The sequence below is a fragment of the Lysinibacillus sp. G1-3 genome, from assembly GCF_056322905.1.
Window position 1 is genome coordinate 173015 of the sequence record NZ_JBWHYQ010000007.1, and the last position, 57671, is coordinate 230685.

A 57671-nucleotide genomic window follows, 5' to 3' on the forward strand; every position below is an offset into this window, starting at 1 on the left:
AATGAACATCGTATTATTGCAGGAACCGTCGTTATTGCAGATATTTTAGATAAGCTTGAATTGGACGCTATAGCAGTGCCTGAAACAGAAAAAACATTAGCAAAACGCTTCAATGAACTGCCTACTATCGGTAATGCAATGGAGCCAGATATGGAGATTGTTAAATCATTAAATCCAACAGATGTGTTATCAGTTTCAACGTTGGAGTATGATTTACAAGATAAATTCGAGCAGTTAAAAATACCGGTACATTTTTTAAACTTTCAAAGTGTTGATGCTATGCTATCCGAGATTAAAACCCTTGGCGAACGCTATAATCGTATAGAACAAGCCGAGACGTTAGTGAATGGATTACAAAAAAATATTGATGCTGTCCAAACAGTTGCTGAGAACAAAGAGGGACCTCGTGTATTAATTTTACTTGGCATTCCGGGTAGTTATTTAGTTGCAACTGAAAACTCCTATGCAGGAGACCTTGTGAAACGTGCAGGTGGTATTAATGTGATGGAGGGGCAGGACGCTGAATACTTGTCTTCGAATACTGAGTACTTGCATAGCAGTAACCCTGATATTATTTTACGACTATCACACGGTATGCCAGATGAAGTAGTAAAAATGTTTGATGAGGAATTTAAAACGAATGATATATGGAAGCATTTTGACGCAGTAAAAAACGGCAAAGTCTATGATTTAGAGGAAGAATTGTTCGGTACTACAGCTTCATTACAAGTGCCACAGGCTTTAGGACAGCTAATGGAAATCTTCTATCGTAAATAGAAATTAGAAATGTCGCTCGTATCGCAAGCATAGCCTTGTTATAGAGCGCTTTTCTTATATATGTTTTAAGCAAAGTTGTAGATGTACATATAACATGATGGAATTTGAAAAGAAAAGGGAAGTCCGGTATGACAAAAAAAATTGTAAGCTTTTCAATTGTAATTGTATTATTACTTGTCTCAGCAGTTTATGCAGCAACAACAGGTAGCATTAAAATGGGCTTTTTTGAATTTATAGGTGCATTATTTGATGAAGGAAATAGTCAAATGGAGGCTATCCGGGATTTGCGATTTCCACGAATCATTGTTGCGTTATTTGCTGGTGCAGCACTTTCGGTTTCAGGGGTACTATTACAATCAGTGATGCGTAACCCGTTAGCGGATGCTGGGGTTATTGGTATATCTTCTGGAGCGGCATTTGTCCAGCTCTTTATTATTTCCTTCTTTCCAGCACTATTTTTTATGACACCTGTATTAGCATTTATGGGTGGGGCATTTGCCTGCACACTCGTCTTTGCGTTGTCATGGAAGTCAGGCTTAAGTCCGTTGAAGCTTATTTTAGTCGGGATTGCTATTAATGCAATGTTCACGGGGTTAACAGAAACTTTCATTAGTTTAGGTGGCTCATTGAATACTTCAGCTTCCAGCGTTATAGGTTCAAACTTAACGATGCGTACGTGGAAAGACGTATCAACAATTGTTACTTATGGTACTGTCGGATTACTAGCTGCCTTTGCGTTATATAGTTGGTGTAATCTCCTAGTATTACAAGACAAAACAGCAAAAAGTCTAGGCTTTCATGTAGCTCGTGCTCGTCTATTAATAGCTGCTGTCGCGGTACTATTATCAGCTGTTTCCGTTGTCGTTGCAGGAGTTATCTCGTTCGTCGGTCTGTTAGTGCCACATATTTCTCGTCGATTAGTTGGACATGATCATAAGGTGCTTATACCTTTTACAGCATTAGCTGGAGCTTTATTAATATTAGTGGCGGATACGATTGGTCGCACAATGGCTGCACCACTTGAAATACCAGCTTCAACCATTATGGCGATTATCGGTGGACCATTCTTAATATTCCTATTACGAAAAGAGTGAGGAAACATGGAAATACAAGATATTATCGTATCGCATGATAATACTCGAAATCATTTAGATGGTGTATCGACGACAATTCAAAAGGGCAAAATCACAACGATTATCGGTCCAAACGGCTGTGGAAAATCAACATTATTAAGTGTTATGTCTCGCAACAATATACCGATATCAGGGAATGCATCTTTAGAAAACAAGGATTTGGTACTGTACAAGCAAAAAGAGTTTGCAAAAAAACTCGCGATTGTCTATCAGCAAAATGATGTGCCAAAAGATTTAACAATAGAAAAATTAGTGAGTTTTGGACGTTTACCATATCGTACAATGTTAAAAAGAAATGAAGAGGAAGATGCCAAAGCTATTGAATGGGCACTTACTTGCACAAACTTACTAGAAAAAAGAGATACCGATTTAGAGGCTTTATCAGGTGGAGAACGTCAGCGAGTGTGGATTGCTATGGCTTTAGCGCAACAATCTGAAATTTTATGTTTGGATGAGCCGACAACATATTTGGATATTTATTATCAAATTGAGTTACTGGAGCTTGTAAAGGCGTTAAATGAGGAACATGGCTTAACAATCGTTATGGTACTTCACGATATAAATCAGGCGATTCGCTATAGCGATCAAATCATTCTGATGAAAGCTGGAAAAATAATAGCTGAGGGAGCACCACGTAACGTTATTACAAGGGAAGTTATTAAAGAAGTCTATGGTGTTGAAGCTATTTTCAATGAGGATGAGCAGCATGGATTTTACATGGTCCCTCTTGGAATATAACTGGTGATACGATGAAAAAATGGAAATCTAAGTTTTTAACATTTATATATTTAGCAATATTCTTATACTCAGGCTTTGCATTAACCAAGTACTTATACACGTACTATGAGACTTCAAAATCACTGGAAGAAGCACAAACGATTTATCAATCAACATTGGCTTCTTTAGAAGATGAAGTGGAGGAAAGCTCATCAACGCCATTTACAATCCGTCCACAATTCAATGATTTACTATCGGTAAATAAAAATATTGTTGGTTGGATTTCTGCAGACGGGACAAAGCTCAATAATCCTATCCTACAAGCTGGAAATAATGATTTTTATTTAGATCGTAATTTTAAAGATCAAGAAAGTCGTGCGGGCAGTGTATTTATGGACTATCGTAATAATGTGCAGGATATAAACAAAAATACTATTTTGTATGGCCATGCCATGAAGAATAGTACGATGTTTGGGAGTCTTAAGAATTACTTAAATCAGCAATATGCAAACGAACATCCTGTCATTTATTTAGACACTCTGTATGAAGGCTATGATATCGAAGTGTTTGCTGCTTATGAAACGACAATTGATTTTTATTACATTGAAACAGAATTTACGAGCGATGATACATTCCTAAAATTTATAGATGAAATTCAAACACGCTCTGCAATCGAAATGAATGTAGAGATTGGACCAGAAGATAAAATTCTTACGCTATCCACTTGTAAAGATTCTGTCATGAGTGACGACCATCGTTTTGTCGTCCAAGGTAAATTAGTGAAACGCTGAGATAAGGAGCTTCCCATTCATGGGGAGGCTTCTTTTTTATTTATCTATTTCCGGGCTGGAGAAATCGCTCATGTAATACGAAGAACCGCTAAGGAAGAATAATCTCGAAAAATAAATTACTTAACTCAAAAAAAGTGATACCTCGAATTTTAAAAAAAATTTCAAATAATAACTTGACGTAATTAAATTATTAATGTACAGTAAGTTACATAAAGTAATTGATTACTTTTCGTAACTAATATGTACGGAAGAAGTAACTACAAATGTTTATCCGTTAAATTTTGGGGAACATAATTAATGTAGTTGCTTCATATTTTAACATATATCTCGAAATCGAGATAAAAATTATTTTATTGGAGGAATTTAAAATGGCAAAATGGAATATTGATTTAGGACACTCAGCAATTAACTTTCAAGTAAAGCACATGATGGTATCAAAAGTAAAAGGTGTATTCGATACTTATTCAGCAAATATTGAAGCGGCAGATCTTGCTGATTTAACAACAGCAAACATTAGTTTTACAATTGATGCAGCTAGCATTAACACACGTAGTGAAGATCGTGATAATCACTTAAAAGCAGCGGATTTCTTCGATGCTGAAAAATATCCAACAATCACATTCAAATCAACAAACATTACAAAAAAATCGGATGATGAATATGCGATTACAGGTGATTTAACAATTAAAGACGTAACGAAATCAGTAACATTTAATACTGAATTTAATGGTAAAGGTACAAATCCATGGGGCCAAGAAGTTTATGGCTTCGAATCTGCAACAACAATCAACCGTGAAGAATTTGGCCTAACTTGGAATGCTGCTTTAGAAACTGGCGGAGTTCTAGTTGGTAAAGACATCAAAATTACAGTTGAACTGGAAGTAAACCCAGCTTAACTTCTTTCAGCTTAAATAGAGGAACTCAGTCTAAGAACGCCAAGTCCTGTAGCAATTTATCTGTGCGAAAGCGAAGCGACAGCAACAAGGTTTTATCTGTGCGAAAGCGACAGCAACAACAACAACAACACAAGACTGAGTGATCAACATCACGTTGGCCCAAAGCCGTTTCCGGATGCAATTATGCCGAGGTATAATTGAGTTTTGTAAAAAATGCTCGATACGTATCGGAGCACTGAAAAACTTACATTTTCATAAAAGCGAACCTTTTTCAGATTAAAATAAGGCACTTCTTGTTCAATTTTGAACAGGAAGTGCCTTATTTCTGTCTCTATTCCTTATTCATTTTCGTTTAGTAGCTTTAATATCCGTTTCAAATTAACAGCGAATATCGTTGTAGCACCTAGAATTTCCACGCTAAATAGACCCGCAGCCGATGCCGTACCGTACCCGTGTCCGTTTTTTAATTCACTATTCTTCGCTTCTACTTTGTAGCGATTTGCGGTTAATTGCTTAAATGCTTCCGTATTTTGAAATGCCTCTTGTTCGGCATGTGTATCCGACTTAATTGTGACAGAATATGTTTTACTTTTTGCGCCTTCTTTATAACAGCCCTCTCTCATTGGACATACTTTGCATTTTTTAATGTCAAAATAATATGTCTGACTTTGACTTTGACTTTGACTTTTACTTTTACTCGTTCCTTCTTTACCCGTAAATGCTTTTTTTGTCGCGAGATGACCGGCATTACAAACAAACATTCCAGCGTCTTTATTAAACTCAAACTTGTCTTCTTCTTTTCGTGGTCCTTGTGTAAGAATAGGATTCAACTTTGCCACGAGCGCGATTTTCTCTTCTTTTGTATATTCGATATTTGCCTTTTCAGAGTAAGCTGTGTCTCCAATAACTGTATTAATTTTCATACCTGCTTGTGTGCTTTTTTCAATTAACTCCTGAAGATATTTTCCATCGCTTTTTCACCTGTTGTAATGATAGCCGCTGTAATAATACGGTCATCACTCAACGCGATATGTTTCTTATACCAGAAGAAAGAAGATTCCGATGTCTTATACCCTTTTCGCGCATCCGCATCAGAAGACTAAAATGAATGGAAAATCAACAAGTTCATTGATTTGGCGAAGTATATTATCTTTTGGCACAGGGTTTCTTGATTTGAAATCATCAGGGGCACCACCTGCACATTAATTCTTTTATTATAAAGGAAAGCGTGACTAAAATAATAGTGTGATACATTGCGTTGTTTGGAGAAGCATCGCTCGACTCCTGCGGAAAAGCGAGACAGACGAGACCCCGCACGAAGCGAAGCGTAGGAGGAGCTCGGCGCTCGCCCGCGGAAAGCGAGGGGAATGCTTCGGAAAACAACAGTAGAGTCACAATGCCAAATGAAAAAAGCGAGGTATTCAACGACTTAATCGTTGAATACCTCGCAATGTGAGAAGATATAGACTTTTTCAGTGCCCTCATACGTATTGGGCACTTTTTTACATCTACATGAAAACCCCTTCCAAAAAATAACACGACAAATAAGTTACTTGCATAATTTTAGTAATTACTGCATATAAAACATCATATAGTTTTTGGGGGCGATGGGATGAATGTATTAGTGACAGGTGGATATGGTTTTATTGGTAGTGCAGTCGCAAGACGTTTTTCTAAAGAAGGTGCAAATGTTTATATTATTGATAATTTAAGTACAGGCCATTTACGTAATGTCGACTTTGAACATAAATCTTATCTTTTGAATGTAGAAGATGAAGTTTGTGAGCATCTTTTTAGAGAAACATCATTTGATGTGGTCATCCATTGTGCAGCGCAAACGAGTGTCCAAAAATCGATACAAGAGCCAGTAAAGGATGTTTTATCGAATATCGTAGGGCTTAGTCAGATGCTCTTCTTATCGTCAAAATATAAGGTAAAGCATTTCGTTTTCGCCTCGTCAGCAGCTGTTTATGGAGATAGTCACTATCCTCCAATAGAAGAAACAGATGTTAGTGAACCGATATCGATGTATGGATTAAACAAAAGTATTGGTGAGTCATACTGCGAAAAATGGCAAAAAGATTACCGTTTACCAACATTAATTTATAGATTTGCTAATGTTTTCGGTCCAGGACAACGTATGCAGGGCGAAGCAGCGGTTATTCCTTGTATGCTAAAAAGCAGTATAGAAGGAAAGCCCTTTACAATTTATGGAGATGGAGAGCAAACAAGAGATTTCATATATGTAGAGGACATTGCGGATGCTATTTATGCCGGTGTACAGGCTAGATTACAAGGCATTTATAATGTATCAACGAATGAGGCATGGTCGATTCATCAAGTCATTTTATTATTGCAGCATTTAAATCATCCTTTAGAAATTCAATATGCTCCTGCAAGAGAGGGAGATATTGAGCATTCGTTTTTAAATAATGAAAAGTTAGCAAAAGCAATAGGGTGGAGGCCAAAAATTTCATTTGCAGAAGGTATAGAGCGTACATTGCAAGCGTTACAAGATGAAAAGATAGTGGAAATATAAAAAGTAAAGGCGATTTACTCTTTCATAAAGGGAAAATCGTCTTTTTATATTTTTAATTACTGATGAAAACTTATCCTTCATCCTAAAGTGTGCATTTTATTATTGGAATTACGCAGGGGCATTACCGAAATGTGTGGCTGATTTCCGTTCCGGCTGAGCGCTTTGTTGTTGCTGTCGCTACGCTTTCGCACAGTTAAAATAATTGCTGACGCTACGCTTTCGCACAGTTAAAACATTTGTTGTTGCTGTCGCTTCGCTTTCGCACAGTTAAAATAATTGCTTTCGCTACGCTTTCGCACAGAGCAGAGCTTCCTGGGGGGCGTCGGAGCAACAGGATGTTGGTCACGAAGGCGTTATCACAGGACGTGATGCCTTTAGCCTCAGTTCCTCTATTGCTAATTCCCGAGGAGTCGCCCAGCCCACTCTAATCAACTATTTCCGTATCAGTCGTTTTAACAAAAGTCATCCACAACTTTTGGTGATGAACCACTACACGGAGTCATAGGTGTTTTTTTACGGCTATAGTATAATTAATTTTTAAAAGGAATGTTGTGGAATTGAACGGAGGCTCGCAAATATGCTAGTAGATTTTAGAGTGAAAAATTGCCTGAGTTATAAAGATGAAACACTATTTTCAATGGTGGCGGGAAGCCGTATTCGTAAATTAAAGGACACGCATACGATGAAATTTGACTCGTTACGCCTTGTAAAAAGTGCCTTTATTTTCGGACCAAATGGAAGTGGAAAATCGAACTTATTCACGGCCATAAAAATTTTACGTTCTTTATTGTTTAACTTTGAAAATCTGAATAATGTTAAACAACTACGTTTGCCCTATCAGCCGTTTAAGTTAGGAGGTCAGCAAGGGAAACCGACAGAATTTATGATTTCATTATTCCTAGATGGGGTACTGTACGATTATGAGGTTCAATATAATGCTTCACAAGTACTTTATGAAGGGCTAACTAAAACGACAAAATCTTTGAAAGAGCAGCTCTTTACTAGACAATGGGATGGGACAGAATATTTGTATGAAACTGCCGAAAGCACAGCGCAAGAGCTGACAAAATATACGCGTAATAATACAGCGTTCTTATCAGTATTAAATGTCTTTAATGACCCAGATGCTACGAAAATATTTGATTGGTTTTTACATAAAATATTGTTTTTAGATGAAGCGAATCGGTTATCAAGTCATCCACTTATTCGTAAACTTGAAGAAGAGCCCTTTAAAAAAGAAGTGATGAAGTTGCTAAAGGTTGCAGACTTTTCTATTCAAGATGTGACGGCAAGACGCGTTGAGCGTAGAGAGAAAAATACGATTGGCTATGATTTTGACACGCCAGAGGTTATTCAAGAAGTGGACATCGATTTGCACTATTTATCGTTCGATGAAGCAGGTGCGCCAATCGGGACAGAGACGATCAATTGGACGATGGATTCGAAGGGGACAGTCCGTATGCTGCATTTGGCATGTGTCATGGTAGATGCATACAATAAGGGGAAGACTATTTTTATAGATGAATTTGATACAGCATTTCATGTGTCCATCTGCGAATTTTTAATGGCCATTATGAACAGCAAGCGTAATATTACGAATCAATTTGTTGTCACAAGTCATGAAATTGATTTATTAGACCAGCCACTTCGTTCCGATCAAATATGGTTTGTGAATAAAAGCTTTAAAAATGAATCCGAGTTATACTCCTTATTCGATTTTGCAGATTTGCAGAAGAAACGTGGAGATATTTCCTATGCCAAGCGTTACTTAAAAGGAGAATTTGGGGCTACACCGGTTATTAATGAATATTTATCAGATCAATATTTAACTTCTTTCAACGGGTATCCAAACACCCCGCTAAAATAGAGGAATTCAGCCGAAGAACGCCAAGTCCGGTGGCAATTTATCTGTGCGACAGCCGAGGCATAATTGATAGGAAGTGGGAGGTGTCTGAGCAGTGAGAGTACGTCAGCAAGGGAATCGAACACTGCGTAAAACCATTTTAATTTATTGTGAAGGTGAAACCGAACGCATTTATTTTGAGCAACTGCGTATTTTAAAGCGCTCCAAACTGGTAAGCGTCAAAATAAAAAACGTTAAACGTTCGGCTATTAAGCTTGCTCAGCATGCCTATCGAGATTCAAGCTATCAATATTTTGATGAGGTTTGGATTGTTTTTGATAAGGATGATTTAACGGAAAAACAATTAGAGGAAGTGAATGACTTTTGTGAGGAGAATAATATTCATATTGCCTATTCAAATGAAGCGTTCGAATTATGGCTACTATTGCATTTTGAAGAGGTCGATATGTCTGAAAAGTATCCTCGTGCAGTATTAAATGACAAGATGGAGCAGCATCTTGGTATAACACGTTATATTCGCCATAAAGCGGATGAATCTGTCATTGCACCTATCGCACTTCGACATGAGGTTGCTATTAAAAATTGCACAGATATGATGGCACTTCGCAAGACGGAAAGCCGTGATAATCCTTATTGCAACATACATGAAATGATACAATACATATTTTAACTTCTCCAGCGGGTGTCCATAAACCTGCTGTTTTTATTTTTCAACACAAGAGGTGGGAATAACAATTATTAAAAGTATGACATATATTAAGTTGATCTTCGTTACGACTGGGCGACTTCTTCAATGCGACAACGTCAATTAAGATTTATTTATCCATGATTCAAAATGTAGATAAATAAATTTGTTGTATTGGGGAATAAATAACACCAGAAGCCATGACAATTGAACAGTACATATGAACGTTCTAAACCTATAAATGATTGAAAAGGGTATTTTGTATTTGTATGATTTAGTCTATCGAACTTGCCTTTTCTTTCTAAACACATTACAATGAAGTTAAGTTAATATAAGGTTTGAGCGATTGAGAGACCATTAAAAACATATGTACATTGCGTACATGTGCTTTTAATGGTCTCTTTTTTTCGTTCTTAAAATTAAGGAGGAATTTTATTATGAGTACGGCTTCAGCAATACAACGTCAACAAACGATTGAAGAATTACAAAGTAAAGAATACGATTTATTGGTGATTGGTGGAGGTATTACAGGTTGTGGTATCGCACTTGATGCAATTGCTCGTGGACTATCTGTAGCGTTAGTTGAGATGCAAGACTACGCTGCTGGGACTTCTAGTCGTTCGACAAAATTAGTGCACGGTGGACTTCGTTATTTAAAACAATTTGAAATAAAAGAGGTTGCAGAATTAGGGAAAGAGCGTGCAATCGTTTATGAAAATGGACCACATGTAACAACGCCAGTTTGGATGCTACTTCCATTCCATACAGGTGGCACATTTGGTAAATTCTCAACGAATGTTGGTTTACGTGTTTATGATTTTTTAGCAGGGGTTAAACGTTCTGAGCGTCGATATATGTTAAACGCTGCGAAAACAATGGAAAAAGAACCTTTAGTCAAAGCTGAGGAATTACGTGGCGGTGGTGTTTATGTAGAATATCGTACTGATGATGCACGTCTGACAGTTGAAGTTGCCAAAGCTGCCATCGAAAAAGGCGCTACACTCATTAACTATACAAAAGCAGAAAACTTTTTATACAATGACGAAAAGAAAATTAATGGTATCGTAGCACAAGATTTGATTGCCCAAAACGCATTTAATATTCGTGCAAAAAAAGTTGTAAATGCTGCTGGTCCGTGGGTAGATGACGTTCGTACTATTGAAGGGAAACAAAATGGTAAGCATTTAATTTTATCCAAAGGTGTGCATATCGTTTTTGATGAATCTAAATTCCCACTACGTCAAGCTGTCTATTTTGATACACCTGATGGTCGTATGGTATTTGCAATTCCTCGAAATGGGAAGACATATGTTGGAACGACAGATACATTTTACGAAGGCGATGCGCGCGAAATGAATATTCATCAAGAAGATCGTGATTATATTATGAAGGCTATTCATTACATGTTCCCGAAAGTAAAAGTCACAGATGAAGATATCGAATCAAGCTGGGCAGGTGTTCGCCCATTAATTCATGAAGAAGGTAAAAATCCATCTGAAATTTCTCGTAAGGACGAAGTATGGGAATCTCCTTCAGGTCTTGTGACAATCGCAGGCGGTAAATTAACTGGTTATCGTAAAATGGCTGAAACAGTTTTAAATAAGATTGCACAAGATCTAGAGCAACGCTTTAGTATTTCATCAAAACCATGTCATACAAAGAATATTCGTATATCTGGTGGAGATGTTGGCGGCTCTGAAAACTTAGATGCCTTCGTATCAAAACGCACAAAAATGGGTGTCGATATCGGATTATCGGAAGAGGAAGCAAAACATTTAGCGCATCATTACGGTTCTAATGTGGACACTGTTTTTGAATATGCTAAAGAACAGCATCCTGTTTTACCTCAAGGGTTATACGCTCAACTACTGTATGGTATCCATCATGAAATGGTTGTTCATCCAAACGACTTTATGATTCGTCGTACAGCCTATATGTTCTTTAATATCGCCCTTGTTATACAATATAAAGGTGCAGTATTAGATGAAATGGCAAAACAATTAAATTGGTCTCCTGAACAACGTACTCAATTTGAAAAAGATTTAAATTTAGAAATAACAAGAGCTACAACTGCATTATAATAAAAAGGAAGGTCGTCTTAATGGCGACCTGACTTTTTAACTTCTTTAAGCCTCTGGCGGATGTCTTAGAATCGAAAAGGAATTGTTAGCCTAAGATTATCGCATCCTTGCGATATCGGCTAACTGACCTGCATCGGTAAAAACACCACGTCCTGTGGCATTACCGAAATGACCGACATCGTGTCGGCCCTCGTACAGGCCTAAGTAAAAAGCCGATTCCGAAGCGATTATGCCGAGGCATTATTGATTTATATAAAGGGGAAATCAAATGAATTTCAATAATCAACAAATTATTCCCGCTGCACGAACAGTAAAGCAATTTGATGAAATATTAAATAGTCGATTCGAATACATTGTTCTATTAGAAGTGCATATTAGTTTGCTCATGTCAATAAAACGAGAGGCGGATCGGAACGGTAAAAAATTAATTATTCATGCAGATTTAATTCATGGCTTAAAAACGGACAACTTTGCAGCAGATTTTTTATGCAATGATATCCGTCCGGCAGGAATAATTTCCACGCGTTCTAATATGTTAATAAAGGCAAAAGCTCGTGGGATTATTGCTATTCAGCGTGTCTTTTTAATTGATACGATCGCGCTTGAAAAAAGCTTTTCAATGATTGAATCAGCAAAGCCAGATTATATTGAATTATTACCAGGTATTATTCCGTCTATGATTTCAGAAGTGCACCAGCGTACAAAAATCCCTGTTATTACAGGTGGGCTAGTTCGCACGGCTGAAAGTATAGAGGAAGCGTTATCAGCTGGAGCAGTAGCGATTACGACATCAAATAAGAAGTTGTGGGAAAATTTCCAAAAATATTGTTGACTATGTATATTATTTTCTCTACAATGTACATAAGTTAAAAAGCGCGTGGTTAGGAAAAGGAACCCACATTTATTCATCTGCATTGAAACGTGCAGCTTGTTTAAGTGTGGGTTTATTTTTTTGCTAGGTGTACTATTTACAAAGGGGGCTTTTTGTATGTCAACATTTACAGCTGAACTTGTCGGCACGATGATTCTTATTTTGTTCGGTGGTGGCGTTGTTGCAGGTGTATCACTGCACAAATCGAAAGGTTTTGGCGGTGGATGGGTAGTGATTACATTCGCTTGGGGTCTAGGTGTAGCTATGGCTGCATATGCTGTTGGTGGTATTAGTGGGGCTCATTTAAATCCTGCTTTAACAATCGCGCTTGCTACAATCGGTAATTTCCCATGGGAAGACGTGCCTATGTACATTGCCGCACAATTGATTGGTGCATTTTTAGGTGGGGTACTCGTTTATTTTATGTATTTACCACATTGGAAGGGTACGAAAGATCCGGAAGCGAAACTAGCTGTATTTTCTACAATGCCAGCTATTAAACATCCGTTATCAAACTTAATTTCAGAAATGATTGGTACATTTATACTTGTTTTAGGTATTCTAGCATTAGGAACAAATACAATTACGGATGGCTTAAATCCATTTCTAGTTGGTATGTTAATTGTAGTCATCGGTATGGCATTAGGAGGTCCTACTGGTTATGCAATAAACCCTGCGCGTGACTTAGGTCCACGTATTGCGCACTTTTTCTTACCAATCCCAGGTAAACGTGACTCAGGGTGGTCATACGCATGGATTCCAGTTGTAGGTCCAATTATCGGTGGTACATTCGGTGCCCTATTTTTCCAGCAAATTTTTGAGGGAGAAAATAATATCGCATTTTGGGTATTAGCTATTATCGTAGGTATTATTTTTATCAGTGCTCAAATGACAGTGAATAATATTAAAAGTGAAGAGTAGTAAGAAATTAAAAAAATTGGAGGTATGACCGATGTCAGAAAAAAAATATATTTTAGCTTTGGACCAAGGTACAACAAGCTCACGCGCTATTTTGTTTGATGAAAAAGGGAGCATTCTCCACGTTGCACAACAAGAATTCCCGCAATATTTCCCACAATCCGGATGGGTTGAACATCATGCAGAAGAAATTTGGTCATCTATTCTTTCTTGTATCGCTACAGTGCTTTCTGCAAAAAATATTGAATCAAACCAAATTGCTGGGATCGGTATTACGAACCAACGTGAAACAACTGTTGTTTGGGATAAACATTCTGGGGAACCAATTTATAATGCGATAGTCTGGCAATCACGCCAAACAAACGCTATTTGTGAGGAACTGAAAGAAAACGGTTACAATGACTTATTCCGTGATAAAACAGGTTTATTAATCGATGCCTACTTCTCAGGTACTAAAGTAAAATGGATTTTAGACAATGTTGAAGGTGCCCGTGAAAAAGCTGAAGCAGGCGATTTATTATTCGGTACAATTGATACTTGGTTAATATGGAAATTAACAGGTGGTAAAGTCCATGTTACAGATTATTCAAATGCTTCTCGTACACTAATGTACAACATTTATGATTTAAAGTGGGATGAAGAACTTTTAGACATTCTAGGCGTTCCTGCTTCTATGCTTCCTGATGTTCGTCCTTCTTCAGAAGTGTATGGCTATACGGAGGAAGCTCTGTTCTTCGGCTCTGCTGTTCCAATTGCAGGGGCTGCAGGTGATCAACAAGCTGCACTATTCGGTCAGGCTTGTTTCGAAGAAGGTATGGTGAAAAACACTTACGGTACGGGCTGCTTTATGTTGATGAATACTGGTGAAAAAGCAGTGAAATCAGAAAATGGCTTATTAACTACGCTGGCATGGGGCTTAAATGGCAAAGTAACGTACGCCTTAGAAGGAAGCATTTTCGTAGCTGGTTCCGCGATTCAATGGCTACGTGATGGCTTACGAATGTTCCGTTCTGCTTCAGAATCTGAGCAATATGCTGCGCGTGTAGAGTCAACTGAAGGTGTTTATGTAGTTCCTGCATTCGTTGGCCTAGGAACACCTTATTGGGATTCAGATGTACGAGGTGCTGTCTTCGGTTTAACTCGTGGTACTTCTAAAGAACATTTTGTACGTGCAACATTAGAAGCGTTGGCGTATCAAACAAAAGACGTACTTGGTGCGATGGAAGCTGATGCCAATATACCGTTGTCGAAATTACGTGTAGATGGTGGGGCTGTTGCAAATAATTTCTTAATGCAATTCCAATCAGATTTATTAAATGTACCTGTTGATCGTCCAGTCGTTAATGAAACAACAGCTTTAGGTGCTGCGTACTTAGCAGGTTTAGCAGTTGGCTTCTGGAACTCGACAGATGAAATTAGTGAGTATTGGAATTTAGATCGTCAGTTCACACCTGATATGGATGACTCACATCGTGAAGAAATCTATGCAGGGTGGAAAAAAGCTGTGGCTGCTGCTCAAGCGTTTAAATAAAGATAACTGAGTAGAGACGAAAAAACCTTGATAGGCTGATTTGAAGAGGATCCTGGTTGTTAGATAAAAATCTAACTGGGGCCACTTCACTAGCCGATCAAAGTTTTGTTATAGAGAAATGTTTAAAATATGTATAATAAATTCTTGATATGCACGATGATTATACAAGAAAAAAATAATAAGCATGAATTATGATTTTTCACTAACATTTGCGTTATGTGTAATAACACGCCATTCAAATGTGTTGTCCAAACTAAACAAAAAAAGCCTCGATGTATGTATCATCGAGGCTTTTTTCTCTTTCAAGGATGTTTTAAATTACGATTCCTTCATGTTTTCAAATAAACGATATAAAAACAGAGAAAAATGTTCACGGCTTACTGGTTCGTTTGGCATGAAATTACCGTAACTACCCTTCGTAATGCCATTTGATGCTAAAATTTGAATATAATTATAAGCATAATGCTTTGACGATACATCGTTAAATTCTGTTGAAGTCTCCTTCATTTTTAAATCAAACGTATTCACTAAAATTTTCGCAAGCTGAGCACGTGTTAAGTTACTGCTTAAATCCATTTTTCCATTTGAGCCATCAACGATCCCTGCGCTATAAAACGGTAGAATAAGCGTATAATCCGCACTAAAACGTATTATATCTTTGAACTGAATCATTTCACGTATTGGTGTTAAATGTAAATCATTATAACGAGATAGCATTGTAAACACTTGTCGACGAGTAATCGAATTTGTTGGTTTAAACTGTCCATCAGTATACCCTTGAATAATCCCCATAGTTGATAGACTCATAATTTCGCTATAATAACGATAAGTTGTAGGCACATCGCTATACGTTACTTCATCAAATTGAATGGTATAATTCACTTCATTTTGTTGTTGCCAACGCGTAGACGGCTCAATTTTATAATTCCCTGCCTGTAACAGTGCCGTAATAGTATATAGCCCTTGCTGTTGCACATACTGATAATCTATAATTTGTCGATATTCCCCGCTTTCATTAGCTTTTTCAAGGATTGCGCTCATTATTTCCTTTGAATCGGTCGTAATTGTAAACTTCACCTTTTGATCATGATCTAAAGTAAAATAGTAATCATCGTTACGCCCTAAAAAGCCACGAATCTTTTTGCCAGCTTTAAGTGTCGTACCAAAAATACTATTTTTATAGGTCTCAGGGTGATCAATAGCTTCAGTCTTTACTATAAATTGATAAGTCGGATTATACCCAGAAGTGCTCGCACTCACTTTTAACGTATACGTTCCTGGTGGTAAAACTTCCGTATCCGATTTGGAGAAATCAGGAGTTGTCGTCGTTGCTAAATAACGATGACCTTTATTGTCATCAATATCTACATACAATAATTTAACTGACTGATCGAATGATTGCAGATTAAATTTTTCTGTTCGTAACGTTACTTTACTTGTTTTATCCAATGTAAACCTATAATAATCATCGAAAGCATCGATAGTCCCTACACTTTTAATTGGTGTATTAAGTGCAATTGGGTTTGCTTCCTGTACCTTATTGTTCGGTTCTACATCAATAGGCGACTTTAGTGGTGCAACCGTGTATGTCGCATTGTACGGTTTTTCCTCAGGTCCATCAATTCGTACATAATACAAACCGGCACGTAATTGCAGCTGTTGAACTGTTTTATTTTTGTCCCCGTCATCTTCCGTAGTACGGATAAAGGCAAAGCTTCGTCCGTTTTCAGAGCCATCATCTTGCAATAACGCTACTAAAATGGAACCTTTACTTGGATCATCAAATGTAAAGGTCACAAGTGAATCCTCATCTAGCTGCATGCGGTAATAATCATAAGAATAGTCTGGTACTTTTTCAATTCGTGCATTTAAGGGCCAAAACGGCGCATCTTTCATAAACTTATCAAAATAAGATATCCTGGACGCCTCCGCTTTAAAATCGACCGATAACACCATTCCTAAAAATACGCTTAATAATAACCATTTTTTCAATAGCGGTTCCTCCATATTGAATATTCATTAATTATTGTACAGTAATATTATTTATTGGCTAGATTAATTGGAGAACAATTACTAAATACCTATATTTGATTGTGAGTAGATAGAGCAAATTGTATATGAAAGATACTCTGTTAATGAAGTTTATAGTAGCTATTGTGAAGAGTGAAAATTTATCTAGTACTTTTCATTGAGCGATGATTGCGATTGGCGTACATGGCAATAGTCGGAGTAAGAGTGTTAAAGGGTATTGCGATAAATCCCAGTCAAATCAGGGGCTGAAAATTTCAAATTTTATCGTAAAATAAGAAAAAATTGATATTATTCTTTCATAGAAATACCTTAAAGCATGTTTATTCTATAAAAACATATAGTATATATTGAGAATTATGAGTATTGGAATGAAAGGGGATTGCGTGGATAAATCTAAGTCGAATCAGGGCAAAAATTTAGATGAGAATTCGAAAGATCAGCAGCTAGAGCAGTTTCGTGTCGATAATGAAGGAAAAAAGATGACGACGAATCAGGGGCTAAAAGTTTCGAATGATGAGGATTCGTTGAAGGCTGGCGTTCGTGGGCCAACCATTATGGAGGATTTTCACTTTCGAGAAAAAATGACGCATTTTGATCATGAGCGTATTCCAGAGCGTGTAGTGCATGCGAGAGGTTTTGCGGCACATGGAGAATTTGAGCTGTACGAATCGATGAAAGAATATACTAAAGCAGGCTTTCTACAGGACCCTAATAAGAAAACACCTGTATTTGTCAGATTTTCAACTGTAGTTGGAAGCTTAGGATCGATGGATACTGCACGTGATGTACGTGGTTTTGCGACGAAGTTTTACACCGATGAAGGCAATTATGATTTAGTTGGAAATAATATACCTGTCTTTTTTATTCAGGATGCAATTAAGTTTCCTGACTTAATTCACGCGGTAAAGCCTGAGCCACACAATGAAATGCCACAAGCTGCCTCAGCTCACGATACATTTTGGGATTTTGTGGCGAACAATCAGGAAATTGCGCATATGATTATGTGGCATATGTCTGATCGTGCAATACCTAGAAGTTTTCGAATGATGGAAGGGTTCGGTGTTCATGCTTTCCGTTTCGTCAATGACAAAGGAAAGTCGAGATTTGTGAAATTTCATTGGAAGCCTGTGTTAGGTGTACATTCCCTCGTTTGGGATGAAGCGCAAATTATTGCTGGAAAAGATCCGGATTTCCAACGACGTGATTTATGGGAATCAATTGAGATCGGTGATTATCCAGAATATGAGCTTGGTGTACAAATGCTTGAGCCGGAGGACGAGTTTAAATTTGATTTTGATATTTTGGACGCAACTAAGCTTTGGCCCGAGGAGATAGTGCCAGTTAAAAAGATTGGAAAAATGACCTTGAATCGTAATGTAGATAATGTTTTCGCGGAAACAGAGCAAGTCGCCTTCCATCCAGGAAATGTTGTGCCGGGCATAGACTTTACAAACGATCCACTTTTACAGGGCCGGCTATTTTCTTATTTAGATACACAGCTAATTCGTCTGGGAGGACCAAACTTTGCAGAAATACCGATTAACCGACCTGTTTGCCCAATTCATAACAATCAGCGCAATGGCTTTAGTCGACAAACGATTAATGTAGGAAAAGTGAGCTATCATAAAAATTCTTTGGCCAACAATTCACCTTCAACATCAACGGCAAGGGAAGGCGGCTTTGTTCATTATGAAGAAAAGGTTGAAGGACGTATTACACGAGCACGTAGTAAATCGTTTGATGATCATTTCTCCCAGGCAAGACTATTTTGGAATAGTATGTCGCCCCCTGAAAGACAACATATCATTGACGCCTTTAGTTTTGAGGTAGGGAAGGTGAAAAGTAAATCAGTTCGACAGCAGGTTGTCGATATGTTTGTTCGTGTTGATAAAGCAATGGCGACGACTGTGGCCGATAATATTGGTGTTAATCGTCCAAAAGGAGAGCAAGTAAATGTCACGCTATCATCACCTGCACTTAGCCAGGCGAATACAATAAAAATGCCACAAACACTTAAAGTAGGCGTGCTTATAGGTGATGGATTTGATGCAAATGAAGTTGGAGAAATGCTGAAATCTTTAACAAGACAGGGTGTTCGATACAGTATTATTTCCGATAAATTAGGGGTTGTCACTAGTAGTGATGGCGTACAATTAACAGCAACTGACACATTTATAACTACTGATGCGGTACTATTTGACTCGTTATATGTTGTTGGCGTAAAAGCAAAAAATCAGGCAAAGTTCAATTCTTATATTGTTAATTATATCAATGAAGCGTATAGACATTACAAACCAATTGGTATTGCTACAACCGGAACGACATTTTTTAATATGTCCAATGCCAATGTCGGGCCAGGCATTGTGTTGGCTACTGGTGACAAAGACTTCGCTAAAAAATTTGTCAACGCCATAGCTCAACAACGCTTTTGGGAACGCAATATTTATTAACTAATATTATTTTGATCGTGTGTCTAGGGGATATCCGCGGGAGTGGAGTGAATACCCGCGGAAGGATGGCGAATACCCGCGGAAGCAAGGTGAATACCCGCGAGCGGAGTGAATACCCGCGGAAGGATGGCGAATACCCGCGGAAGGCGAGCGAATACCCGCGGAAGCAAGGTGAATACCCGTGGGCGGAGTGAATACCCGCGGAAGGAGAATGAATACCCGCGGAAGGAGGGTGAATACCCGCGGAAGGCGAGTGAATACCCGCGGAAGGAGGGTGAATACCCGCGAGCGGAGTGAATACCCGCGGAAGGAGGACGAATACCCGCGGAAGCAAGGTGAATACCCGCGAGCGGAGTGAATACCCGCGGAAGGATGGCGAATACCCGCGAGCGGAGTGAATACCCGCGGAAGGAGGGTGAATACCCGCGGAAGGAGGGTGAATACCCGCGGAAGGATGGTGATTACCCGCGGAAGGAGAATGAATACCCGCGGAAGGAGGACGAATACCCGCGGAAGGATGGCGAATACCCGCGGAAGCAAGGTGAATACCCGCGAGCGGAGTGAATACCCGCGGAAGGCGAGCAAATACCCGCGGAAGCAAGGTGAATACCCGCGGAAGCAAGGTGAATACCCGCGGAAGCAAAGCGAATACCATGCACACAACGTATAATGAAAAACTCTCCTTTTTCTATTAAGAATAAGGAGAGTTTTTTTTGCTTACTGCACGTAAAATTCAATTGTAGCGGATGGTTTGTACTCCGTTTTTTGTTCATTAGGGTTTTCTGTGTAAAAGTCAGTACTTCCTTTTACGATATAATGTCCTTTTGGAAAATGACCTTTCATTGTTTGTTTCTTAAATTCAACGAGTTTAGGTTCTGAAAATTCGTTGTAACTTCCACCGTTCGTGTAGAACTCTTCGTAGGGCACATTTCGTTCAAGAATGCGTGTAATTAGTGGAGTATCCATTGCACTAGGTATTTCAAAATTTCGTGTCGTTTCCTGTAAATTAAATCGAAATGGGGAGCCTCCATGGTAAATAGTTACGTTTTGTGCCTGCCCTACATATGTGAGTTTAGCCGTTATCTTTATAGGTTCTCCCTCTGTGAAGGTAGGTTTTGCAATAGAAAGTTCATAAAGAAAGTCTACCTGTTGTGAAGTAGCCGTTTGTGAATAGTTCTTACTTGGTGGGGGTTTTAATGCTTCTTTGTCCTGACAGGCGGCAATTAGTATTAGCATAGAAAACAGCAGTAATAATGTTTTAGGCATACAATCCTCCTTTTACAGTAGCTGACGCTGGGGCAGACGAAATGTTACTAAAATTCTTGTAACATTTATGGCATTGCATTCAAATTTTGTAAATGCTATGGTGGTAAATGAGGTGATTTTTCGTGGAAAAATTTGATATTGCAATTATTGGTGCGGGGCCTGGGGGCTATGTAGCAGCTATACATGCAGCAAAAAGTGGCAAGAGGGTCGCTTTAGTAGAGCGCGATAAAGTTGGAGGGGCTTGCTATAATGTCGGCTGTATTCCTTCGAAAATTATGTTAGAGCACAGTAAGCTTATTCAAGAAATAAACCGTGGTAATGACTGGGGCATTGAAACTCCTACAGTAAACGTGAATTTTCCACGATTGATGCAACGTAAGGACGCTATTATAGACGAGCTCTTAACAAATATTGAAGGCTTTATTTTGAGCAATCAAATTACTTTTTATCGAGGAGAAGCGGCAGTATCTAGTGACTTGACTGTAACCGTTGATAATGATGTATTTACAGCTACGGATGTTATTTTAGCAACTGGAAGTAAACCATTTGTACCACCATTTGAAGGATTAGAAACGTCTTCTTACTATACAACGGATACATTTTTTAGTCTTGAAGAACTGCCGAAGCAATTAACAATTATCGGTGGTGGTGTTATTGCAGTCGAGATGGCATTTAGTTTAGCGCCACTTGGAACAAAGGTGACGATGCTAAATCATAGTGAAGATATTTTACAGACGGAAGAGCCAGATGCGCGACCACTTATTCGTGAACAGATGAAAAAGCTTGGTATTGAGCTTGTAACGGATTTCCACTTTAAACATTTTAATGGCAATGAGATTCATACTTCTAAAGGAATTTATACATATGAAAATCTTTTGTTTGCAACAGGTCGACGTCCAAATAGCGAGATAGCTCAGCAGCTTGGTCTAGCATTTGATGGTCGATTGATTGCTGTCGATGAGCATCTTGAAACGAGTCAGCCACATATTTATGCGATAGGTGACTTAGTGGGTGGTTACCAGCTAGCTCATTCAGCGAGTGCGGAGGGAATGCATGTTGTGGATCATATTTTAGGGAATAAGCCAGCACTGATTGATCAAACTTCGATTCCTCGCTGTGTTTATACACATCCTGAGATTGCGACATTTGGTTTGCTGGAAGAGCAGGTGAAAGAACCTTATACGGTTACTCAAATGCCTTTACATACAAACCCTAAGGCATTAATGGAAGGTAATACAGCGGGTTTTATAAAGCTTATTGCGACGAAAGAGGAAGGACGTATTTTAGGGGCTTGTGTTGTTGCTGATGGGGCAACAGAAATGTTAAATGCTATTTTAGCTACTAAAAATGCTGGTGGCACTGCCCAAACTCTCGCAAATATGATTTTCCCACATCCTACAGTATCAGAGCATATAGGGGATGCTGCTAAAGCTATTTTTGGTAAAGCCATTCATCAATAAAGATTTCGGAAACTACATTCATCAGCGGAAGGCTATCCTTTTCGTTGAGGGAATGTAGTTTTTTCTTTTCATTAAAGTATCCATAACAATACTGTAAAGCCTAATATCATTAGTCCAAAAAAAACGGAGAGCGTTTTAAAAATAATAATATGATACTTTTTAGGCGCGAATTTTTCGGAAATTAATAATACAACAGCTAATACCAAATCAATTAAAAAAATGTTTCCGCCCCCGAAAAATCATCATCTTCTTCGTACTTTTTAAAAGCAATATAAAAAGCGTTCCCAGCAAAAAATAATAAAACTAATGAGCATGCAAATAGCATTAATTTACTCATACAATTACATCTCTCCTAATGATTTAGCTGCACAATAAAGGCCTCAACGCCTTCTTTGAAGCGAGTTTTTCTCATGTCATTGCTCCAAAAAAAGGTCGCCTGCCCAAATGTTTGTTCCTATGCAGATTATAATAAGCATTCGTACAGGCTTCAAGTAGCAAAATCTACCCTTAACAGAACAATCTAAAAATTCTGTTGACTTTATATTTTGTTATGTTATGTTAATTCTATAAGAATACTTGGTTTTAAATTCGAGTTGACTAGAAGGCTTCTTTTTACGTAACGGATATTCTAAGAACTAAACATAGGAGTTTTTTTATCTTTATGCTGTGAAGATTCATAAGGACTTAAGGAGGATGGAAAATGAGATTAGGATTTTGGTTACCGATTTTCGGAGGATGGTTACGTAATGTAGAAAATGAGAATATGCCTGCGACATTTGATTATGAAAAACAGGTTATTCAAACAGGAGAAAAACTTGGCTTTGATGCGACGCTTATTGCAGAACTATATTTAAATGATATTAAGGGCGTAAATGCTGACGTACTTGAGGCGTGGTCAACCGCTGCAGCTTTAGCAGCAGTTACTGAAAAAATTGAAATATTAGCTGCAGTTCGGCCTGGCTATCACAATCCTGCGGTAATGGCAAAAGTAGCCGCAAATATTGATCAAATTGCTAATGGTCGTTTTACTTTAAATGTAGTTTCAGCTTGGTGGGAAGAAGAAGCAAAGCAATATGGTGGTTATTTTACAGAGCATGGAGAACGTTATGACCGCACAGAGGAATTTATTGAGGTTTTAAAAGGTTTATGGACAGAAGAAACGTTCAGTTATGACGGTAAATATTACAAAATAGAAAATGCACATTTATCTCCTAAGCCAGTTAGAAAACCATACCCAAGACTTTACGCAGGTGGGGAAAGTGATCGCGGTAAAGAGGCAATTACAAAGTCATGTGACGCCTATGTGATGCATGGCGGAACAGTAGAGGAAGTTGGGGCTAAAATTAAGGAAATGCTTGACCGTCGAAAAGCAATTGGAAAAGGACCCTTCGAAACTTTCGGGATGGCTGCATATGTCATTGTGCGTGATTCAGAAGAAGAAGCACTTGCTGAACTAGCCCGAATTACCAATGTAGAGGATGCGGCAGGGTATGTAGGTTTTAATGACTTCACTAGTAAATCAAAGTTAGAGCAACAAATTACACTACAAGACTATTCAGTTTCAAACCGAGGGCTAAGACCAAATTTAGTAGGCACACCTCAGCAAGTGGCTGAGCGCATTTTAGCTTATGAAGAAGTTGGTGTAAATCTCTTGCTCCTTCAATTCTCTCCACATCTAGAAGAAATGGAACGTTTTGCAAGAGATGTTATGCCTTTAGTGAAAATAAAATCAGCCATCATACAGTAAGGAGCGATACTATGACTGCAAAAATTTATATTATTCATGAAAATGATGAGTGGACAATTCATTTAACAAACCGTTTAGATGAACTAAACCTACCCTATGAGGTTTGGCATTTGGCGAAAGGATTGATTGACCTATCAAAAGAGCCACCACAAGGAATTTTTTATAGTCGTATGAGTGCTTCATCACATACGAGGGGGCATGAATTTGCACCTGAACTAACGGAGGCAGTGCTTGCCTGGCTAGAGTATCATGGCCGTCCAGTTATTAATGGAAGTCGTGCCTTAAGATTAGAAGTAAGTAAGGTCAATCAATATTGTGCACTTGAAGCTGTTGGCATTCAAACACCTAAAACGATAGCGACAGTTGGTAAATCGCAGCTAATAGAAGCGGCAAAAACAATTGGTACAACACCATTTATTACGAAGCATAATCGAGCAGGAAAAGGACTTGGGGTACAACTATTTCATGCAGTTGAAGCGCTAGAAGCATATGTAAATAGTGATACTTTTGAGTCACCTATAGATGGTATTACGCTTATTCAACAATATATAAAATCTCCAGATTCTTATATTACGCGATGTGAATTTGTTGGTGGTAAATTTTTATATGCAGTTCGTGTAGATACATCAGAAGGATTTGAACTTTGTCCTGCTGATAACTGTCAAATAGTGGACCAGTTTTGCCCAGTAGGTGAAACAGCAACTAAGAAATCAAAATTTCAAATTATAGACAGTTTTTCAGATGAGCTTATAGGGCGATATGAAGAATTTTTAGGGGAAAATAAAGTAAGTGTCGCAGGGATTGAGTCGATTATCGATGAAGAAGGTAATATTTTTACATATGACGTAAATACCAATACAAACTATAATGCAGAAGCCGAAAAAGCTGTGGGGAAATATGGCATGTTAGCTGTGGCCAAATACTTAGGGGATACATTACGTCAATATGAAAAAACATTGCAATTTTCGTAAGGACTATGTAAAGGGGAGTGGTTAATTTGATAAAAGCAGTTATTATTAATGGCAGTAATTCGAGAAATTCACGCGTGACAGCTATTCATGATAAGGTGGAAAACTCTTTAAAGGTACAAGGAATAGCAGTACACACAAATTACGTACATGAACTGCCAGCTGAGGACTTAATTACGGCTAATTTTGCAAGTGAGGCCATCATTTCTGAAAATAAACAAGTTGAAGAAGCAGATATTATCGTGCTTTTGACGCCTATTTATAAAGCCTCATATTCAGGAATACTTAAAACTTATTTGGACTTACTGCCGCAAAAAGCATTGCAAGGAAAAATTATCTTACCAATTGCTGTAGGTGGCTCTATTGGACATTTACTCGCATTAGAATATGCATTAAAGCCAATATTAGCTGTATTAGGGGCTACAAATATTGCACATTCTGTCTATATTGTTGATAAACAAATTATTCGGCTTGAAGATGGAAGCTTTGCCATCGAGGAAGAAGCAATTAACCGACTTGATGTAGAATTAAAACAATTACAGCAAATGGTATTGGTAAACTGAGGCGTCGCCCTTTTATTCCGATAAAATGAGATTTTGTTGCGATAAATCTTCATTGAATTCATAATGACATCTACAACTTTTGGTGATGAGACATGAAGTACAAAATAGCGCATTATAGGAAATAACCACCTCCTATAACGCGCTATTTTTAATTAGCTTCAGGTTCTTCTTTTTTCTCAATCGGTGCTGTAGAGAGATATAAGAAAGCCTCATCTTGCAATAGCAATATTTTTTCTTCACTAATACCGTGCGCCAATGGTCCAGAAAAAATGGACTCCCACCAAGTTCCTGTTGTTATTGTCATTCATCTACGCCCCCGTTTCAAATTTTCAATATGTAGTTGTAAGTTTCTCGAAGTCACAAAATCGTCTACAGTTCTAACATATTCTTTACACATCCCCCGTTTAGAAAGAGGAATTTTGGTTGTCAATGTTGTATCGTATAGACAAAGATAGTTTGTTTCGAAATGAAAAAACTATGTATGCCATTTTAAAAAAAGGGGTGCTTTTATTATGAATTTTACGACACAAGATGTAGAAAATATGATTACAGAGCAACGTCAATTTTATTTTTCTCGAACGACGAAGAGTACAAAATTTCGAAAAGAGCAATTACTAAAACTGAAGAAAACGATTTTAAAATATGAAAAAGAAATTTTGAATGCTCTATATTTAGATTTACGTAAGAGTGAGTTTGAGGCATATGCAACAGAAATTGGCATTGTTTTAGATAGTATTTCTTATATGGTAAAGCATGTTGAAGAGTGGATGAAACCTGAAGCTGTAAAGACACCGATTCAATATCAGGTGGGAAAAAGCTTTATTGTAAGAGAACCATTTGGCGTAACATTAATCATTGGTCCTTTCAATTATCCATTTCAACTTGTTATGGAGCCATTAATCGGTGCAATTGTTGGTGGTAATACGGCTATTGTAAAACCATCAGAAACATCTGTGCATACAGCAGCAATCGTTAAAAAAATAATAGAAGAAACGTTTAATCCTTCATACGTGCGTGTTGTAGAAGGAGAGAAAGATGAAGTGACGGCGCTTATTCATGCATCCTTTGACTATATATTTTTTACAGGGAGTGTGGCAGTCGGCAAAGTTGTTGCAAAGGCAGCGGCAGAACGATTAACACCAATTGCCCTCGAACTTGGCGGGAAAAGTCCTGCAATTGTCGATCAAACAGCCAATTTAGAAGTAGCCGCGAAAAGAATTGCATGGGGAAAATTCACAAATACCGGACAAACTTGTGTAGCACCAGATTATATCCTTGTCCATAAAGAAGTCTATGACCGATTTATGAAAATATTGAAAGCAACTATTCGATCTTTCTATGGTAAAAATGCAATAAAAAGCCCTGACTACGGCCGTATTGTCAATCTAAGACAATTTGATCGGCTACAGCAAATTATTGTAGAAGAACGTGATGCCATAACATTTGGTGGTAGAACAGATCGTGATGATTTGTATATGGAGCCTACTATTATTGAATATGTGAAATGGTCAAGTCCTTCGATGCAGGATGAACTATTTGGTCCAATTTTACCTGTGATGATGTATGATGATTTACCGCTAGCCATTCACCAAATTCGTCAGTTACCAAAGCCTTTAGCGGCGTATTTTTTCTCCGAGCATGAGAAAGCTATTCAGTACTTTTTAGAGGAACTACCATTTGGTGGCGGGTGTATAAATGATACGATTACACATGTTGGAAATTTACATTTACCATTTGGCGGTGTCGGGTCATCGGGGGTAAAAGCATACCATGGGAAAGCAAGTTTTGAAAACTTTACTCATCCCAAATCAATATTAAAAAAATCTTCTAAGTTAGAGACTAATGTTCTCTTTCCCCCTTATAAACAAAAGGTTAAGCTTGTGAGAACTATAATGAAATAGTAAAAGGAGGTGTCGAATCATTAAAGATTCTTGACACCTCACTTTTTTTAGGGGAAATGTAGTTGTCGATAAATGTCGTTTTTTTTAAAGTAAGTACATTTCGAGCATTTAAACCATATATAAGCTGTTTGGAGGGAAAGCACGGGTTGAAAATTTTTAGAGAGCGCAGAAATGGAACGAAGGCTAAGAGCAACTGATAATGCTCTTTTGACTAGCTCGATGGTACAACTGCGCTTTGCTTCAAAGAGTTCATCGATGTTCCGAGTAGACACTCAGCCGGATGGAAATCAACACACGCGATGGTGATGAGCGAAATTTTATTGAAATATTAAAGATATATTAAAATGATAGCGTTTTCATCAGAAAAACGTCCTAACAAGCATTTTCTTTATGGGCGAATAAGTAGTAAAATAAATTCAATAGATTGTGGGGGACTCATCTTGTCATTTATTGTCGAATAAACAACAAATGATGAAATGAATGTAGAGATTGAATGGAGGACTATGAAATGTATGCAGAGGAATTGTTGAATGCATTACCTTTGAAAAAAATAATTGGAGTGCTACCTGATCAAGTAACTGATATTGTAATTGATTCACGTAGTGTGCAACCAAATAGTATGTTTGTTTGTATTAAAGGTTATACGGTAGATGGTCATAACTATGCACAGAAAGCTGTTGAAGGTGGCGCAACAATTGTTGTGACAGAACGACAGTTACCATTAGAAGAAACGATTGCGCAAGTCATTGTGAAAGATACGGATCGAGCAGTTGGCTTGTTAGCTGCAAAGTTTTTTGACTATCCATCAAAAGATATGGCGATGATTGGTGTAACCGGAACAAATGGAAAAACATCAGTAACAGGAATTATTCAAAACATCATGCATGGTATGGGAGAAAAATCCGCGTTATCAGGGACAATCGGCTTTAATTTAAATGGTATTTTATATGAATCAGCCAATACTACAAGCGATGCATTATCGACACAACAAATGATATTCCGTGCAAAAATGGAAGGCTGCCGATTAATGACTATGGAGGTATCTTCACACGGTTTAGCACTTGGACGTCTAGCTGGCGTAGAATATGATGTAGCTATTTTTACAAATCTTACACATGATCATCTTGATTTCCATGGAACGATGGAGGAATATGGGCATGCGAAAGGCTTATTATTCTCCCAACTCGGACAAGACTTAGAAAAGAATAAATTTGTCGTATTAAATGCCGATGATGCTTGGTCAGAACGCTATGCAGCTATGACACCATTTCCAGTATGGACATATGGTTTGAAAAATGAAACAGCAGATTTCCGAGCTATTAACTGTGAGTATCATGATTTCATGACTTCTTTTGACGTTGAAACGCCAGAAGGAATATACCGTGTGAAAATGCATTTACTTGGGGAATTTAATATATACAATGTACTTGCTGCTATGGTTGCTTTTTATGGACGTGGTTATTCAATTGAAACAATTATTGAGCAAGTTGAGCAAATACCACCAGTAAAGGGACGTATGGAGAAAGTTTGCTCAGATTTACCGGTGCAGATGTTTATTGATTATGCACATACGCCTGATGCAATTGAAAAGGCGATTTCTTCAGCTCAACCATATAAAAAAGGTAAGCTTATTTTCTTAGTTGGCACAGGTGGCAATCGTGATAAATCGAAACGTCCAACAATGGCAGAAAAGGCATCAGCTGCTGATTACGTTATATTAACGACAGATGACCCGCGCTATGAAGAATACGATAGTATTACAGGTGATCTTGCCAAAGGGATGTTACATGAAAATTATGCATGTATAGGCGACCGTGCTGAAGCCGTGCGCCATGCGATTGAGGTTGCTGAACCAGGAGATATCATTATTTTTGCTGGTAAAGGACATGAAGATTATCAAATTATTGAGAATACTAAATATCCACATAGTGATGCGGATATTGCAATAGAAGCTGGCCAACTAAAATTTGTATAATATATGATCTCCAATTAGGATGTTAGAGTGTACGATAGTGTGAATAAAAGCATGTAGTCATGCGATAAGTTCACCATACTTTGAAACCCCTTTTAGTCTAAGGGGTTTTCTTTTTGGGTTAACATGAAGGTGAATGTATGGAAAGAAAATGATCTTCATCGGAGTGTTTGATGAACTATCTACATTGGACCTAGCTAAGTATTCTTTGGGGAATTCATGTAAAAAGGTTGTAAGAAAGGCAAGTCTTCTTTTATTATTAGTAAGTATGAAAAAAGGAGAATGACGAGATGAATTCAAATTTAGAAAAAGATATATTATCACGTCGAACTTTTGCCATTATCAGTCACCCTGATGCTGGGAAAACGACGATTACAGAAAAGCTTTTACTATTTGGTGGTGCGATTCGTGATGCCGGTACGGTAAAAGGGAAGAAAACAGGTAAGTTTGCAACATCTGACTGGATGGAGATTGAAAAACAACGTGGGATTTCTGTAACTTCTTCAGTTATGCAATTCGATTATAATGGATCACGTGTCAATATTTTGGATACTCCAGGTCACCAAGATTTCTCGGAGGATACGTATCGTACATTAATGGCGGTGGATAGTGCTGTCATGGTTGTAGATGCTGCCAAAGGTATTGAAGCACAAACTTTAAAGCTGTTCAAAGTTTGTAAAATGCGTGGTATTCCAATTTTTACGTTTATTAATAAACTTGACCGTCAAGGGAAGGAGCCACTTGAGCTGATAGAAGAGCTTGAGGAGGTATTGGGCATTAACGCTTACCCAATGAACTGGCCGATCGGTATGGGTAAAGAATTTTTAGGTATTTATGATCGTTATAATAAACGTATCGAGCAATTCCGTTCTGATGAAGAAGAACGTTTCTTGCCAATTGATGAAAATGGGGAACTTGCAGTTGAGCATCCGATGAAGGTGACTTCTTATTATTCACAAGCAATGGACGACATTATGTTGCTGGACGAAGCGGGTAATGAGTACTCAGAAGAAAAAATTCGTCGTGGTGAATTAACACCTGTTTTCTTTGGTTCTGCTTTAACAAATTTTGGTGTACAAACATTCCTTGAAACATATTTACAATTTGCACCGACACCACAGCCTCGCATTACTGAGAATGAATTATTTATCGATCCAGTTGAGCATGAGGAGTTTTCAGGCTTCATTTTCAAAATTCAAGCGAATATGAACCCTGCACACCGTGACCGTATTGCCTTTGTGCGTATCGTATCGGGTAAATTTGAGCGTGGCATGAACATGACTTTATCTCGTACAGGTAAATCATTCAAAGTGACACAATCTACACAATTCCTAGCGGATGACCGTGAAACAGTAGATGAAGCAGTAGCTGGTGATATTATCGGTTTATATGACACAGGTACTTATCAAATTGGCGACACAGTCGTAGGTGGTAAAAAGACATTCCAATTTGAAAAACTACCACAGTTCACTCCGGAGCTATTTGTGCGTGTAACTGCGAAAAATGTTATGAAATCTAAGCAATTCCATAAAGGGATTTTACAATTAGTGCAAGAAGGCGCTATTCAATATTATAAAACATTGCATACAGAAGAAGTTATTCTTGGAGCAGTTGGTCAATTACAATTTGAAGTTTTTGAGCATCGTATGAAAAATGAATATAATGTTGAAGTGAAGATGGAGCCAATTGGTTCGAAAATTGCAAGATGGATTGAAAACGAAGAGGATGTTAAAGAATCAATGTCTTCAGGTCGTTCAATGCTTGTAAAAGACCGTTTTGATAATCTTGTTTTCTTATTTGAAAATGAATTTGCTATGCGTTGGTTTGCAGATAAAAACGAAAACATTAAACTGTACAGCCTTTTATAATAAAAAGCAAAATTGTCAGGGTGATTTCCGTTCCAGTCTACCCGCTTTCCCACGGGAGGCGAGTAGCCTTCCACTCCAATCAACAATAGCGTAGAGCTTTTATCATTTTTAGGCATTTCAAAAGTGAACAAAAAAACACGAATCGACATGTTGCGATTCGTGTTTTTTTACAAGGAAAATTAGAGCTATATGTAGAATATATACAATATTAGGAAATGCAAGGTTAGGCATCATAACGTGTGGTTGATTTCCGTTCCAACTGGGCGCTTTGTTGTTGCTGCGGCTACGCTTTCGCGCAGATAAAACATTTGCCGTTGCCGCTACGCTTTCGCGCAGAAAACATCCGCTGCGCTCCAGGGTCTCGGGCCAACAGATGTCTTTTGCGCGAAAGCGTGAGTGCAACGTAGCGGCAGCAGCGGGTTTTGTTTTTGTTTGTGCGAAAGCGCAGCGACAGCAACAGCAACAGCAACAGCAACAGCAACAGCACGATGTTGGTCACGAAGGCGTTATCACAGGACGTGATGCTCTTAGCCTTCGTTCCTATATATTGCCAATCCCCAAGGAGTCGCCCAGTCGGAACGGAAATCAGCTTAAATAGGGTATTCGTTATAACCTCTTTCAGCTGGTATCCAAACACCGCTGAAAGAAGTTAAAGCCTCCGGGCGCAATTATGCCGAGGCATAATTGATCAAATTGCATTTCCTAATTTTGACGTTGTGCTATATATTAAACCTATAATACATGGAGGAGTTTTCAAATTTATAAAATATTCGCCTTTTCGGGTATTATAGAAGGGAAGAGATGGAAAAGGAGCTTGTAAAGTGAATATTAGTAATTTTTCTATTAAAAGACCTGTTTTTACAATAGTTACAATGATATTAGTCATTATTTTAGGTGGCGTTTCATTATTAAAAATACCAATTACGCTTATTCCTGAGTTACGTCCACCAATTGGCATCGTTGTTACCTCTTATCCTGGTGCAAGTCCGACCGAGGTTAATGAGAAAATAACGAAGCCCTTAGAGACAACGCTTGCCACCTTACCAGGGATTAAAAAACTACAGTCTACCTCTCAAGAAGGATCCAATTTAATTGTTCTCGAATTTGATTGGTCAACCAATATTGAAGATGCTCAGCTCGATATTTTACAACGCATCGACATGACCCCTTTACCGAATGATGCTGAGAAACCTAGCTTTTTAAAATTTGATCCATCTCAGTTTCCTATCATACAACTTTCACTACGGGCGGAAAATGACCATGTAGATGTGCGTTTACTAGCAGAAGCTTTGGAAAAGGAACTTCGTCGAACTGCTGGGGTCGCGAGTGTAAATATTTCCGGTAAGCTAGTCGAAGAAGTTCAAATAACTTTAGATGAATCGAAGTTAGTTGAAAAAGGATTAACTCAAGCAGATGTTATTCAAATTATTCAATCGAACAATGTTTCTCTTCCTGGAGAACCCGTATTAACAGCAGATGGAAAGATGTTAACAACTCGTATTTTAAGCACATTAAATTCACCTGAAAGCATTGCAGATTTAATCATTTCGGTAAATCCACTAGATGGTAAAGCATTAACCGTTGGAGAAGTAGCAACTGTTGAACGCGCGGAGCAAAAATCTATAACTACGACACGTGCAAATGAGCATCCTGCAGTATTAATGTCTGTATTACAGGAATCGGGCGCTAATACGGCAGAAGTATCTAAAGCTTTCAAAAAGGCTTTAGATGAATTATTGACGAAGAAGCAATATGAAGGAATCGTTGCAGACGTGCTAGTGGACCAAGGTAATTACGTAGATTTAGCGATTAGCAATATCGGAACTTCTTTACTTTTAGGTGGATTATTCGCAATGTTCGTGTTATTTGTCTTTCTGCGAAGTGTGAAAAGCCCTATTATTATTGGAATTGCGATTCCATACTCGGTTATTGTTACATTTGTTTTAATGTTTTTCGCCAATTTCTCACTCAATATTATGACATTAGGTGCGTTAGCACTTGGCATCGGTATGCTTGTTGATAATGCTATCGTTGTTATTGAAAACATTGAACGACATTTAGGACTTGGCAAGGACCCTATCGAAGCAGCTAAGGAAGGGACAAAGGAAGTGGCACTTGCAATTACGGCGTCCACGCTCACAACAATTGCTGTATTCATTCCTGTAATGTTTATTAAAGGATTAATAGGGCAAATTTTCACAGAATTTGCTTTAACTATTTCCTTTAGCTTAATCGCTTCTTTAGTCGTTGCGTTAACGGTTGTCCCAATGCTTGCAAGTCGTCTTTTAAAAATGAAATCAATCAATGTTTATGAAAAACGAAATGAATCATCCTTTTACAAGAGCTACAAAACATCAATTATTTGGGTATTGCGTCACCGTATGCTTGTACTAATCTCAACAGTTGTCTGTTTTGCACTTGCCTTATTTGGACTTATGAAAATTGGCACAGAGTTTTTACCGCCAACCGATGAAGGATTTGCATCCATAAGTGTAAATCTTGAAAAAGGGGTAGCCGTATCAGAAACAGAAAAAGTGGTTGCGAAAATTGAGGAACGTTTGAAACAGGAGAAAGATGTTGACGTATATGTTAGTTTAATCGGTGGTACCCAACAAGCACAAGCTCGCGGACAAACAAGTGCCAACCAAGCTGAGCTATATGTAAAGCTTGCCCCTTTAGCAGATAGGGATCGTTCGATTTTTGAATTTGTAGAAGAGGTTGAAAGAGATTTGCATGCAAAGCTAGGGGAGCAAGTTGAAATCAACTTCAATGTCTCAACGACAACAGGTTCGTCACCAAATACATTAACGTTTAGGTTAACAGATTCAGATGAGAGAAGACTTCATAGCTCTGTTGATAAAGTGCAGCAGGAGCTATCAAAGGTGAATGCTATCACAAAGGTATCTACGGATTTAGATATCACTGTAAAAGAACTTCAAGTCGAAGTAGACCGTGAAAAGGCGAAGGACTACGGATTTGTGCCTGCACAAATTGCTCAGACGGTCAATCAAATGACAAAGGGTCAGCTAACTACGCAATTAATGGCAGAGGATGGTGCTGTATTGCCTGTTTATACAGGCTTTGGACAAGTGTTTAATGATAGTATCGAGTCATTAAAATCGATGCAGCTACGTTCACCTGCAGGTTTATTTGTAAAACTAGAGGACATTGCAACTGTTTCTGTACAAGAAGGGCCAGTATCGATAAGACGTTCTGATCAGGCTGCTGCTGTTGCATTTTTTGTAGAATATAAAACGAAAGAATCGCTAGGAGGCATCTCAGCTAAAGTGGACAAAGCATTGGAAAAAGCGGATTTGCCGACTGAAACTCAAGTTGTCTTTAGTGGAGATCGTGAGCTATATGATAGTGCAATTAATGATATGCTTTTAGCAGTTGCGTTAGCGGTCGTACTTGTATATATCGTGATGGCCGCACAGTTTGAATCTTTTAAATATCCATTTGTTATCATGTTCACAGTACCTTTAATGATTATTGGTGTTGCTATTGCTATGTTTGCTACGAACACGCTAATTGGTGTGACATCAGTTATAGGCATCTTAATATTAGTTGGAATTGTCGTGAATAACGGAATTGTCCTTGTAGATTACATTAATCAACAAAAAGCTAGAGGACTGGCGACGTATGATGCGATCATACTTGCTACACAAGATCGACTTCGACCAATTTTAATGACTGCACTAACAACGATTTTAGGATTGCTACCACTTGCTCTTGGCATCGGTGAAGGAACAGAGATGAATAAACCGATGGGAATTGTCGTAATCGGAGGGCTTGTGACATCAACTTTATTGACACTATATATTGTACCGATCGTGTACAGCTTAACTTCTTCTAAAAGAAGTTAAAGCCTCCGGCGGATGTCACGGAATCGGAAAGGAGTCCTTTATGCTACAAAGGCGATTCTGGACGCAATTATGCCAATAATTGATTGGATAAAAAAACTAGGAAGATGCGGTAAGTTCAGGGGGGATGAGAGATGGGGGTTCATTTTTTTACAGGCTTTCCGGGTTTTATTTCAAGTCAATTAATACGAGAGTTATTTCGAAAAAATCAATCACAGGAAGTCATCACTATTGTTTTAGCTGGTGAGTTAATAAAAGCAAATTTAGAAAGAGAACATATTTTAGCGGAGTTTCCTAACTGTTCTATTCGTATTGTAGAGGGAGATATTACATTACCGAATCTCGGTCTAGAAGACCAAGCTGTACAGAAAATTGTACCTCAAATAGAGGTGCTCTGGCATCTGGCTGCCATTTATGATTTAGCCGTACCACGCGATATCGCATGGAAGGTAAATGTGCATGGTACGACTATGGTCAATGATTTTGTTCGTACACTTCCAAACGTAAGACGCTATATGTATTTCAGTACAGCGTATGTCGCAGGAATACGCGAAGGTATTTTGAGAGAAAATGAATTAATTCGCCCGCCTGCATTTAAAAACTATTATGAGGAAACAAAATATGAAGCGGAGCATCTGGTAGAGGATTTGAAATTAGAAATACCACTGACAATTATTCGGCCTGGTATCGTACGTGGACATTCCGAAACAGGAGAAACGATTAAATTCGATGGACCGTATTTCTTTTTAAATATGGTAGATAAATTAAAATGCCTACCTTTTATTCCGTACATTGGTCAATCGAAATCAACAATAAATGTAGTGCCAGTGGATTACATTATAAAGGCTTCGACTTATTTAGTTGATGAAAAATGTGCTGAAGGGAAAACATTACATCTAACGGACCCAAATCCGCATCCGGTGCAGGAAGTGTATCGGACGATGGTTAAATTATTAACGAACCATTACCCTAAGGGGCGATTACCGCTAACACTAGCAAGACTATCTTTACAAGTCCCACTTCTTCGGAAAAATCTAGGTGTTGAGCAAGAAACTTTAGATTATTTAACTTGGGATGCTAATTTCGATACGTTGGAAGCAGAGACTATTTTGAAAAAAGGTAATATTACATGCCCCGACTTTATACAAACTATGCCAAGAATGATTGAATTTTATTTAGCGCATAAAGAGGATAAAAGCTATCAAATTCAAATAAAGTGACTTCAAGTAGTAGTACACTAATTGAGGTTGATGCAATCGGCTACAGATGTGTTTATTGGGAAATATAGGTTTGTTGTTAATTGATTAAAGCATTTTTGGTTTATATTTTGCTAATGTATGCCCATTTTAACTAATAGTAGCCCGTAGCGGAAATCAGAGCCTTCTATTAGATAGTAGGGTAGAATAATTTTGCCACTCCTATATGATAGTGCTATAATGAGTTTACAGAAGAAGAACCTTCGACGTTTTGTCAAAGGGGAGTAGCTAACAGATACGAGCGATGTATCTGGATTACATCCGTCAGGACATGGTTTTTACCATCGGGTGTGATAAGCGATTAACTCTATACTTGCGGAATTCATTTCACTAGTAATAGAGAGGTACTGATGAATTGTCAGATATTATTTGCTTAGCGAGACCTTTGCCTTTTAATAGGGGCAGAGGTCTTTTCTTTTGTACTCGTATAGTGAAAACTAATTTGGTTATACAGAGCTTTAGAGGAGGCACATGAATGGAATCAATTGTATTACAATACGGTTGGGTACTTATTGTACTTGTAGTATTAGAAGGGTTATTAGCAGCAGATAATGCAGTAGTAATGGCTGTGATGGTGAAGCATTTACCACATGAGCAACAAAAAAAGGCACTATTTTATGGATTATTCGGTGCATTAATTTTCCGATTCGCAGCACTATTTGTCATTACAGTATTAGTGAATTATTGGCAAATTCAAGCATTGGGAGCAGCTTACTTATTATTCATGTCCGCCAAAAATATATATGATTTGCGCCATAAAAAGGATTCAGAAGATGAATCTAGTGAAGAAACGAGGAAAAAGGGCTCTGGTTTTTGGATGACAGTGCTTAAGGTAGAGGCAGCAGATATTGCATTTGCTATTGATTCTATGCTTGCTGCAGTTGCCATCGCGGTCACTTTACCGAAGGTAGGAAGCTTTGATATTGGTGGCATCAATGGTGGACAATTTATTGTCATGTTACTTGGTGGGTTTATCGGAGTGATCATGATGCGATTTGCGGCACAATGGTTTGTGAAAATATTAAATGACTACCCTTCACTTGAAACAGCTGCGTTTTTAATTGTAGGTTGGGTAGGCGTGAAGCTTGTTGTGTTGACTTTGTCACATGAGAAGGTGGGTATTTTACCTGCAGAATTTCCACATTCAACTGTGTGGGAGTTAACTTTCTGGATCGTACTAGTGGGCATCGCATTAGTAGGTTATTTAGTAGGAGTTCGTTTTAAAAATAAAGCTTAATATCATTTAGAGGGATAGTCGTAGCTATTCCTCTTTCTTTTTTTAAGTATTTTTCCTATACTAATATCTATCGAGTTTGGCATCATATTAGGAAGGGGTTGTCAACGTGCCCTGGAAAAGATCAAAAAATAGACTTGTTACACCTTTTCAGGTGCTTGTCTCTTATTATTTTATTGCTATAGCGATTTCCTTCCTGTTACTACGGCTACCAGGCGTTCATCAAGAAGGTGTACACGTTTCATTATTAGATAGCTTGTTTACGGCTGTAAGTGCAGTTAGTGTAACGGGTTTAACAACATTCGATATATCTGAAAGCTACACAACATTTGGCCTCGTGATGGTACTTGTCATTTTACAACTTGGCGCAATTGGCATTATGTCACTTGGTACCTTTGTGTGGTTACTAGTTGGGAAAAAAATAGGAATGCGTGAGCGTCAGTTAATTATGATTGACCATAATCAATACAATTTGTCAGGGGTTGTCCAATTAATTCGCGAAATATTGAAAATCTTAATCGGTATTGAAGTGATGGGTGCGTTTATTTTAACGTTGCACTTTACAAACTATTTCGATACTTTCGAAGAAGCGCTGATTCATGGTGTTTTTGCCTCCGTTTCTGCTACTACAAATGGTGGTTTTGATATTACGGGCATGAGTTTATTACCGTTTCATAACGATTACTTTGTACAAATAATAACGATGTTATTAATCGTGCTAGGCGCGATAGGCTTCCCAGTATTAATTGAAGTGAAATCGTTTTTACTTCATCGCCATGCAAATTTCCGCTTTAGTCTATTTACAAAAATAACGACTTCTACATATGCAATTTTATTTGTGGTAGGGGCTCTCGTTATTTTATTGCTTGAATCATTCCATTCCTTTAAGGGAATGTCTTGGCATGAAGCGCTATTTTCTGCAATGTTCCATTCTGTTTCAACACGATCAGCTGGATTGACGACGTACGATGTCACAACCTTTAGTGAAGCGACAGATATTTTTATGAGCTTTTTAATGTTTATTGGTTCTTCACCAAGTTCAGTTGGTGGAGGGATACGTACAACAACGTTTGCCATGGCTATTCTATTCCTAATTACCTTTTCACGAGGAAGAGAGGATATTCAAGTATTCGGACGTGAAATACATTTAATCGATGTATTCCGCTCGTTTGTTGTTATTTTATTGGCATTCTTTATGGTATTAGTCGCGACAATTATGTTACTCATTACTGAGCCACACGCATCACTGATTCAAATAATTTTTGAAATTACATCAGCGTTCGGAACGTGTGGGATGTCTTTAGGGATTACCTCGGATTTATCTGCATTTGGTAAAATTATTATTATGATTTTAATGTTCGTTGGTCGTGTTGGTTTAATCTCCTTCCTTTACACTCTTGGTGGTGGTGGTAGAGGCAAAAAATCAAGTTATCACTATCCTAAGGAACGAGTAATTATCGGGTAAGTACTAGACCATTCAATACTTGAATAGCCCCATATCTAAGATTGAAATAAAAAAAGAGCTAATGTAGCTCTTTTTTTTATTTCCGTACTATTTTCCGGTTGCCAATAAGTTTATTGAACGAGAATTTTAAAGGTTAACTTAGTAGAAAATCTATTCATAAAGAGGTATTTAGATTGCGTAATTGACAAGGAATTGTCTTTGACACACAATTGTCGAAAAATTTTAAATTGTTTTTTCCTGGTTATTATGACTATTTAATAGGTAATATTTCCAATGAATAGCTATCAATGCATTAATATTTTCGAACTAAACTTTTTTAGGATAATAGTAATACTTGAAAGAACATCTGTTAAGTGTAATAAAGCAATTATTTTCAATTTCCGAATATTTAATAAAAATGTAATTATATGGGTTGTTTTTAAAGGTTGCTGAAAAATTTAAGAGTTTTTAATGTATGAAAAAAACGCTAGTCCTAAATTTTCTTCATGAACTAGCGTTTCTTATTATAAAGAGTCGATTGTTGCAAAATATGGAGCTTGACCGTGACGGAAATAAGTTAAAAGATAGCCACTTTTTTGTACAATTTTGCCTTTTGAAAAATTTTGGTAATCAATGTAATGTGGAATAATGAGCGTATGTTTAAACAACTCTTTTTCAGATAGATTGAAGTTGGCAAATGTCTCACCTGCGATGGCAGGGTTTTCACGTAATGCCGAATAAAGTGCTTTTTGTTGCTCCTCTGTAGGACGCTCCTTCCACCATAATTTACGCGGCTGGAACTGTTGAGCCATTAAATAATCTAGTTGCATTAGGCTTTGAATGGTAGTTAAATCAGCACCTTCAACAGTTTCTAAAAACATTAATAAGCGAAGGAATAAATCCTCAAGCTGATGTCCGATACGCGACCAACCTTTAGTTTCCCAATAAGTACCGAAGTTTTGGAAGAAATCAAATGGTGTTTCAAACACTTCAGTTACTAAATATTCAATCGTATGATCCATACGGTGAGCGTTCCAGTATTTCTCAAGCACGTCCTCTGCATGTTTAATGCGCACAATATCATCAAATGTTAAGACATTATTAGAGAAAATCTCGTAAGGTGATTGGTCCACATACGTATAGCCAAATTTTTCAGCCTCTAGACGAAGGCCTGTACCACGCAGAAGCTTAAGGAATCCAAGCTGTAATTCTTCTGGGCGCATTGCGAAAACGTCATTAAAGGTTTGACGGAAGCTTGCATAATCCTCCTCTGGTAAACCAGCGATTAAGTCTAAATGCTGATCGATCTTTCCACCTTCTTTGACCATTGTCACTGTACGTGTTAGTTTTTCAAAGTTTTGACGGCGTTTCACGAGAGTGTTTGTTAAATCGTTCGTTGATTGAACACCGATTTCAAAACGGAAAAGACCTTTTGGTGCGTTATCATTTAAAAACTGGATAACCTCAGGACGCATAATATCAGCGGTAATTTCAAATTGGAATACAACCCCTGGCTTATGTTCATCGATTAAAAGCTGGAACATTTCCATCGCATAGCTGCGGCTTATATTGAATGTACGGTCAACAAATTTAATAGTACGTGCACCGTTGTTCATCAAGAATCGAATATCTTCTTTTATTTTTTCTCGGTTAAAATAACGAACCCCTACTTCAATAGAAGATAAACAAAATTGACAGCTAAATGGACAGCCGCGACTTGTTTCAATATATTGGATTCGTTTGCTTAGATGAGGGAGGTCCTCCTCGAAACGAAATGGACTTGGCAATTCACGTAAATCAATTTTTGGTGCTTGTGCGTGAATGCGTACTTTACCATCCTCTAAGTAGCAAATCCCTGGAACATCCTCCAATGCAATTTCTCCATGCAAATGGCGTAGTAATTGTTTAAAGGAAGTTTCTCCTTCACCCATAACAATGAAATCAACCTCTTCAATTCTACGTAACCAATGGTGCGAATCGTAAGAAACTTCAGGTCCGCCGAGCAAAATTTTAACATTTGGACAGACAGTTTTTAACATTTTGATAACGTGAATAGTTTCTTCAATATTCCAAATATAGCAACTAAATCCTACAATATCAGGTTTTTTTTGGAATAAATCTGATACAATATTAAAAGCAGGATCTTTAATTGTATATTCTGCAATGATCGGATTAAATTCTGGTAAAGCAGCACCTTTTAAATAACGCAGTGCTAAATTTGTGTGAATATACTTTGCATTTAAAGTAGTTAAAATAGTATTCATGAAATAATCTTCCTTTCAATTTCTAATTGTAACAGTCAAGTAGCTGTCAAACAATATAATCCTTTTTGCCTATTTATTTTGTGAACAGTTCGTGAAATAATTTTAAATACTTAAATTTACTAAATTTTGTAATAATAGAATCGTGCAGTCATAAAGTATAGTAAAGGCTCAAAATTCGATTAAGGGGTTTTTTACTCTATTGAAAGGTTCGGTGAGAAAGTTGAAGCAAAATGATATTAATCAATGTTTTGGAAATCTTATGACAAGTACTTCGTCACCAACACTTATTCTTAATAAAGTAGGTAAAATTTTAAACATGAATGAGGCTGCTATTAAACTGTTTAACCTCAATTCATCGTATATAGGTTATTTAACAATGGACGAGTCCTCTAATTTAAATTGGGCAAAATTCGTTAAACAATTACAAAGTGATTTGAGATCAGAAGAAATCTTCAATATTCAAACAGCTAGTAATGAGTTTGAAATGATGTCTTTCAAATGTTTTTTTGATCCGAACACAGAAGAAATCGTTGCGCAAATTTCAACATTAAATAATGACATAGCTCATGAATTATATGTTAGCCAAGAGCAAGAGAGATCACAATCTTTCCATGCTTATGATCACTTACCGTACGCTGTTATTATAAGTGACGCTAGCGGGATTATTCTTGGGCTAAATAAGTATGCTGAGATGTATTTAAAAATAGAAAAATCGCAGCTTCTTCATAAGGCACACCAGCACATCTTTGATACTTTTACACTTAAGAAAGGCCAAATTACTTCATACCTTTCTAAACTGATGGGTGAAAAGCATGCAAATATTCATGTAGTCGATGAAACGCAAGTTATTACCCCTTGCTATTATGAAATTTCAAGTATCTATGATGAATACAACAATATTATTGTCACAGTCATTAATGATGAAACAGAAAAGAAACAACTTCAACATAAAGTTGAACATCAGCAAGCTTTAAATGTTGTCGGTCAAATGGCCGCAAGTATCGCCCATGAAATCCGTAATCCATTAACTTCTTTAAAGGGCTTTACCGAATTATTAAAGTTAAATGCTGATGAAGAGTCCAGTATGTATTTATCTGTCATCGATAGTGAACTCCAACGGATGGAACAAATTTTATCCGAGCTTTTAGTATTGTCCAAGCCAACAAGTATGAAAGTAGAATTATTAGAGCTAAATAACATTGTGAAGCAAGTGATTGAGTTTATGCTTCCAGATGCGCTTATGAAAAATATTATGATTCAATACATTTCTCCTTCTACACAAGTATACATTGGTGGCAATGAGAATCGCTTAAAGCAAGTATTCATGAATCTTATTAAAAATGCGATGGAATCCATGAATAATGGTGGAACGATCACAGTAGAAATGACTGCTGACTGTGCAATTGCTGAATTACAGATTAAAGACGAAGGTGTCGGTATGGACAGTGCTACCCTTCAAAACTTATTCCAGCCTTTTTACACGACGAAATCAGCAGGGACAGGACTAGGCCTTGCTTTTGTGAAAAAGGTGATTGAAGAGCATGAAGGTGTAATAGGTGTGAGTAGTGAATTACAAAAGGGGACATGCTTCCACTTACAATTCCCCATTTACTCATTTAATCAGGTGGATACAATGGATGTGTCCACGAAAGATTCTGCTTATTTAGTAACATAAAAAGAGTCAATTTGTAGCGTAAACGACATATGAGGCTTAAAATCAAATAATGCTTTTGACAATGCTTTTCTAATATCGCTATAATGGCATGTATAAAAGCGAATTGAAAGGAAAAGGATATGACGTCAGAAGATATAAAGCAATCATTAAAATTATATATCGTATTATCACGTGCACATAAAGCAATTAATGAGACAACCCAACAATTTTTTCAAGAGAATGGACTAAATCCTACTGAATTTGCTGTCTTAGAGCTTCTTTATCATAAAGGAAGACAGCCATTACAGCAAATTGGCAATAAAATTTTGCTTGCTAGTGGGTCTATTACGTATGTCATTGACAAACTTGAAAAAAGAGGATATTTATTACGTGTTTCATGTCCGTCAGATCGCCGTGTTACGTATGCAGAAATTACGGACAAAGGTGAAGCATTTATGGCGGAACTATTTCCAAAGCATGAACAGCATTTACATGAATTGATGAGCGTGCTATCTATTGAGGAAAAAGATCAAGCTATCACTTTATTAAAAAAATTAGGACTGTCTATTAAGGATTTGTCTTATTAAGAAGGGTTGTCTCAATGAATTTGAGGCAACTTTTTGTGTTGAACAAAAGGCTTAAAACTATTAGGGAGAGAACTTGGTGATTAACGTCATGGAAAAGGGGAAAGCGAGCGACAAAAAAGTATCCTGTCCTTGCGTAACCGCCCTTGTAACGGCTCCTAGCTACCCATGGTACCAATCCGACCAATCGGAAGGGAAATAAGCCTCACGCTACGGTGTAAACCGTATTAAAAACAATAAAAAGACTGTAGAGCAAACAAGTTTGTCTACAGTCTTTTTTGAATCATTATTTTTTAGAAATAGTTGCTGCCATTTTAAACATAGCATCAGTTAAATCAAGTTCTTCGTTATCGTGAATAGTTAATTTAATAATTAAACCATCTTTTTCAAAAACAACGCCGATTACTTTTTCTTTGTCATCAACAAAATTTACAACATAACCTTCAATGTTTTTAATACCCTTAAATGCAGCTAGATCCTCAGAAGATAAAGTTGATGGTTCACCAACAGCATTCATATAATCTTGCATAGATGTTTTTACTTCATCATAGCTTGATTGTGAAACATCTTCGATACGCATGAATACTTCAGCATTTTCGTTAGAAATTAACATGTCTTTACCAGGTTCTTCTTGAGAAAGTTTAAATCCAGGTAGTTGTTGCATTTTATAGCCTTGATCAGCACTTTTCGATTCGCTTGCTGTTTCAGTTTTTTCTTTGCCTTTTTGTACATAGTTAACTTCTTGTTTCGGAGTATTTGCACTATCTGTAGTGTCTGGTTTGTCTGTAGTATCTTTATCTGTTTCATTTGTAGGCGTTTCTTCTGAGTCATTTACAGTTTTATCCTCAGCTGATGGTTTTTGCTGTTGTTCAGTATTTGATGGCTCATTTTTTTGAACATCAGAATCCTCTGTTTTATCAGAAGTGTTACATCCTACGACTAAAATGGCTGTTAGTAATAATGCAGGTAGAGAAATTAATTTTTTTTGCATGAAAAGCCCTCCTTTTATTATTAAACGTTGGTAAAGAGAAAATGTTTCCAAATTTTAATGCTATTATGTTAAAGGTAACACTAAAAATAAGAGTAGTACAAAGACTACATGGGATACAATAACAAGTGGCATACTCTTACGCCATTCATATAACAAGCCCCAAATAATGCCGGTTACAAGTGCAGCAATCATACCTAGCATAAAGCCGCTTATTGCAATAGAGATAGCACTTAAAATCGCTGTTACAATGACTGCTAAAGTAGGTCTCATAAAGCGTTTCAGCTGTTGTTGAACATAGCCACGCCAAAAGAGCTCTTCACCAATAGCAACAATGAATACAAGTAATATATAGTGCCAAATAGTCTGTGGTCCATAATTTGCTAAAAACTTTTGTACTGATTGTACCAATGAACCATTAATATATGGTGCAAGCCAATAGCCAAAGCGTATAATACCGTATGTTATTGTACCGTATCCAATACCGAAAAGTAAAAATTTCCATGTCGGTAACTGATCTTCAATTTTACCAGCTAAAATCGCAATGGCAATACATACAAGTAAAGTAAATGCATATAGGTACCAAAATACAGCTTGGTTTGCAAAGGTAAAAGCAAGCATGCCATAAACGAATAATAAAGAAAGGAGCCATATTATTGTTTGTTTCGAATTTGTAAGCATTATTCGACCTCCATGCTTTTAATTTTATCAAAAAAAAAGTCCCTTATCATCTATAAAGACAAATAGGGACTATTCAGACTATTAAGCTTCATTTGTATATAAAATTTTGTAACGTTTATGGTTGACGACCGTCTTTTCTTCAATTTCAAGGGAATCGAAATTCTCCATGTATGTTAAATCAACGATCACCGAATTTTCATTTACTTTTTCGACTATACCTTGTAAGCCGTCTTTAAACTCGATAATATTTCCAACTTCAGCTATTTTCACAGACAGTCAGCTCCTTCATCGACTAATAATATACAGTTTGCATGAAAAAATGGAAAACGTAAAGCCTTTTTTGAATAATTCATAATTAATTACACAGAATGCTAAAAAAGAGAGGAATCAAAAAAATGGAAAAATACGAAAATATGCTTAAACAATTACAAAACGGGGAATTAAAAAGTATAGAGATAGAAAAGGAACAATTTTATGAGTTCCGAGAAGTACTAGTAAAACATCCTTTATTTAAACATTATAGAGGTGAGGCCAAACAAAATGGACGCGTAATTTATACTTATCAAGAAATTCCAAGAAGCTGATTTGTCGAACATTGTCGTAAGTTAATGCTGTAAGAAATGAAATATAAATGTATAATAATGGTATGATTATTTGTGTGTGGAGGGTTATATGAATGGTCAATCTACTCTTGAAACAAATGGAACAAACTCGTGAGATGATGATTCGCTCAGGTGTAGAGAACGGGTTACAAAATGCGAAAACCATTCAACTGAGTCGCAGATTAGATCAGTTAATGAATACTTATTATAGACAGACAACATTTGAAGAAGAAGAGCGTCAAGAAGATTGAAAGAATGTTCCAGTATTCAGAGTATAAACTTTTTAAATAATATGTTTAAAAAGCATTTGGTGGGGAATACTTATTTTGAACACAGCAACATTCTCATTTCCCCTTTAGAGCAGTGATACCCCATCTACTGCTCTCTTTTTTTTGTCTTCATTAAGCCAAGATGAAATTGATTTACTCGTATATATGCAGCGCATAAAGTTTTTAGTACAAGTTAATAAGAGAAGTTTGAATTATCGCACTTATTCAACTACACTTATAGATAAGAATAAGTGCTAACGGTTGATCAATTAAAAAGATCAATCATTGCCTTGATCACAAAGGAGTATGTACATATGGGAAAAGAAGGTATTGCATTTGTCGGCACAGGCGTAATGGGCGCAAGTATTATAAAACATTTATTAAAAAATGGTCATGAGGTAACAGTTTTTACACGCACAAAGGAGAAAGCGGAGCCACTCTTGGCGTTAGGTGCAACTTGGGCAAGTACACCAGCAGAAGCATTTAAACATAAGGATATTGCCTTTACGATGGTTGGATACCCTGCGGACGTAGAGGAAGTTTATTTTGGAGATAACGGTTTATTTCAAACAGCGGAATCCGGCAATATCGTTATTGATATGACCACTTCAGAGCCAACATTGGCAAAGAAAATTTTCGAACATGCTCAAAAACAAGGAGTAGAAGCGCTGGATGCACCTGTTTCAGGAGGAGATATTGGCGCTCAAAATGGGACATTATCAATTATGGTTGGAGGTTGCCAAGCTACATTCAATAAAGTATTACCAATTATGAATCATTTCGGTGAAAATATTGTTTATCAAGGAGAAGCTGGTGCAGGGCAGCATGCTAAAATGTGTAATCAGGTCGTTATTGCATCTGGAATGATTGGTGTGTGTGAGTCACTGGCTTACGGTTTAAAGGCTGGACTTGATTTATCGACAGTATTGCAATCCATTTCGTCTGGTGCAGCAGGCTCTTGGTCGTTAAGTAATTTAGCTCCTCGTATGATCAAAGGAGATTACGCACCAGGCTTTTATATCAAGCATTTTGTAAAGGATATGAAAATAGCATTAGATGAATCTAAAAAAATGGGAATTACATTACCAGGTCTAACACTTGCTTATGATATGTATGAAAGGCTAATAGAAGAGGGTTATGGTGAAAACGGTACTCAGGCACTTTTAAAGGCCTATCAATAGAGGTTAACCGACCACTAGAAAACTGAAGAATATAAAATTTTATGAAACCCGAAGTATCGATCTTAGATACTTCGGGTTTAGTAGCTCACTCAGAAAATAGTTAACTACGGCAGCATTACTCTTTATCAAAAAGTTTTGCGTCTAAAGAAAAACTAGATGCTCCTGCAAGTGCAAAGTATAAAGCCATCGCAGCTAAAGCTAAATCCAATTCGTACCCGGCTAAGCCGTTTTCCCCGATAAAGCCAACGCTAAGCTTCGCTGTAAAAATGGCAACGATCATTGTTACTGTCAATAAAGCGCCGATAAGTCTTGTACCTAAGCCTAAAATAATGGCTACACCACCGACTAATTCTATAATGGCAACAATATAAGCCATGAAGCCTGGAATACCAATGGCATCAAAATAATCAGCTGTGAAGCCGATACCTCCCTGAAACTTTTGGAAACCGTGAGTTGCAAAAATAATGCCAAGCACCACACGTAAAATAGTTGAACCGATATTTTGCATAGTTAAATAAACTCCTTTTGTTTTTTAGCTTACATTTCGTAACTTAGTTTATTTTTAAAAATAACTTTTGTCAAGTAACTAAATTTTATTTTTGGAAATGATTTTCGAAAAAATGATATACTGTTATATAAGAACAAAATACATTGGAGGCAGGAAAATTTGGATCAAAAAAAAATTTGTCCCCGATTTGAAAAAGCACTGAAAACATTAAATCATAGCTGGAACACCCTGCTTATATATCAGTTATTGGAAGGTCCTCAACGATACTCAACGATAAAAAATAAAGTGGGTATTAGCAGTCGTGTGTTAACGGAAAGATTAAAAGAGTTAGAGATTGAGAACATTGTGGAGCGCACGGTTATTCCATCAACACCAGTAGTGATTGAATACAAGCTAACAGAAAAAGGACATGCACTTGCACCGGTCCTTAAAGCAATTGAACAATGGTCTTCTATGTGGGTGAATATAGAAGAATAGTAAAAAGGATATCCAAGCGAGGGGGCTTGGATATCCTTTTAGAGTTGTTGGGAAATGGTAAGGAAATTGAAGGGGATTTCCGTCAAAAAAGTATGGCTCTCTTTTTCAGAGCGAGGGGTTGATTTCCGTTCCGGCTGGGTGCTTTCCTGGGTGCATCCGATGAGCCGCTTCACTCGCGTTGCTCGCTCCAGGGTCTCGGGCGAACAGGATGTTGGTCACGAAGGCGTTATCACAGGATGTGATGCTTATAGTCTTCGTTCCTCTATATCGCTGATCCCCAAGGAGTCACCCAGCCTCCACTCCAATCAACGACTTTCACATAGCATGTGTGAAAATACAGTGCTATCTTAGCGACATAAGCTACAAAGCGAAGTATGTGGCTCGATTCTTCCCAGAATAAAGCGAGTAGATGGATAGACATCTTATTTTTTGACAATAGTTTTGCAAAAACAGTAATATCCAAGCGAGGTGGGCTTGGATATTTTTTATTATGAAGGTATAGAAGTTACTGTTTAACTTATAAAAGTACTAAAGTCATTGTTTAATAAGTAAATCTTAAGTTTCTCGCAGCTAAGGAGAATTTTAGAGTGTTAGTTAAATAAAAATGCATGTATATTGTAAATAGTGTTAATTTTCATTAAATAAAAGGTATTTTTTATTACATGAGGGAATTTATTTAATAATATAGAGAAGGGAAGGAGGGTTTTATGAAGCGGAATTCAACAGTAGACGTCCAGCATCGGAGTCAGTTAGCACTTTATTTATCATTGCCAATTTTGTCATGGGCATTTTATGATTTTGCGAATACAATATTTTCTTCAAATATTAATACGATATTTTTCCCGTTTTATATGGATGAGGTTTTAGGGACGAATGAGGTAATGCAGCAGGTGGCAAGTACATTTATTTCTTATGCGAATGCGATCGCTAGCTTGTTTCTCGTTCTTTTTTCGCCACTTTTTGGAGTATGGATCGATCAAACAGGCTATAAAAAGAGATTCATAGTATGGTTTGCATCTATATCCATCTTCTTTACTTTTATGATGGGGATTTTTGCGAATTTACAGTTGCCAACAAATTTTTCGGGTGTGCCACTTAGTTTGTTTTTAGTTGTAGCTAGTTTTATCATCGCAAAATTTTTCTTTAATTCCAGTCTAGTATTTTATGATTCCATGATGGGTGATTTAGGGACAAAAGAGGAAATGCCCCTTATTTCGGGCTATGGGGTAGCGATTGGGTATCTTGGTACAATATTGGGACTACTTGTTTATTTATACGTAGGAAACAGTGATTTCCATCGAGCATTTATTCCGACTGCCATTTTATATTTATTATTTTCTTTGCCATTATTTTTTATTAATAAAGATACACCGATACCAACATCTCAACGAAAGCCTATTAAATTTTTAGATGGGTATAAGGAAATTGTTCAAACCTTTAAGGACATGAAGCAATATAAAGCTATTTTCACCTTTATGATTGCTTACTTCTTTTTAAATGATGCAATTGCAACAACTATTGCAATGATGGCTGTATATGCAACAACAATCGTAGGCTTTACTTCAGGTCAATTTATCGTGCTTTATTTAGTGTCTACGGTGTCAACTATTATTGGCTCTTTTGCATTTGGTTATATTACAAAAGCAATCGGTGCCAAACGTGCGATAACTATGGTGGCAATATTAATGATAGTTGCTTTAGCATTTGCTGTTTTCGCGACTGAGCAATGGATGTTCTGGCTTGCAGGTAGTATGTTTGGCGTGTCGCTAGGATCCATGTGGGTAACATCTAGAACATATATTATTGAATTGTCTCCTGAAGAAAAACGGGGTCAGTTCTTTGGCTTATTTGCATTTTCGGGTAAAGTATCCTCCATTATCGGGCCAGCAGTCTACGGAACCGTTACGTTATGGATGAAAGATTATGGAACGCTAGCGAGTCGTGTTGCGTTATCGACATTAATTGTGATGACGATAATTGGCCTATTGATACATTTAAAAGTCAATGGCTCAAAAGTTGGAGATGATATTAGATAAGACATATACGCATTCCATGTATATCCGGCTGAACACTTTCCTGAGGGCGCTTGGAGAGCCAATTGGCTTTTTGTTTACTGTATGGTAGTTCACCCGTGTTATGGATGGCGAGCCATGTTAATAATAAAATTGGAAAAAGCAAGTAGGAGAAATGTATCGCCTATGATACAATTGAATTATAAATAGAAGTTGGATAGAAAGGAGCGGGGTTGCTTTGGAACATAAAGGTATATTATTAGAAAGTGGCACAAATGAGCTAGAAATTGTTGAATTTGAAGTAGCTAATAATAAATTTGGTATTAACGTTATTAAAGTAAAAGAAATTATTCAACCGATTCCAGTAACATTTATTCCACACGCGCACCCGCATGTAGAAGGGATCATTCAATTACGAGGTGAGGTATTACCAGTAGTTGATATGCTCCGAGTATTAGGTATTCAAAGTCAAGAGCGTAGTTCTCAGCAAAAATATATTGTAGCTGAGTTTAATAAACAGCGTGTAGTATTTCATGTAGATAATGTAACACAGATTCACCGTATCTCATGGAATCAAATCGAGAAGCCTTCTGATATGTATCAGGGAGGAACATCACAAGTTATTGGTGTTATTAAGCAAAACGAGCAAATGATTTTATTGCTTGATTTCGAGAGAATTATGGTAGACATAAATCCCGATTCTGGTATTAGTGTAGAAGCCGTTAAAAAGCTTGGTAAACGTGAGCGTTCTGAAAAACGAATTTTAATTGCAGAAGATTCACCATTATTACGTAAGCTCTTATTCGATACTATGAATGAAGCAGGTTATGAGAATGTTGAATTCTTTGAAAACGGCCATGATGCTTATGAATACCTCCAAGCTATCGTTAAAAGTGGTAGCGATGTAGCCGAGCATATTCAATTAGTTGTGACGGACATTGAAATGCCACAAATGGATGGGCATCATTTAACGCGTAAAATAAAGGAGCATCCAGATCTCCAAAAGCTTCCTGTCATTATTTTCTCAAGCTTAATTACAGATGATCTTCGTCATAAAGGTGACCAAGTAGGTGCAGAGGATCAAATTAGTAAGCCAGAAATTACGGAGCTTATTTTACGAATCGACCAACTTATCATATAAAATAAAATTAAAGTTGGAAAAGGTACTTCACAATATTAATAATGGGTATCCTGAAAGTATATTAATAATGTAAGAAAGTCGGATGCCTCTTTTAGGCTCCGGCTTTTTTGTATAGATACATGAGGCTAGGGAAAAATAATATACAACGAGGAAGGCAAACCATTAGTCGACGAAAAAGAGGAGAGCACCCCAATGTTCGAGTACTTATACATTGTGGTTCACCTCCATATTTGATGTAGATCCATTAATACTATGCATGCGCTAAGGAAGTGATTATTTGAATGATTTAAAAACCGCTATTATCGATATTGGCTCAAACACTGTTCGCTTAGTATTGTATCGATATGATAAAGAAGAGGGACTTCGTGAGATAGGAAATATTAAAACGGTTGCACGTTTACGTACATATTTACAGCCCTCTGGTGAAATGTCTGAAGAAGGTATAAAAGTATTAACAGAAACATTATTGACTTATAAAGCAATACTTGATGATTATGAAGTGACTGATGTGAAAGCTGCTGCAACAGCTGCAATCCGTCAGGCAACTAATAGAGAAGAAATACTGACCTTAATGAAAAAACAGACAGGCATTCAAATAGAGCTTTTAACTGAAGAAGAAGAGGCATATTATGGCTTTGTTGCAGTGGCGCATTCTATAAGCACAAAGTCCGCTGTAACAGTCGATATTGGTGGCGGTAGTACAGAAATAACGCTATTTGAAAATAAAGAACTACAGAAATCTCATAGTTTCCCGTTTGGTACAGTTTCTTTAAAGCAACGTTTCGTAAAGGGCGAGATTATGAATGGTAGTGAAAAAAAGGAACTAATTGCATTTGTGAAGGAACAGTTCAAATCACTTTCATGGATTCAAAATATTGGTTTACCGATTATTGCTATTGGCGGTAGTGCTCGAAATATTGCCCAAATTCATCAACAAAAACATGCATATCCAATCGCAAGTGTACATGGCTACGAAATGACGCAGGGCAATTTAGATGAGCTCAGTGTATTTTTAAATAATTTAAGCTTTCATGATTTGAAACAGTTAGATGGGCTTTCGACAGATCGTGCGGATATCATCGTTCCTGCATTAGAGGTTTTTAATGCGTTGATGGAAATTGTTGGAAGTGAATTATTCCAGATAACAAAAAAGGGTTTGCGAGAAGGGCTCGTTATACAGCGTATTTTACAAACAGATAAAAGTGCGTTTGATAAATACAATGTGTTTGAGGGAAACGCTAAAAGATTTGCTCGTCAGTATGGTCGTTCTGAAGAAGAAGCGGACTATTTAATGCAGTTAACGGATCAATTGTACCGTGAATGTTGCCACTTTGGTTATTTACAACATCATCCAAAAGATTTGCACTTATTGTCGAAAGCGGCGAGGGTGTTTAATATTGGGGAGTATATTGAGTTAAGTTCGGCTAGTCAGCATACTTTTTATTTAATTGCGAACCAAACTATCGATGGGTTAAGTCATAAGGAACGTGTAAAATTAGCACTTTTAGCTTCGTATAAAAATAAAGATTATTATCAGCGATTCGCTGCTCCGTTTACAGAATGGATGAGTCGTGAGGAGTATCGCAAAATACGAGACTTTGGTGCTTTTTTGAAATTTGTCTATGCGTTAAATGTGTCTAAACGAACAATTGTTAAGACTATAAAGATGCAAACAAAAGAGGATTATGTACAGCTTAGCATCTATGTGAAAAATAATGCGGACGCTGAAAAATACCAAGCAAACCGACAAAAAAAACATCTAGAGCGCGCACTAAAGATACCGATAAAAATAAACTTTGTGGAAGTAGGGTTGAACAATTATGACAACTGAAATTACGAATAATCAGTTAAATGAAAAGGAATCAACAGAAATACAAGGTCGATTACTAGAGGAAATCGCTAAACCGCAATACTATAACAACCGTGAATTAAGCTGGCTTGCCTTTAATGAACGAGTTTTAGAGGAAGCAGAGGATATCAATAATCCTCTGCTAGAACGATTGAAGTTTTTAGCAATTTTTAGTTCGAATTTAGATGAATTTTTCATGGTGCGTGTTGCAGGACTACAGGATCAAGTGCGTGCAGGTTTCCATAAGCCCGAAAATAAGTCAGGCTTAACACCAAAAGAGCAATTAGCGAAAATTGCAGAACGAACTCAGGCATTAGTGCGCCGACAAACTGAAGTTTACAGACACTTAATATATGATTTATTACCACAGCATAATGTACATATCGCAGACATGAAAGACTTAAATAGTGCACAGAAAGCATTTATCAATGAAATGTTTGCAGAAACAATCTTCCCTGTTTTAACACCCGTAGCTGTAGATGCTTACCGTCCTTTCCCGACTTTGCTTGGTAAAACATTAAATTTACTTGTTTTATTAGAGCAAGATGAAGCGGACATTGAGAATCATGAAAAGGTAGCTATTGTACAAGTTCCATCTGTTTTAGATCGTTATATTAAAGTACCATCAGCAGACGGAGAGACGGTTATTGTCTTATTAGAAGACGTGATTGTAGCGCATATAGAAAAGCTCTTTTATGGTTACAGTGTCAAATCAGCGCAGGCTTTCCGTTTGACACGTAATGCTGATTTAACGATTCATGAAGAAGGCGCAAGAGATTTACTTGTAGAAATCGAAAAAGAGCTGAAAAAACGCAAATGGGGTGTAGGCAGTCGTCTCGAAGTTCGTGAGGGTGAGATGAGTGAGGAAGTGCTTTCATACTTACTCGATGAATTTGAAATTGAAGAAACGGATGTTTTCCATATAGATGGACCATTAGATTTAACATTTATGTTCTCTTTTGTAAAAGGTATATCTGTTGGTCGAGAACATTTAGAATATGAAAGCTTTATCCCACAGCCGCCATTAGATTTGCAATCGGATGAAAATATTTTTGAAAAAGCGCTGCAACAAGACATTTTCTTCCATCATCCGTTTGAATCATTTGCGCCAATTGTAGATTTTATTGCAGAAGCGGCCGTTAATCCGAACGTTTTAGCGATTAAACAAACTTTATATCGTGTAAGTGGTAATTCACCCATTATACAAGCCTTAAAGCTTGCAGCAGAAAATGGTAAACAGGTAACAGTTTTAGTTGAATTAAAAGCACGTTTTGATGAAGAAAATAATGTTCTTTGGGCAAAGCAACTTGAGCAAGCTGGCTGCCTTGTTATTTACGGCATGAATAACTTAAAGACACATTCGAAAATAACGCTTGTTGTAAGTCGTCGTAATGGGAAAATTGAGCGCTTTGTTCATCTGGGTACAGGAAATTATAATGATGCAACTGCAAAAATTTATACAGATATGGGTATCATAACAACAGATAAGGAATTTGGCATTGATGCCACTAACTTCTTTAACTATTTAAGTGGCTATACAGAGAAACCAACTTTTAATCATTTAGTTGTGGCCCCGTTTGATATTCGTGATGAATTTATCCGCTTAATGGATGAGGAAATTGCCTGTCATAAGAAGCATGGTAATGGTTTTATTCGAGCTAAAATGAATTCACTAACGGACAAAGACTTAATGATGAAGCTATATGAGGCATCGATTGCAGGTGTGAAAGTAGAGCTGATCATTCGTGGAATTTGTTGCATTAGACCAGGCATCCCTGGAATTAGTGAAAACATAACAGTAACGAGCATTGTTGGTCGTTTCCTCGAGCATTCGCGTATTTATTGGTTCCATCATAATGGGGAAAATAAAGTATATTTGTCTTCGGCGGATATGATGACTCGTAATATGATTAAACGTGTGGAAATTTTATTCCCAGTATATGCAAGCGAAGCCAAAGCTCGTATTATTAACATTATGAATACACAACTTGAGGATACAGCAAAAGCTCGTATTCAAGATTCCAATGGAAAATATCATTATAAAGAATTTGATCGTGGTGAAGATCCAATTAACAGTCAGGAAATTTTCCTAAAGGATGCACTAAAACCTACGCTAGACGAAGAATAAGCAAACACGCTACTTAGTGAGGGATATAATGAAAAAATATAAAGAGAATGTAGCGCAATTTGCAGACTATCATCAAATCATACAACTTAATCCATTTGATGCGGTCGTATGTTTGAGAAAAGTGGATACAAAAGCGTTTGAAGTCGTTAATTTTAACGATAAACTACCGTCATTTTTGAAGCTACAAGATGTGAAAGCTACTAACGCTGAACAATTTTTTACGGAGCAGTGCTGGCTACAATTATCGAATATAGTACAACAACAAATAAATCTAGAGCAAAGACTAGAAGTATGTACGGAGCACAAAGTAAAAACATTTGCTGTTCGTGTACAGCACTTAGAAAATTCAGTTGTAGCAGTTATTCTACGTGAGAAGAAAATTGAAGTAGAACCTTATTTGCAATTTGTGGAACAGCACGTATGTCCGGTGTTAACAGCTGATTTACAAGGTCGCATTATTCATCAAAATGTTGCTGCCACTTCTCAGTTGTTAAAAGAACAACAAAGCTTGATCGGACAAAATATTTTTACATTATTAGAGAGTAAGTATATCGACGAATTTAAATTATTATTTGCAAAAACTATTGAGGGCTCAGCATTTGGTATGCCAGAATGCTTGTTTAAACAACAACTGTTAAGTAAAGAATCATTTTATTTACGAACGCATCCAACATACTTTAATGGTGAAATTATAGGTGTACATTTATTTGTGAAAGACGCAACCTCATTTATGAATGATCATCAAGCCTTTTATTACCTAGCATTAATGGACGAATTAACGGGTATTTGGAATCGTAAGGCTTTAAAGGAACAGTGGCTTCAGCATTTAAATGATAAAAAGCAAAATAAGCAAGCAGCTATTATTTTGATGGATATTGATCGTTTTAAAAAATTTAATGAATCCCTTGGCGAAAGTAAGGGTGATGAGCTTATACGAATGTTTAGTCAAAGACTTAGGGAGCTCTGTCACGCTAAATGCTCGTTTTATCGTTATAATAGCGATGAATTTATTTTTGTTCTAAAAGATGCAACCGTCGACAAAATTGAACAGACGGCCAATGCTATTTTAGATGCATTAAAACAGCCATTCATGATTGATGGGCAGGAATATTTTATTAGTGTGTCGATTGGTATCTCCCTTAGTCCAGCGGATGGCAAAGATTTAGAAACACTTATACGTAAAGCAGATAAAGCATTATTTTCTGTAAAAGACCATGGTCGTTCACACTACCGTTACTATCGTGAAGATACGACAACTATTTTTCCAAATGAGGCACTAATGGAGGCGCATTTACGTCGTGCTATCGAATTTAACGAGTTAAGTATCCATTTACAGCCACAAATGGATTTAACGAATAACAGTATTAATAGCTTTGAGGCATTATTACGATGGAATAACCGGAAATTTGGCTTTGTGTCACCTGCACAGTTTATACCCATTGCAGAGGCATCAGGCTTAATTATTGAAATCGGTGATTGGATTATTGACGAGGTGTGTCGCTATCAAAAAGAGTGGCAGATGAATGGCTATCGACCAGTACGAATTGCCATCAATATTTCGCCAAAACAATTTAGAAAAGAAAACTTTGCTCGGAAAATTAAAGCGGCTTTGAAAAAATATAATGTGCCACCTGAATTATTAGAGGTGGAAATTACCGAAAGCTCTATGACGAATGTCCATGAAACATTTTCAATTTTAACCGAATTAAAGCAGCTAGGTGTTTATGTTTCCGTGGATGATTTTGGAACGGGCTATTCATCTTTAAGCTATTTAAAACGTTATCCGATAGATATTATAAAAATTGACCAATCGTTTATAGCGGATATTACGAAAGATGATAAAAATGAGGCCATTATTAAAGCCATTATTTCAATGTCCCATAATTTAGGGTTGGAGGTCGTAGCTGAAGGAATCGAGGAACTATCACAGGTCGATTTTCTAAAACGTCACCAATGCCAAAAAGGACAAGGCTATTTATATAACAAGCCATTGCCCGTAGAAACCATTGTTAATAAATATTTTGTTAGCTAAAGCCAACAAACAAAGTAGCACTTCATCAATTCTGATGAAGTGCTACTTTGTTGTAGAGCTTTAGGAAGACCGAGCAAATAGAGATTCAATACAACCTAATCAGAAAATGTCTTCACCCGAGCTCTCTATGCAACCTCTTCTAAAAGTTGGTTATTTATTTTCTGCTTTCAATCCATCTAAAACAATAGCTGTAAATTGCGCCATTTCCACAGATAAATTGAAGTCGTCATTATGAATTAGCCAATCATAGACATTTGCACGCATACAACGCTGAATAATAGCCTGTACTTGAGTAACCTGCAAATCTTGACGAAATTCTCCAAGACGAATGCCATCCTCTAAATAAGTATTAATTATTTGGAATATTTTCCTTTGTGGACTAATTAAATAATGATCTTGTTCCACTTGACTTGTCATCGCCGCAGTATAGACTGTACGCAATAAATCCTTTCCAACAACGTTCGTTAAATACTTC

At 37.2% G+C, this 57671-nt stretch carries 50 protein-coding genes and 1 pseudogene (2 of these 51 running past the window's edge); 40 read left to right on the forward strand and 11 right to left on the reverse strand.

Translation table 11 applies throughout. From position 1 onward, the window contains the following. The 5 genes from isdE to ACVYAD_RS09180 all read left to right on the forward strand — a co-directional run. On the forward strand, positions 1–777 hold the 3' portion of the coding sequence (gene isdE / locus ACVYAD_RS09160) for a heme ABC transporter substrate-binding protein IsdE (protein ID WP_476425965.1). Its footprint begins 147 nt before the window's first position; 777 of the gene's 924 nt are visible here — the last part of the coding sequence; the start codon falls outside the window, past its left edge; its stop codon occupies positions 775–777. Between the two features lie 128 nt (positions 778–905). Further along, entirely contained in the window at positions 906–1871 is a 966-nt protein-coding gene (locus ACVYAD_RS09165; RefSeq protein WP_349659056.1) for a FecCD family ABC transporter permease, read from the forward strand. 6 nt (positions 1872–1877) lie between these two features. Then, entirely contained in the window at positions 1878–2648 is a 771-nt protein-coding gene (locus ACVYAD_RS09170; protein ID WP_476425967.1) for an ABC transporter ATP-binding protein, read from the forward strand. Positions 2649–2659: 11 nt separating this feature from the next. Then, on the forward strand, positions 2660–3418 hold the full coding sequence (gene srtB, locus ACVYAD_RS09175) for a class B sortase (RefSeq protein WP_476425969.1): 759 nt from the start codon (positions 2660–2662) through the stop codon (positions 3416–3418). Positions 3419–3786: 368 nt separating this feature from the next. Beyond that, positions 3787–4314, forward strand: a complete 528-nt coding sequence (locus tag ACVYAD_RS09180; RefSeq protein ID WP_349659053.1) for a YceI family protein — start codon at positions 3787–3789, stop codon at positions 4312–4314. Between the two features lie 338 nt (positions 4315–4652). Here ACVYAD_RS09180 and ACVYAD_RS09185 read toward each other — a convergent pair. Then, positions 4653–5413: pseudogene (locus tag ACVYAD_RS09185) on the reverse strand (transposase); the annotation flags it as partial. Between the two features lie 513 nt (positions 5414–5926). Between ACVYAD_RS09185 and ACVYAD_RS09190 the strand changes: the two are divergent. The 7 genes from ACVYAD_RS09190 to glpK all read left to right on the forward strand — a co-directional run bounded on the left by ACVYAD_RS09190 (position 5927) and on the right by glpK (position 14803). Continuing rightward, entirely contained in the window at positions 5927–6853 is a 927-nt protein-coding gene (locus tag ACVYAD_RS09190; protein WP_476425971.1) for an NAD-dependent epimerase/dehydratase family protein, read from the forward strand. Positions 6854–7430: 577 nt separating this feature from the next. After that, positions 7431–8720: an AAA family ATPase gene (locus tag ACVYAD_RS09195; protein ID WP_476425973.1), complete on the forward strand. Its 1290-nt coding sequence runs from the start codon at positions 7431–7433 to the stop codon at positions 8718–8720. A gap of 91 nt (positions 8721–8811) precedes the next feature. Next, entirely contained in the window at positions 8812–9387 is a 576-nt protein-coding gene (locus ACVYAD_RS09200; RefSeq protein WP_079559607.1) for an RloB family protein, read from the forward strand. 452 nt (positions 9388–9839) lie between these two features. Next, entirely contained in the window at positions 9840–11483 is a 1644-nt protein-coding gene (locus ACVYAD_RS09205; RefSeq protein WP_476425975.1) for a glycerol-3-phosphate dehydrogenase/oxidase, read from the forward strand. A 268-nt stretch (positions 11484–11751) separates the two neighbouring features. Then, a complete protein-coding gene (locus ACVYAD_RS09210; protein ID WP_349659049.1) occupies positions 11752–12315 on the forward strand; it encodes a glycerol-3-phosphate responsive antiterminator in 564 nt (187 codons plus the stop codon). A 156-nt stretch (positions 12316–12471) separates the two neighbouring features. Then, positions 12472–13275, forward strand: coding sequence for an MIP/aquaporin family protein (locus ACVYAD_RS09215; protein WP_476425977.1), 804 nt, complete (start codon positions 12472–12474; stop codon positions 13273–13275). Positions 13276–13306: 31 nt separating this feature from the next. Further along, a complete protein-coding gene (gene glpK / locus ACVYAD_RS09220; RefSeq protein WP_349659047.1) occupies positions 13307–14803 on the forward strand; it encodes a glycerol kinase GlpK in 1497 nt (498 codons plus the stop codon). A gap of 318 nt (positions 14804–15121) precedes the next feature. On the opposite strand, the gene ACVYAD_RS09225 is transcribed toward glpK, so the two are convergent. Then, a complete protein-coding gene (locus ACVYAD_RS09225; protein WP_476425979.1) occupies positions 15122–16795 on the reverse strand; it encodes an S-layer homology domain-containing protein in 1674 nt (557 codons plus the stop codon). Between the two features lie 407 nt (positions 16796–17202). Between ACVYAD_RS09225 and ACVYAD_RS09230 the strand changes: the two genes are divergently transcribed. The 5 genes from ACVYAD_RS09230 to ACVYAD_RS09250 all read left to right on the forward strand — a co-directional run bounded on the left by ACVYAD_RS09230 (position 17203) and on the right by ACVYAD_RS09250 (position 19954). Beyond that, positions 17203–19284 (forward strand): catalase, encoded by a 2082-nt coding sequence (locus ACVYAD_RS09230; protein WP_476425981.1) that lies wholly within the window; start codon positions 17203–17205, stop codon positions 19282–19284. 47 nt (positions 19285–19331) lie between these two features. Beyond that, the gene (locus tag ACVYAD_RS09235; protein ID WP_476425983.1) at positions 19332–19478 is read left to right on the forward strand and encodes a hypothetical protein; all 147 of its coding nucleotides are present in this window, start codon (positions 19332–19334) and stop codon (positions 19476–19478) included. After that, positions 19456–19581 carry a hypothetical protein gene (locus tag ACVYAD_RS09240; protein ID WP_476425985.1) on the forward strand — a complete coding sequence of 42 codons (126 nt, stop codon included), beginning with the start codon at positions 19456–19458 and terminating at the stop codon, positions 19579–19581. Before ACVYAD_RS09235 ends, ACVYAD_RS09240 begins: the two co-directional genes overlap by 23 nt. Positions 19582–19656: 75 nt before the next feature. Next, positions 19657–19848, forward strand: a complete 192-nt coding sequence (locus ACVYAD_RS09245) for a hypothetical protein (protein ID WP_476425986.1) — start codon at positions 19657–19659, stop codon at positions 19846–19848. Next, positions 19826–19954 (forward strand): hypothetical protein, encoded by a 129-nt coding sequence (locus ACVYAD_RS09250; RefSeq protein ID WP_476425988.1) that lies wholly within the window; start codon positions 19826–19828, stop codon positions 19952–19954. The genes ACVYAD_RS09245 and ACVYAD_RS09250 overlap by 23 nt, the downstream gene beginning before the upstream one ends. 47 nt (positions 19955–20001) lie before the next feature. Here the strand turns inward: ACVYAD_RS09250 and ACVYAD_RS09255 are convergent, their stop codons facing one another. Then, positions 20002–20550: a hypothetical protein gene (locus tag ACVYAD_RS09255; protein ID WP_476425989.1), complete on the reverse strand. Its 549-nt coding sequence runs from the start codon at positions 20548–20550 to the stop codon at positions 20002–20004. 122 nt (positions 20551–20672) lie between these two features. Here ACVYAD_RS09255 and lpdA point away from each other — a divergent pair, with 122 nt between their 5' ends. Beyond that, positions 20673–22010 carry a dihydrolipoyl dehydrogenase gene (lpdA, locus tag ACVYAD_RS09260; RefSeq protein ID WP_476425991.1) on the forward strand — a complete coding sequence of 446 codons (1338 nt, stop codon included), beginning with the start codon at positions 20673–20675 and terminating at the stop codon, positions 22008–22010. A gap of 211 nt (positions 22011–22221) precedes the next feature. Here lpdA and ACVYAD_RS09265 read toward each other — a convergent pair whose 3' ends face one another. Continuing rightward, a complete protein-coding gene (locus tag ACVYAD_RS09265; RefSeq protein WP_476425992.1) occupies positions 22222–22347 on the reverse strand; it encodes a hypothetical protein in 126 nt (41 codons plus the stop codon). Positions 22348–22710: 363 nt separating this feature from the next. On the opposite strand from ACVYAD_RS09265, the gene ACVYAD_RS09270 reads away from it, so the two are divergent. The 3 genes from ACVYAD_RS09270 to ssuE are packed head-to-tail and all read left to right on the forward strand — an operon-like array spanning position 22711 to position 25288. Further along, entirely contained in the window at positions 22711–23757 is a 1047-nt protein-coding gene (locus ACVYAD_RS09270; RefSeq protein ID WP_476425993.1) for an LLM class flavin-dependent oxidoreductase, read from the forward strand. A gap of 11 nt (positions 23758–23768) precedes the next feature. Next, the gene (locus ACVYAD_RS09275) at positions 23769–24728 is read left to right on the forward strand and encodes an ATP-grasp domain-containing protein (RefSeq protein WP_476425995.1); all 960 of its coding nucleotides are present in this window, start codon (positions 23769–23771) and stop codon (positions 24726–24728) included. Between the two features lie 26 nt (positions 24729–24754). Then, entirely contained in the window at positions 24755–25288 is a 534-nt protein-coding gene (gene ssuE, locus ACVYAD_RS09280) for an NADPH-dependent FMN reductase (protein ID WP_476425996.1), read from the forward strand. Between the two features lie 148 nt (positions 25289–25436). Here the strand turns inward: ssuE and ACVYAD_RS09285 are convergent, their stop codons facing one another. Next, positions 25437–25592: a hypothetical protein gene (locus tag ACVYAD_RS09285; RefSeq protein WP_476425997.1), complete on the reverse strand. Its 156-nt coding sequence runs from the start codon at positions 25590–25592 to the stop codon at positions 25437–25439. Between the two features lie 208 nt (positions 25593–25800). Here ACVYAD_RS09285 and ACVYAD_RS09290 point away from each other — a divergent pair, with 208 nt between their 5' ends. The 8 genes from ACVYAD_RS09290 to ACVYAD_RS09325 all read left to right on the forward strand — a co-directional run bounded on the left by ACVYAD_RS09290 (position 25801) and on the right by ACVYAD_RS09325 (position 38847). After that, on the forward strand, positions 25801–27189 hold the full coding sequence (locus ACVYAD_RS09290) for an aldehyde dehydrogenase (protein WP_386827019.1): 1389 nt from the start codon (positions 25801–25803) through the stop codon (positions 27187–27189). Positions 27190–27697: 508 nt separating this feature from the next. After that, positions 27698–29164: a UDP-N-acetylmuramoyl-L-alanyl-D-glutamate--2,6-diaminopimelate ligase gene (locus tag ACVYAD_RS09295; RefSeq protein ID WP_349659036.1), complete on the forward strand. Its 1467-nt coding sequence runs from the start codon at positions 27698–27700 to the stop codon at positions 29162–29164. 287 nt (positions 29165–29451) lie between these two features. After that, positions 29452–31029 carry a peptide chain release factor 3 gene (locus tag ACVYAD_RS09300; protein ID WP_386826973.1) on the forward strand — a complete coding sequence of 526 codons (1578 nt, stop codon included), beginning with the start codon at positions 29452–29454 and terminating at the stop codon, positions 31027–31029. A 373-nt stretch (positions 31030–31402) separates the two neighbouring features. Next, entirely contained in the window at positions 31403–31627 is a 225-nt protein-coding gene (locus tag ACVYAD_RS09305; RefSeq protein ID WP_476426000.1) for a hypothetical protein, read from the forward strand. A 223-nt stretch (positions 31628–31850) separates the two neighbouring features. Further along, positions 31851–34895: an efflux RND transporter permease subunit gene (locus tag ACVYAD_RS09310; RefSeq protein WP_476426001.1), complete on the forward strand. Its 3045-nt coding sequence runs from the start codon at positions 31851–31853 to the stop codon at positions 34893–34895. Between the two features lie 131 nt (positions 34896–35026). Beyond that, complete coding sequence (locus ACVYAD_RS09315; protein WP_476426003.1) at positions 35027–36112, forward strand: SDR family oxidoreductase; 1086 nt, start codon at positions 35027–35029, stop codon at positions 36110–36112. Positions 36113–36623: 511 nt separating this feature from the next. Next, complete coding sequence (locus ACVYAD_RS09320) at positions 36624–37385, forward strand: TerC family protein (protein WP_349659031.1); 762 nt, start codon at positions 36624–36626, stop codon at positions 37383–37385. A 106-nt stretch (positions 37386–37491) separates the two neighbouring features. Then, positions 37492–38847, forward strand: a complete 1356-nt coding sequence (locus tag ACVYAD_RS09325; protein WP_197142252.1) for a TrkH family potassium uptake protein — start codon at positions 37492–37494, stop codon at positions 38845–38847. Positions 38848–39350: 503 nt separating this feature from the next. Here ACVYAD_RS09325 and ACVYAD_RS09330 read toward each other — a convergent pair. Beyond that, complete coding sequence (locus ACVYAD_RS09330) at positions 39351–41090, reverse strand: B12-binding domain-containing radical SAM protein (RefSeq protein WP_476426005.1); 1740 nt, start codon at positions 41088–41090, stop codon at positions 39351–39353. Positions 41091–41301: 211 nt separating this feature from the next. On the opposite strand from ACVYAD_RS09330, the gene ACVYAD_RS09335 reads away from it, so the two are divergent. After that, positions 41302–42765 (forward strand): PAS domain-containing sensor histidine kinase, encoded by a 1464-nt coding sequence (locus ACVYAD_RS09335; RefSeq protein ID WP_349659029.1) that lies wholly within the window; start codon positions 41302–41304, stop codon positions 42763–42765. A gap of 119 nt (positions 42766–42884) precedes the next feature. Further along, the gene (locus ACVYAD_RS09340; protein WP_079559637.1) at positions 42885–43331 is read left to right on the forward strand and encodes a MarR family winged helix-turn-helix transcriptional regulator; all 447 of its coding nucleotides are present in this window, start codon (positions 42885–42887) and stop codon (positions 43329–43331) included. Between the two features lie 283 nt (positions 43332–43614). On the opposite strand, the gene ACVYAD_RS09345 is transcribed toward ACVYAD_RS09340, so the two are convergent. From ACVYAD_RS09345 to ACVYAD_RS09355, 3 genes are all read right to left on the reverse strand, one after another. After that, the gene (locus tag ACVYAD_RS09345) at positions 43615–44319 is read right to left on the reverse strand and encodes a hypothetical protein (RefSeq protein WP_349659028.1); all 705 of its coding nucleotides are present in this window, start codon (positions 44317–44319) and stop codon (positions 43615–43617) included. A 63-nt stretch (positions 44320–44382) separates the two neighbouring features. After that, entirely contained in the window at positions 44383–44997 is a 615-nt protein-coding gene (locus tag ACVYAD_RS09350; protein WP_349659027.1) for a CPBP family intramembrane glutamic endopeptidase, read from the reverse strand. An 81-nt stretch (positions 44998–45078) separates the two neighbouring features. Beyond that, entirely contained in the window at positions 45079–45267 is a 189-nt protein-coding gene (locus tag ACVYAD_RS09355; RefSeq protein WP_053483503.1) for a YkvS family protein, read from the reverse strand. Between the two features lie 125 nt (positions 45268–45392). Between ACVYAD_RS09355 and ACVYAD_RS09360 the strand changes: the two genes are divergently transcribed. The 3 genes from ACVYAD_RS09360 to ACVYAD_RS09370 all read left to right on the forward strand — a co-directional run bounded on the left by ACVYAD_RS09360 (position 45393) and on the right by ACVYAD_RS09370 (position 47049). Further along, entirely contained in the window at positions 45393–45581 is a 189-nt protein-coding gene (locus tag ACVYAD_RS09360) for a hypothetical protein (RefSeq protein WP_349659026.1), read from the forward strand. Positions 45582–45673: 92 nt separating this feature from the next. Continuing rightward, a complete protein-coding gene (locus tag ACVYAD_RS09365; protein ID WP_079559641.1) occupies positions 45674–45850 on the forward strand; it encodes an aspartyl-phosphate phosphatase Spo0E family protein in 177 nt (58 codons plus the stop codon). Positions 45851–46182: 332 nt separating this feature from the next. Further along, entirely contained in the window at positions 46183–47049 is an 867-nt protein-coding gene (locus tag ACVYAD_RS09370) for an NAD(P)-dependent oxidoreductase (RefSeq protein ID WP_476426007.1), read from the forward strand. 115 nt (positions 47050–47164) lie between these two features. Here the strand turns inward: ACVYAD_RS09370 and ACVYAD_RS09375 are convergent, their stop codons facing one another. Then, a complete protein-coding gene (locus ACVYAD_RS09375; RefSeq protein WP_197142234.1) occupies positions 47165–47557 on the reverse strand; it encodes a DoxX family protein in 393 nt (130 codons plus the stop codon). A 159-nt stretch (positions 47558–47716) separates the two neighbouring features. Here ACVYAD_RS09375 and ACVYAD_RS09380 point away from each other — a divergent pair, with 159 nt between their 5' ends. The 6 genes from ACVYAD_RS09380 to ACVYAD_RS09405 all read left to right on the forward strand — a co-directional run bounded on the left by ACVYAD_RS09380 (position 47717) and on the right by ACVYAD_RS09405 (position 57196). Then, a complete protein-coding gene (locus tag ACVYAD_RS09380; RefSeq protein ID WP_476426009.1) occupies positions 47717–48034 on the forward strand; it encodes a winged helix-turn-helix transcriptional regulator in 318 nt (105 codons plus the stop codon). 707 nt (positions 48035–48741) lie between these two features. Then, positions 48742–50070, forward strand: a complete 1329-nt coding sequence (locus ACVYAD_RS09385) for an MFS transporter (protein ID WP_476426011.1) — start codon at positions 48742–48744, stop codon at positions 50068–50070. 214 nt (positions 50071–50284) lie between these two features. Then, entirely contained in the window at positions 50285–51187 is a 903-nt protein-coding gene (locus ACVYAD_RS09390; RefSeq protein ID WP_197142230.1) for a chemotaxis protein, read from the forward strand. A 277-nt stretch (positions 51188–51464) separates the two neighbouring features. After that, a complete protein-coding gene (locus ACVYAD_RS09395; RefSeq protein ID WP_476426013.1) occupies positions 51465–53018 on the forward strand; it encodes a Ppx/GppA phosphatase family protein in 1554 nt (517 codons plus the stop codon). Then, a complete protein-coding gene (locus tag ACVYAD_RS09400) occupies positions 53008–55164 on the forward strand; it encodes an RNA degradosome polyphosphate kinase (RefSeq protein ID WP_476426015.1) in 2157 nt (718 codons plus the stop codon). Before ACVYAD_RS09395 ends, ACVYAD_RS09400 begins: the two co-directional genes overlap by 11 nt. Before the next feature lie 28 nt (positions 55165–55192). Next, positions 55193–57196 carry an EAL domain-containing protein gene (locus ACVYAD_RS09405; protein WP_476426017.1) on the forward strand — a complete coding sequence of 668 codons (2004 nt, stop codon included), beginning with the start codon at positions 55193–55195 and terminating at the stop codon, positions 57194–57196. A gap of 150 nt (positions 57197–57346) precedes the next feature. On the opposite strand, the gene ACVYAD_RS09410 is transcribed toward ACVYAD_RS09405, so the two are convergent. Continuing rightward, positions 57347–57671: the 3' portion of a TetR/AcrR family transcriptional regulator gene (locus ACVYAD_RS09410; protein ID WP_476426019.1), read on the reverse strand. Its footprint extends 290 nt past the window's final position; only the last 325 of its 615 coding nucleotides appear in the window; its start codon lies off the right edge, out of view — the gene reads right to left on this strand; it ends in the stop codon at positions 57347–57349.

Bases quoted from the DNA above. Each gene is read 5' to 3' on its own strand.
- ACVYAD_RS09320 (WP_349659031.1), top strand. From the start codon at position 36,624: ATGGAATCAATTGTATTACAATACGGTTGGGTACTTATTGTACTTGTA.
- ACVYAD_RS09315 (WP_476426003.1), top strand. From the start codon at position 35,027: ATGGGGGTTCATTTTTTTACAGGCTTTCCGGGTTTTATTTCAAGTCAA.
- ACVYAD_RS09405 (WP_476426017.1), top strand. From the start codon at position 55,193: ATGAAAAAATATAAAGAGAATGTAGCGCAATTTGCAGACTATCATCAA.
- ACVYAD_RS09165 (WP_349659056.1), top strand. From the start codon at position 906: ATGACAAAAAAAATTGTAAGCTTTTCAATTGTAATTGTATTATTACTT.
- ACVYAD_RS09300 (WP_386826973.1), top strand. From the start codon at position 29,452: ATGAATTCAAATTTAGAAAAAGATATATTATCACGTCGAACTTTTGCC.
- ACVYAD_RS09370 (WP_476426007.1), top strand. From the start codon at position 46,183: ATGGGAAAAGAAGGTATTGCATTTGTCGGCACAGGCGTAATGGGCGCA.
- ACVYAD_RS09210 (WP_349659049.1), top strand. From the start codon at position 11,752: ATGAATTTCAATAATCAACAAATTATTCCCGCTGCACGAACAGTAAAG.
- ACVYAD_RS09385 (WP_476426011.1), top strand. From the start codon at position 48,742: ATGAAGCGGAATTCAACAGTAGACGTCCAGCATCGGAGTCAGTTAGCA.
- ACVYAD_RS09195 (WP_476425973.1), top strand. From the start codon at position 7,431: ATGCTAGTAGATTTTAGAGTGAAAAATTGCCTGAGTTATAAAGATGAA.
- ACVYAD_RS09345 (WP_349659028.1), bottom strand. From the start codon at position 44,319: ATGCAAAAAAAATTAATTTCTCTACCTGCATTATTACTAACAGCCATT.
- ACVYAD_RS09295 (WP_349659036.1), top strand. From the start codon at position 27,698: ATGTATGCAGAGGAATTGTTGAATGCATTACCTTTGAAAAAAATAATT.
- ACVYAD_RS09400 (WP_476426015.1), top strand. From the start codon at position 53,008: ATGACAACTGAAATTACGAATAATCAGTTAAATGAAAAGGAATCAACA.
- ACVYAD_RS09305 (WP_476426000.1), top strand. From the start codon at position 31,403: ATGTCTTTTGCGCGAAAGCGTGAGTGCAACGTAGCGGCAGCAGCGGGT.
- ACVYAD_RS09190 (WP_476425971.1), top strand. From the start codon at position 5,927: ATGAATGTATTAGTGACAGGTGGATATGGTTTTATTGGTAGTGCAGTC.
- ACVYAD_RS09350 (WP_349659027.1), bottom strand. From the start codon at position 44,997: ATGCTTACAAATTCGAAACAAACAATAATATGGCTCCTTTCTTTATTA.
- ACVYAD_RS09275 (WP_476425995.1), top strand. From the start codon at position 23,769: ATGACTGCAAAAATTTATATTATTCATGAAAATGATGAGTGGACAATT.
- srtB (WP_476425969.1), top strand. From the start codon at position 2,660: ATGAAAAAATGGAAATCTAAGTTTTTAACATTTATATATTTAGCAATA.
- ACVYAD_RS09230 (WP_476425981.1), top strand. From the start codon at position 17,203: ATGAAAGGGGATTGCGTGGATAAATCTAAGTCGAATCAGGGCAAAAAT.
- ACVYAD_RS09330 (WP_476426005.1), bottom strand. From the start codon at position 41,090: ATGAATACTATTTTAACTACTTTAAATGCAAAGTATATTCACACAAAT.
- ACVYAD_RS09285 (WP_476425997.1), bottom strand. From the start codon at position 25,592: ATGACAATAACAACAGGAACTTGGTGGGAGTCCATTTTTTCTGGACCA.
- ACVYAD_RS09340 (WP_079559637.1), top strand. From the start codon at position 42,885: ATGACGTCAGAAGATATAAAGCAATCATTAAAATTATATATCGTATTA.
- ACVYAD_RS09270 (WP_476425993.1), top strand. From the start codon at position 22,711: ATGAGATTAGGATTTTGGTTACCGATTTTCGGAGGATGGTTACGTAAT.
- ACVYAD_RS09170 (WP_476425967.1), top strand. From the start codon at position 1,878: ATGGAAATACAAGATATTATCGTATCGCATGATAATACTCGAAATCAT.
- ACVYAD_RS09255 (WP_476425989.1), bottom strand. From the start codon at position 20,550: ATGCCTAAAACATTATTACTGCTGTTTTCTATGCTAATACTAATTGCC.
- ACVYAD_RS09290 (WP_386827019.1), top strand. From the start codon at position 25,801: ATGAATTTTACGACACAAGATGTAGAAAATATGATTACAGAGCAACGT.
- ACVYAD_RS09245 (WP_476425986.1), top strand. From the start codon at position 19,657: ATGGCGAATACCCGCGAGCGGAGTGAATACCCGCGGAAGGAGGGTGAA.
- ACVYAD_RS09365 (WP_079559641.1), top strand. From the start codon at position 45,674: ATGGTCAATCTACTCTTGAAACAAATGGAACAAACTCGTGAGATGATG.
- ACVYAD_RS09265 (WP_476425992.1), bottom strand. From the start codon at position 22,347: ATGAGTAAATTAATGCTATTTGCATGCTCATTAGTTTTATTATTTTTT.
- ACVYAD_RS09180 (WP_349659053.1), top strand. From the start codon at position 3,787: ATGGCAAAATGGAATATTGATTTAGGACACTCAGCAATTAACTTTCAA.
- ACVYAD_RS09215 (WP_476425977.1), top strand. From the start codon at position 12,472: ATGTCAACATTTACAGCTGAACTTGTCGGCACGATGATTCTTATTTTG.
- ACVYAD_RS09360 (WP_349659026.1), top strand. From the start codon at position 45,393: ATGGAAAAATACGAAAATATGCTTAAACAATTACAAAACGGGGAATTA.
- ACVYAD_RS09375 (WP_197142234.1), bottom strand. From the start codon at position 47,557: ATGCAAAATATCGGTTCAACTATTTTACGTGTGGTGCTTGGCATTATT.
- glpK (WP_349659047.1), top strand. From the start codon at position 13,307: ATGTCAGAAAAAAAATATATTTTAGCTTTGGACCAAGGTACAACAAGC.
- ACVYAD_RS09205 (WP_476425975.1), top strand. From the start codon at position 9,840: ATGAGTACGGCTTCAGCAATACAACGTCAACAAACGATTGAAGAATTA.